This is a genomic window from Cellvibrio sp. KY-YJ-3 (genome assembly GCF_008806955.1).
Lineage (GTDB): Bacteria > Pseudomonadota > Gammaproteobacteria > Pseudomonadales > Cellvibrionaceae > Cellvibrio.
On the sequence record NZ_CP031727.1, the window covers coordinates 173,015 to 230,685 of the forward strand.

Below are 57,671 nucleotides of genomic sequence, written 5' to 3' on the forward strand. Positions count from 1 at the left end.
GCCAACCTTCCGCTAAATTCTGCTCCAGGGTTTCTACGGTTTCGCGAATGTAAGAGCCGGATAAGGTATCCACCAACAATTCAAAACTGTAAGCCATGTGCAAGCGCGAATTACCGGCGGTGTATTCGGCCATGGTTTTGAGCGAATCTTCCGAGGCAATTTCACCCAGGGTAACAGTGCCTGGGTAGCGATCCATTAATGTGCGCAGCGATTCTAAAAACTGCAAATTTTCCGGGCGATCACAGTCGTATACGTGACGCTGAAAGGCATAGGGATTATCTTCGCGGAAACCACGACCACGGCGCTCTGCTTCCGGCTTGGCGGGGTTGCTGCGCAGCAGTTTATCGTGGAAACAAAAGATAATGGCATCCAGACGCAGGCCATCAACACCGCGCTTCAACCAAAATTCTACTTCCTGCAAAATTTGCTCGCGCACTGCATCACAGTGGTAATTCAAATCGGGCTGGGTTTTTAAAAAGTTGTGCAAATAATATTGGCAGCGACGTGGCTCCCACTCCCAGGCAGAGCCGCCAAAAATAGCGAGCCAGTTATTGGGCGGTGTACCATCGGGCAGTGGATCTGCCCACACATACCAATCGGCTTTGGGGTTATCGCGCGATTCGCGGCTTTCAGTAAACCAGGCGTGTTGATCCGAGGTGTGACTGAGTACCTGATCGATAATAATTTTGATGTTGCGCTCATGCGCCTTGGCAATTAATTCATCAAAGTCTGCAAGCGTACCGAAAATCGGATCTATATCGCGATAGTCAGAAATATCATAACCAAAATCCTTCATGGGCGATTTGAAAAAGGGTGATACCCAAATCGCATCCACCCCCAAACTCGCAATGTAATCGAGCTTGCTGATAATGCCAGGAATATCACCAATGCCATCGTTATTGGCATCCATCAAACTGCGTGGGTATACCTGGTATACCACTGCACCGCGCCACCAGGGAGTTGTTGTCATTACAGAAGTCTCAGTTTTTATATTGATTTCACAAACACCCGTGAAGTGTTTGTATTGCGTGATATCAACATACGCCAGCACTGTTTTTTCGCCAAGTGACTACATACGTATGCAGATCGCTGTGATGATATTTATCGTTACAAAAACCATAGAATACGTATTCATAAACGCATCCAAACCCGTTGCGCTTCCGGATAAAACCGGCAGGCCACTTTTTTGCCCTGCGTTTTAACGCGCCTGAAAAATCTGGGCTAGTCTTTCCTGCATACGTATGCAAGGTGAATACGTATGCACCTGCTTGAGTTGAATCCTGCCAACACCTAATGTGACTTGGTTGTCATATCTGTTATGGCTGGTCGATCTTACAGCAAAGATCACCACACAAAATGACACCAATAAATAATAGTGATTTTGATACGAGGATTTTGTCATGAAAAAAAACCTACTCGCCCTGTTGGTGAGCGGCAGCCTATTACTGGGCGCCTGCTCCGATAACTCATCGACAACCTCGGCACCCGCTACCCAAACTGCGGTAGCGCCCGGTGCGCCCGGCAATGCCGCCGTGTGGGCTTATGCCGGCAAAACCGGTATTGGCACCTCCTATGAACAATACACCGACGGCGCCTACCAAGACACCGGCGCCAGCGGCACCATTTCCAAAGTGTGGTTTTCCATCGCCCAAGGCGTGTTGACCGAAACCATGTACGGCCTGATTCATGAAGCACAACTGCAAGAGCTGCAATTGCTGGTGAAAGGCGACGGCTTCCTCGACGAAGAAAAGAAAGACACCATTTCTACCATCGAATATTTAACAACGGATGCCCAGGGGCGCCCGCAATCCCTTGCCTACAAAATTGTGAATCGCGATAAAGAAGGCAAATACGAAATTGAAAAACACATTTTTACTGACCCGGATTCACAAGCATTGATGATGCGTGTGGTCTTTCGCGCGCTAACTGCCGATGTGACACCTTATGTGTATGTAAATCCATCCATTGCCAATACCGGCAGCAATGACAGTGTGCGTTACGCCGATGGCGTGTGGGTCGCGACCGATGGCAATAGCAGCATGACGGTAAAAACCACTGCACCGGTTGCACAAAGCACCGTGGGTTTTGAAGGGGTATCTGACGGCATTGCCGACCTAAAACAAAACGGCAGCCTCACCCAGCTTTACACCAATACCGGTGACACACCCGGCAATGTGGCGCTGACATTGCAACTCGCCGAGGTTAAAAACGGCGCAAGTGCGCAGTGGGATTTGGTACTTGGGTTTGGCAAAAGCGGCAGTGAAAGTTCCGCTGCTGCCGAGCAAACATTGGGTAAGGGCTACGACAAAGTGCTCGCCCATTACAACGGCGATGGCGACGCCATCGGCTGGCAAGACTTTTTACAAACCCTGCCCGCACTGGAAAAACTTTCTGCCACGGCGACCGACGGCGGCAAGCTGGCCTACACCAGCGCCATGGTGTTAAAAGCGCAGGAAGACAAAACTCACGCCGGTGCGTTTATCGCCTCACTCTCCAACCCTTGGGGCGATACCAAATCGGCGGAGAAATCTGCCACCGGTTACAAGGCCGTATGGCCACGCGATTTTTATCAAGTGGCCATGGCGATGCTCGCCCTGGGTGACCGCGAGTCACCGCGTATCGCATTTGAATATCTGGAAAAAATCCAGGCGAGTGAAAAAATTGCCGGCTACAGCGGCATTCCTGGCTGGTTCCTGCAAAAAACCCATGTGGATGGCGAAGTGGAATGGGTGGGTGTCCAGCTGGATCAAACCGGCATGCCGCTCATGCTCGGCTGGCGTTTGTGGAAAGAAGGCATTTTTAGCGATGCGGAAATCGCCCAGTGGTACACCAAAATGCTCAAACCGGCGGCTGATTTCCTCGTGAGCGGCGGCCAGGTGAAAATCCTCTGGAACGATACCCTCATCAAACCACCCTATACCCAACAAGAGCGTTGGGAAGAGCAACAAGGTTATTCACCCTCAACCACCGCAGCGATTATCGCCGGGCTGGTGTCGGCGGCGGATATCGCCACCCAGGCAGGCGACAGCGCAGGTGCGGCCAAATACCTCGCAGCGGCCGACAAGTATTCCAGCGAGCTGGAGGCCAAAACCTTTACCACCAATGGCTCGCTCACCGGCGATTTGGGTAACGGCCAGTACTACCTGCGCATTAACGCCAACGAAGACCCCAATGATCGCTCGGCACTGGGCACCAGCAACGCGCAGGTGATCAACGATGAATCGCAGGTGATCGATGGCGGCTTTCTGGAACTGGTGCGCTACGGTGTGCGCGCGGCAACAGACAAGCACGTACTGGAAACCATCCCCGAGTACGACAACCTGAACCTGCCAGACTTGCTGCGCACCAAATACGAATTCACCTTCCCCGGCGTGGAGGGCACATTCCCCGGCTGGCGCCGCTATGGCATTGACGGCTACGGCGAAGAGATCAGCGCAGGCAAAGGCTATGTGGAAGCCAATAACTCCAGTGATGGCCGTGGTCGCGTTTGGCCCTTCTTCACCGGTGAGCGTGGTCACTACGAGCTGGAACTGGCAAAAGCCAATGCTAGTGTCGATATAGACTCACTGCGCAACACCTATGTGAAAGCCATGGAGCTGTTTGCCAACGAAGGCATGATGTTGCCTGAGCAAGTGTGGGACGGTGTAGGCGGCAACGACACCTACAACTACCCGCTGGGCGAAGGTACCAATGGCGCAACCCCACTGGCCTGGACTCACGCTGAATACATCAAACTGCTGCGCAGCTACAGCGACGGCAAGGTGTGGGACAGAAACGATAGCACTGAAGCGCGCTACGTGAAGTAACGAGGCAAGTGCCACCAAGCCCGCGTACCGACCGGATCGGTACGCGGGCTTTGGTTAATAAGAATCGACAACTACACTCAACTAAACCAATAACAAAGGCAGTACACAATGAAACAGCCCACCCTTCCCTTTTGGCAGGTCTGGAACGTCAGTTTCGGCTTTCTGGGAGTTCAACTCGGTTTTGCGCTACAGAACGCCAACGTCAGCCGCGTGCTTTCGGATTTGGGGGCAGATTTACATTCACTCTCACTCTTCTGGCTTGCTGCGCCCATTATGGGTTTGTTGGTACAGCCGATTGTGGGTGCTGCGTCTGATCGCACCTGGAACCGTGTGGGCCGCCGTCGTCCTTATATTTTAGGCGGTGCGATTGCCGCCGCCGCTGGCATGTTATTGATGCCCAATGCCTCGCTCTTTGTCGCCTTTATCACCCCTATGCTATTTGGCGGTTTGATGTTGGCGCTGATGGACGGCGCCTTTAACGTCACCATGCAGCCCTTCCGCGCGCTGGTAGCAGATATGGTGCCCAATGAGCAGCGCACCCTCGGTTACTCCATTCAGGCATTGCTGATTAATATCGGCGCCGTGATCGGCTCCATCCTGCCGTTTGTGCTCACCAATGTGATCGGGCTGGAAAATACTGCCCCCAAGGGTGAAGTTGCCCCCACCGTCACCTGGGCCTTTTATATCGGTGCCAGCGCCTTGTTCCTCACGGTGCTTTGGACTGTTATCCGCACCAAGGAATACGCACCTGCGGAATACAATCGCTACAAGGGCCTGACCGCCGCCGTTGCGCCTGCGGTGAAACCTTCCCTGTTGAAACGCCTGGGGGATTTCTGGCAGCTGTTTATCCATATGCCCAAAACCATGCGCCAACTGGCGATAGTGCAGTTCTTTTCCTGGTTCTCCCTGTTCATTATGTGGGTCTATACCACCCCGGCAATCACCCAATATATTTGGGGCATAGACGCCAAATGGTTTGATTCGGATTACCTGCATTCACTGGAAACCATTCCCCCGGAAATCGCCGCCGCCAAAGGCGCTGCCGGTGACTGGGTAGGTATTATTTTCGCCGCTTACTCACTTTTTGCTGCATTGTTTTCTCTTGTGCTCACACGCATCGCCAATCGTTTTGGTCGCAAGCTGACCTACTCGCTCTCACTACTGGCGGGCGGCTTGGGTTATTTGAGTTTTGTGCTGTTTCAAAATGCAGAAATTGTGCATGTGGACTTATGGATCACCCAAGTGGATATTCCTCAAGGCGCGCTGGATTTATTAATTCCGATGATTGGCATCGGCATCGCATGGGCGGCAATTCTCGCCATGCCCTACGCGATTCTGGCCGGCTCACTGCCCGCCGATAAAACCGGTGTGTACATGGGCATTTTCAACTTCACCATCGCCGCGCCGCAAATTGTGTCCGGTTTGGTTGCGGGGCAAATTTTAAAATATGTATTCCACAACGAAGCGATTTATATCGTGATGCTGGCGGGTGTATTTATGATTCTCGGTGCGCTGTCGGTTTATTTTGTGCAGGACAACAATGCCGCAAACGACGCGGCCGCAGTTCCTCAGGGTCATTGATATTGAGCGACCAGGCAACAAAAAACTGAATAACAAGCAGAGCAATAAAAAAACCGCTGTAGTGAAAGCTGCAGCGGGTTTTTCTTGTTGGGACTAATCAGTTATCCATCAGAACCGTTATTTCTTAAATGGTTTTGCACCGCAGGAACTGCGCACCATTAATTTTGCCGGCAACAACATAGATTCCGGCCGCTCCCCACTCACCAGCTTTAACAAATTCTCTACCAATAATTCACCCGCCAATTGCGTATCCTGCTGCACCGTGGTGAGTGCCGGATGGGTGTAGGCCGCCATGGGAATATCATCAAAACCCATAAGCGCAACATCCTGCGGCACATGCATGCCCGCTTCTTCCAATGCCGTCATGGCACCAATGGCAATCAAGTCGCTCGCACCAAATACCGCATCAAAAGGTACGCGACGCTGCAGTAAACTCATGGTCGCTTTGTAGCCTTCCGCTTCCGAGGTTTCAGCGGCGACTTGCAGTTTCGGATCTACCGCAATACCGGCTTCCTGCAACGCTTTACAAAAGCCGTGATAGCGGTCAGCAAATTCAGGGCTGTGCTCGGATACGTCACCGAGAAAAGCGATATTTTTATGCCCGAGTGCAATTAAATGTTGGGCGGCATTGTAGGCGCTGTTGAAATTATCGCAGCCAATGGAGACGCCGGGTTGCCCTTCAAGTACCGGCCCCCAGGTAATAAAATGCGCGCCGACTTCAGTGAGATAAGTCAGTTTTTTTACAAAGGTTTCGTAATCGCCATAACCCAAAAAGATAATGCCATCAGCGCGATTGGCATCCTCGTAATCTGCATGCCAGTCCTCACTAAATTGCTGGAAGGAAATCAATAAGTCAAAGCCGCGGTTGGCCGATGCACGGGTAATACTGCCCACCATCGAGAGGAAAAAAGGGTTGATTAAGGAATTACCGGTGCCGTGGTGTTCGCACAATAACAAGGCGATAGTTTTGGTTTGTTGTGAACGCAAACTGCTCGCATTTTTGTCCACTTTGTAATTGAGTTCGCGTGCAATTTGCTGCACTTTCAACCGTGTTTCTTCATTGACCAGCGGGCTATTGCGTAATGCGCGCGACACGGTCGATTGGGATACGCCCGCGCGGTAGGCAATATCAAAGGATGTGGGTTTATCGTCTTTCAACTGGGGTACCCTCGCTGTGGTTCCATTATTTGTTGTAATTGTTGTGGTGGACTTTCTTAGACGCTTAAGTTCGCATTGCGTTAGGGGGCTGATACTACAGCAACCCCCTTTTTACGTACAGCGGAGGGGAAAGGTGCACTAGGGGTGCTGGGCAATTTGGGCATATTTCAGCGTAGTCAGCTCGCGGTGCAGATTGCCGGGAAAATGACGAAATACTTACACCATGCGACGACGCTGTATAAACAGCCCTAGCCCACCCAACATTAGCAATAGCACACTGCCGGGTTCGGGTACTTCATGGGTCGCAATGTGAAAATCGATCCAGTCGATAAAACTGCTGACTCGCGTTGAACCATAGGCATCGCCATAATCGACCAAACCGTTGTTGGTAAAATCGGTGATAAACGAATGCACACCCGCCAAATAAATTTGGCCATTTTCCTGAATAAAAACACCACCACCGGAATCACCTGGGGCAACCATGATCTCGAGCACTGTCGCCAGATCATCAAAATCCGCGCCGATAAAATCGAAAAAATTAAAAGATTGATCGGTTGGATGATCAAAGTCAGACCAAAGAATTTGGTCGCCATCACCCTGCAATGACCAAATGTTGTCAACAATATTAGTACCTGCGCGGCGCTGATAATCGATACCTTCTATTCCCGTTTCTCCGTTTCCGGTATAACCAAAACCGACACTGGCCGATGAATGCAAAAATTCATTGTTGCCGTTATAGAGTTGTGCAGGGGCCACATCAAAGTCCGTCTTGAAATGCATTAGGCCTATATCCCAACCATCGACAAGGCCATAATCACTAAAGTTTTCATGAGAGACCCAGGTATCTGCCTCGTAAAAACGCCAACCCGTTTCACCCGGCAAATAAAATTGCATCGCCTGCGCTTTATTGACGCAGTGCCCCGCAGTTAGCACCCAATTTTTATTGATTACCGTTCCGCTGCAAGAGTAGGGCGAGGCGCCGGTATCACCAAAAATTAAACCCACCCCATTAAAGGCAGGATCATTCGCAAAACCGGTATACCAGGAATCGGGGGTGTCGTGGCGGATAATGCCTGCAGAGACAGGCACGCTTAGTGCGGCAACTAACAAACTTGTTATTAATTTCATCATTCCTTATTCCCTTGAAAATAGTTGTAGATATTGATGTTTCCTTTAAAGCGCCCGAAACCTATCGGGCGCGAAAATATATCCTGTTTAAAATTGATAATACAAGCATGGTAAAAAAATCATGCCGTAACAAAACACAGCAAAAAACATCAGCGCACATCATTTTCTATCATGCGCAGATAAAAATTACAGCGAGGGTTTAAAGTCAGCCATCTCAGAGGGCAGGATAGGATTTTTCAAGGTGATCATTGTGCGCCGGTGCAAATTAACTGCAGTTAAATCGGCAGCAAAATAACGGTCAAAAATTTTATCCAATTCACCATTTTCACTGATGATTTTTAGCCCTTGGGTTACTCGCTCCGCAAGCGCGGTGTTGTCGGGATTGACATAAAACACCAGCGGAAATGGATAAAACACTAGCAGCGAAGATTCCACCATCAATTGGCCAGATTTAGCAGCGCGCTCCTTGAACACACTTGTAACTTCGTTTGCACCAAAGGTCACATAATCAAACTCTTTATTTTCCAAGCGAGTAAACAGCTCTTCAAAACTGCCCTTCTCTACCACCGGGTAGCCATTTTGGCGAAACAGTTCGGCGTCGGCCCAAGTGGCGGGAATACCCATCGTAAATTGCTGCAACTGCGCGGGAGTTTTAATCGCCGCAAACTTTTCTTTGTCTGCGGCACGAATAATTAAAATGCGATGCCCTAATAATCCTTTCATCAGCGGCAGTGGAATTAAGGTTTTCTCCTCGTTGGCCAACTTGGCATTGCCTGCGACAGTGCCAAAAATATCGAAGCCTTTGCTGCGAAACACACTGGCTTCATCTTCCGCGCGCGGGTAATCCGTTAAATCTTCCACTAGCGCCCAATCACCCGTCTTTTTACTGCTCGCCTTCAACGCTAATTCCAATACTTCGCGCTCATATTGCTGGCGCGATGCTGTTTTATTGCCGTTCCACAGCTTGATGGTTGCGTCAGCGGCAACTCCGGCAGACGCCGCTTGTGGGCTTGCGGCAACCGCGAGTGAAATCCCCAAGCAGCTCACCAATAACCCGCGTGTGAAGTGGCGCCAAGTGAAAAAAGCTAACGCAAAAGTTGCCGATAAAAATGTGTTTGTTGTCATTAAGAAAGCCTCTGTTATTTTTAATTATTTACCTGTCGCAAACGAATCAACAGGCCAGATACAAAACAGGGCGCACTTGAAGCAAGTGCGCCCTGTTGAAGCCTAACAAAACATCGCTGTTTTATCAGAATGGAATATCGTCATCAAATGAGTCAAAACCCGCCGGTTGCGGCGGTACGTTTTGTTGTGGTGCAGGGCGATTCGCGGGCTGGCCGAAACCACCTTGATTGCCACCGCCCTGATTATTGGCTGCCGGTTTAGCTGCAGCTTGGTTATAGGCATTTTGTGCAGGCGCATTGCTGTGCTGTTGGTTATTGTACTGAGGAGTCTGATCAAACCCGCCCGCGCCCATATTGTTGCCCATACCTGCGCCGTCACCGCGACCGTCCAGCATTTGCATTTCGCTCGCCACAATCTCGGTGGTGTAGCGATCAGTGCCGTCTTGCGCCTGCCATTTACGCGTGCGCAGTGCACCTTCGATATATACCTTTGAGCCTTTTTTCAGATACTCGCCCGCGATTTCCCCCAGGCGATTAAAAAATACAACTCGATGCCACTCGGTGCGCTCTTGCGGTTGACCGGTGTTTTTGTCTTTCCAGGTTTCGGAGGTAGCTACGCTGACGTTAGTCACGGCACCGCCAGAAGGCATGTATTTTACTTCCGGGTCTTGCCCGATATTGCCGATCAAAATTACTTTGTTAATCCCGCGAGCCATGCTGCATTCCTCTTGATTGTCCGAGTATCCGCCTTCTGTTTTTATGCGAGGGCGGCATTCAGGTTGATGGGTTATTGCCCCCTGCGGGGCGTCGGTCACTCTACACGTCTGCGCTGCCATCTACAATTGCGGCAAGCTGTTTACGATTAACTCTACGCTGATCAACTTTGAGATAAATCGTATTTTCCGAGGCGACAATTACCACCTCCGCAACGCCATCGACCGCGCGCAGTTTATCGGCCAAGCCCTGCGGATCCTGCCCCTTGAGAGGAATCAGCACACTCGCCAAAAAACTTGGCGGTTGCATCGACCAGGCAACAACCAGCCAAATCGCAATTAACACCGCGTTCACTAAAAACACCGCATTGGCGCCCTGCTCCTGCAACAGCCAACCGCCCAGGGCACCGCCGCCAAATACACCCAATACCTGACAGGTAGAGTAGATTCCGGTCGCCGTACCCTTGGCACCCGCCGGTGCAATTTTGCTCACCATGGAAGGCTGGGTCGCCTCCAACACATTAAAGGCGATAAAAAATACAAACAGCACAAACAAGGCAAAAATACGATTGGCGCCAACCACCATCAATGCCAGTTCAGCAATCAGCAACAGGACAACCGCAATCAGGAATACACCTTTAATCTTGCGGCGCTTTTCGGCAATGATCACAAACGGCAGCATCAATACAAAGGCAAAAGCGAGCAGCGGGAAATAAACCAGGCCGTGATAATCGCGCGGGATTTCCAGCTGGTTTTGCAGCATTAACGGCAGTACCACAAAGCTCGACATCAACACAAAATGCAGGACAAATATCCCGATATTTAAACGCAATAACTGCGGGTGACGCAGGGTTTTACCCAGCAGTGCGGGCACTGCCACCGCCTCGCGTTTAGGCCGCTGCACCTGCGCAACATTGGGCACCAACTGCAGCAGAATATAAACCCCCACAATACCCAGCACAGCAGTCAACCAGAAAATCGCGGATACCCCACCCCAAGCCGCCAACAGCGGGCCGGCGGTCATCGCCAATGAAAAGGACACGCCTATTGATGCACCGATAGTCGCCATCGCCTTGGTGCGATTCTCTTCCGAGGTGAGATCGGTAAGCAGCGCCATGACCACCGCCGAGATAGCACCGCCACCCTGCAGGAAGCGCCCGAAGATTAACCCGTAAACCGAATCGGCCAGAGCCGCCACCACACTGCCGAGCACAAACACAATCAGCCCGGCCAAAATCAGCGGTTTGCGGCCAATACGATCAGACAGCACGCCAAACGGAATCTGCAATAAAGCCTGACTGAAACCATAGGCGCCCAACGCCAGGCCCAATAAAAATGGGCTGTGATGCGCGTACTCTGTGCCATATAACGCGAGCACCGGCAGCAGCATAAACAAACCGAACATACGGAAGGTATAAAGCGCCGCCAGCGACCAGACGACTTTTTTCTCAAAAGGCGCGGGTGTGGAAAATTGAATGGAGTCAGCAGGTTCTTGCATGGCAAAGGGTGTCGCGTAAAGGGTTTCAGCAAAGGGGCGATAGTGTACCAACTAGCGCCAAGCACACACCATCAATCGCCAAAAGAAACTCACACCGCTGCTACAGGGCTTTACCAAGACTTACGGAATAATCCATATCGGTGACATCTGTCAGCAAAGCATTGGCGTATAATCTGCCCCTTTGGGCGAATCACCACCGTCGCCTGTTCCTTGTCAGTAGCCTGAGCGGATTGCAGTAGATGGACAAAATTATCGTGAGGGGTGCACGCACCCATAACCTGAAAAATATTGACCTGGATATCCCACGCGACAAACTTGTCGTGATCACCGGCCCCTCCGGCTCGGGCAAATCCTCCCTCGCCTTTGACACCCTCTACGCCGAAGGCCAGCGCCGCTATGTGGAATCGCTCTCTACCTATGCGCGCCAATTTTTGTCGATGATGGAAAAACCCGATGTGGACCACGTGGAGGGCTTGAGCCCGGCGATCTCCATCGAGCAGAAATCCACCTCACACAACCCGCGCTCAACCGTGGGCACAATCACCGAAATTTACGACTACCTGCGCCTGCTCTATGCGCGGGTGGGCGAAGCGCGCTGCCCGGAGCACAAGGTGCCACTCGCCGCACAGACCATCAGTGAAATGGTGGACACCACCCTCGCCTTACCGGAAGGCACCAAGCTGATGTTGCTGGCACCGGTGATTCGCGAGCGCAAAGGGGAGCACCTGCACATCTTCGAGCAGCTCAAGCGCGATGGTTTTATCCGCGCCCGTATCGACGGCATTTTGTGCGATCTGGACGATACACCCAAACTCGACAAGAAAAAGAAACACACGGTAGAAGTGGTTATCGACCGTTTTAAAGTGCGTGAAGACCTGAAGCTGCGCTTATCGGAATCCTTCGAGACTGCTCTGAACTTGTCCGAAGGCATCGCTTGCGTTAGCTATATGGACGGCGAAGCGCCCGACCGTTTGTTTTCGTCCAAACACGCCTGCCCGATTTGCGATTACAGCCTGACCGAACTCGAACCGCGCCTGTTCTCATTTAACAACCCCGCCGGCGCCTGCCCTACCTGTGACGGGTTAGGTGTGCATCAATTTTTTGATGAAGACAAAGTGATTCAGGATACCAGCCTAAGCCTGTCTGACGGCGCCATTCGCGGCTGGGACAAGCGTAATGTCTACTATTTCCATATGCTGGCATCGCTGGCCAAACACTATGGTTTTAACGTCGATACACCCTGGTCAAAACTCAAAGCCAAACAGCGCGAAGCGGTTCTGTACGGCTCGGGTGATGAAGTTATCGAATTCAACTACATCAATGATCGCGGCGATGTGTACAAGCGCAGTCACAGTTTTGAAGGCGTATTGCCGAATATGGAGCGCCGCTATCGCGATACCGAATCCAACTCGGTACGCGAGGATCTGACCAAATTTTTATCCAGCCAGCCCTGCCCGGACTGCGAAGGCACGCGCCTGCGTATAGAGGCGCGCAACGTATTTATCGACGAGCGCCCGCTGCCCAAAATCACCGAAATGCCGGTCGCCGATGCCTACGATTACTACATGAAATTGGCCTTTACCGGCCGCAAGGCCGGCATCGCCGATAAGATCCTCAAAGAGCTGCGCGACCGCTTCCGCTTTCTGGTGGATGTTGGTCTGAATTATCTGACCCTTAATCGCAGCGCGGAAACCCTCTCGGGCGGTGAAGCGCAGCGGATTCGCCTCGCCAGTCAAATCGGTGCAGGGTTGGTGGGTGTGATGTATATCCTCGACGAACCGTCAATCGGCCTGCACCAGCGCGACAATGAACGATTGCTAAAAACCCTCACCCACTTGCGCGATATCGGCAATACGGTAATTGTGGTGGAGCACGACGAAGACGCCATCCGCCTTGCTGACCATGTGATCGACATTGGCCCCGGCGCTGGCGTGCACGGCGGGCAAGTAATCGCGCAGGGCAATGTTAAAGCCATCATGGCAAATAAAGATTCAATCACCGGCCAGTACTTAAGTGGCACGCGCGAAATTGCAGTACCAGAAAAACGCCATCCGTTTGATGACAAGAACAAGTTGCGACTGATTGGAGCCAAGGGCAACAACTTACAAAACGTCACCCTGGAAATCCCCGTGGGCCTGATGACTTGCGTGACGGGTGTATCTGGCTCGGGCAAGTCCACACTCATTAATGCAACGCTTTATCCACTCGCCGCCACTGCCCTCAATGGCGCCACCACACTTGACCCAGCGCCACACGACAAAGTGGAGGGCATGGACTTATTTGATAAGTGTGTGGATATAGACCAAAGTCCTATCGGTCGCACACCGCGTTCCAACCCGGCAACCTACACCGGCATCTTTACCCCCATCCGCGAGTTATTTGCCGGTACTCAGGAGTCGCGTTCGCGCGGTTATCAACCCGGCCGTTTCAGTTTCAACGTCAAAGGCGGCCGCTGTGAAGCCTGTCAGGGCGATGGCGTCACCAAAGTAGAAATGCATTTCCTGCCCGATGTCTATGTACCTTGCGATGTGTGCAAAGGCAAACGCTACAATCGCGAAACCCTGGACGTGAAATACAAAGGCAAAAACATCAATGAAGTGTTGGGCATGACCATTGAAGACGCGCGTGCGTTTTTTGATGTGGTTCCGTCCATCGCCAATAAATTGCAAACGCTAATAGATGTAGGGCTTTCCTATATCTGTTTAGGGCAATCGGCCACCACCCTGTCGGGCGGCGAAGCGCAGCGGGTCAAGCTCGCCAAAGAACTCTCCAAGCGAGATACAGGTAAAACGCTTTATATATTGGATGAACCGACAACTGGTCTGCACTTCTACGACATCCAGCAATTACTCAATGTATTACATCGTCTGCGCGATCACGGCAACACGGTTGTCGTGATCGAACACAATTTGGATGTAATCAAAACAGCGGACTGGGTGATTGATTTGGGGCCGGAAGGTGGCAGCGGTGGCGGTCAGATTATCGCTACCGGCACGCCAGAAGAAATCGCACTCATTGAACACTCACACACAGGCCGCTTCCTCAAGCCCATGCTGAAAAACACCCTTGCCAAAACGAAAGTAAAACCAGCAAAAACAACTGCAGCAAAAGCTAAAAAATAATTTAGCCACACAAAAGAAAACGGCGAATCAGATAATGATTCGCCGTTTATATTTCGCAGCCAGAAAGAGAATCACATTGCCATTTTCGACTGACAGAAAATAAAAAAGCCAAGCAGAGCTGCTTGGCTTTTTTGTACAACAGTAAAAAACTTATTCAGCGTCTACTGCAGACTCAAGCGCCTTAGCTGGACGGTCAACCAATTCAACATAAGCCATTGGTGCTTTATCGCCAGAACGGAAACCACATTTCAAAATGCGAACGTAGCCACCTGGGCGAGTATTGTAGCGTGGGCCTAATTGGCTGAACAATTTACCTACGGCTTCTTTGTTATTCAAACGAGCAAATGCCAAACGACGGTTAGCAACGCTGTCTACTTTAGCCAAAGTAATCAAAGGCTCCGCGAAACGGCGTAGCTCTTTTGCTTTTGGCAAAGTAGTTTTAATCAATTCATGCTCAACCAAAGAGGTAACCATGTTACGAAACATGGCTTTACGGTGAGAAGCATTACGGCCTAATTGACGACCACTTAATTTATGACGCATAACAAATACCCTTCAAAAATGGATTGCTAACAGCAATCTCGTTAATCACCCGCACCGAAGTGAGTTAACGGGCAAACTAATAATAAAAACCACCTACCAACATCACTTAAGTAATGTTGGTAGGTGGCTTCAGGTTTTTAGTCGTTTCTCAAACTGGCTGGTGGCCAGTTTTCCAAACGCATACCAAGAGACAAACCGCGTGAGGCCAGAACATCTTTAATTTCGGTAAGAGATTTTTTACCCAAGTTTGGCGTCTTCAGCAACTCAACTTCTGTACGCTGAATCAAATCGCCAATGTAGTAAATATTTTCCGCTTTCAAGCAGTTTGCTGAGCGAACAGTAAGCTCCAAGTCATCAACAGGGCGCAACAGAATTGGATCGATAGCCTCTTCTTTTTGCTCTGGAGCTGATTGTTTTTCACCTTCCAAATCAACAAACACAGCAAGCTGCTGTTGCAGGATAGTCGCTGCGCGACGGATAGCTTCCTCTGGATCAATGGTACCGTTGGTTTCCAGATCTAAAATCAGCTTATCCAAATCAGTACGCTGTTCAACACGAGCACTTTCAACACTGTAAGCCAGACGCTTAACAGGACTGAAGGAAGCATCAAGTTGCAAGCGACCAATTGCACGACTCTCATCATCGTCACGACGACGGCTATCAGCTGGCTGGTAGCCACGGCCACGCGCGATAGTTAAGCGCATTTTCAATTCAGTATTGCCAGTAATATTAGCAATCACATGATCAGGGTTTTTAATCTCTACATCATGATCTAACTGAATATCAGCAGCAGTCACAACGCCAGGGCCTTTTTTAGTCAAAGTAAGAACCGCGTGATCCTTACCATGCATAATTACAGCAACACCTTTCAGGTTCAGCAGGATCTCAATAACATCCTCGCGAACACCTTCAATTGCACTGTATTCATGCAACACGCCTTCGATTTCAACTTCAGTTATGGCACAACCAGCCATAGAAGAAAGCAAAATACGACGCAATGCATTGCCTAAAGTATGCCCGAAGCCACGCTCCAAGGGTTCCAAAACCACGCGTGCGCGGGTTGGCCCACTTTCTGAAACATCGATATGACGCGGAGTTAAAAATTCGTTTACTGCAGTCTGCATAGCAATACCTGTTAGCGGTTCGTCCCTTACTTAGAGTAAAGCTCGACGATGAGGTTCTCGTTGATGTCAGCAGGCAAATCAATGCGATCAGGAATGCGCTTGAATACGCCTTCTTTTTTCTCGCTGTTAACATCTACCCACTCAACATTACTACGTTGGCCAGCCAAGTTCAGTGCGTTTTGGACACGCAATTGCTTTTTAGCTTTTTCGCGAACAGCAACAACATCACCAGCAGCCACTTGGAAAGACGCAACATTTACAGTTTTGCCATTTACACTAATTGCTTTGTGAGAAACAAGTTGACGCGATTCTGCGCGAGTTGAACCAAAGCCCATGCGATAAACAACGTTATCCAAGCGGCACTCGAGCAACTTCAGCAAGTTTTCACCACTGGCGCCTTTACGACGAGCAGCTTCTTTATAGTAACCACGGAATTGCTTTTCAAGAATGCCGTATATACGACGAACTTTTTGCTTTTCACGCAGCTGCACACCGTAGTCAGACAAACGACCACGGCGTTGGCCGTGCTGTCCTGGTGCAGTTTCAATTTTACATTTTGAGTCTAACGCACGCGCACCACTCTTCAGAAAAAGATCAGTGCCTTCACGGCGAGACAGCTTACAGGTAGGTCCAATATAACGTGCCATTCTCTAATCCCCTTACACGCGACGTTTCTTCGGCGGACGACAGCCGTTGTGAGGAATCGGCGTTACGTCAGTAATGTTAGTGATTTTGTAACCAACATTGTTAAGTGCGCGAACAGCTGATTCGCGACCTGGGCCAGGGCCCTTAACTTCGACGTCGAGATTTTTTAAACCATACTCTTTTGCCGCTTCACCAGCGCGCTCTGCAGCAACCTGTGCAGCAAAAGGTGTACTTTTACGTGAACCACGGAATCCAGATCCACCTGAGGTAGCCCATGCAAGAGCATTACCCTGACGATCAGTGATAGTCACGATGGTGTTGTTAAAAGAAGCGTGAATATGGGCAACGCCATCGATCACGGTCTTTTTAACTTTTTTCTTGGTTGTGGTTTTATTACTTGGCTTCGCCATAGCAACTTCTTCCTACTAATTTGTTACCGTAAGTGAATGAAAGACGTAAGCAAGAATTACTTCTTAATAGGCTTACGTGGGCCTTTACGGGTACGAGCGTTCGTTTTTGTGCGCTGACCACGGAGCGGTAGACCACGACGGTGACGCAAGCCACGGTAGCAACCTAGATCCATCAGACGCTTAATATTCATAGATATTACACGACGCAAGTCACCCTCTACGGTGCGCTTAGCAACCTCAGCACGGATAGCATCCATTTGCTCTTCAGACAAAGTGCCGATTTTTACATCTTCAGCAATGCCAGTGGCAGCACAGATTTGCTTAGCCGAGGTACGACCAATCCCATATACATAAGTTAACGAGATAACGGCGTGTTTGTTATCTGGTATGTTTACACCAGCAATACGAGCCATTCAAATTACTCCAGTAACACTTAAATTGCAGCGCTGACAGCGTAAGCACCATCTTCGCCCCTGAACAAAAGGCGCGAAGGATAGCGGCTAATACACCATAAATCAATAGCTAGGCAATTTCTCACCTAACGACAGTCAGCGCCCCCATAGCCTTTATTCAAAACCCACATAAAGAATCAGGCTGGTAATCCTATTGGATACCAGCCTGAAATATTTAAGGAGTACTTAAATATTAGCCTTGACGCTGCTTATGGCGCGGCTCAACGTTGCAGATTACCCGCAAGACACCGTTACGACGTACCATTTTGCAATTGCGACAAATCTTTTTAACAGAAGCACGAACTTTCATGATTCAACCTCAATATCGCGGATTAGCGAGCGTTACCGCTGCCATATCCTTTCAAATTTGACTTCTTCATCAACGATTCATATTGATGAGACATCAAGTGAGCCTGCACCTGAGACATAAAGTCCATTACCACAACCACTACGATAAGCAGTGAGGTACCGCCCAAGTAGAATGGCACTCCAGTGGCAACTACAAGGAACTCAGGCAACAAACAAACTGCCGACATATAGATAGCACCAACCACCGTTAGGCGCGTAAGTACGCTATCGATATATTTAGCGGAATGCTCACCAGGACGAATACCCGGAATATAAGCACCCGATTTTTTCAAGTTATCTGCGACTTCTTTCGGGTTGAACATCAATGCCGTGTAGAAGAAACAGAAAAACGTAATCAGTCCAGCGAAAAACAAAATATACAATGGCTGTCCTGGGCCAATAGCAAGCGCCAACTCTTGCAGCATTTCATTAACCACACCTTCACCGCCTTGGCCAAACCATTGAGCGATTGATGCAGGAAACAACAAAATACTACTAGCAAAAATTGCAGGAATAACGCCCGCCATGTTGATCTTCAGAGGCAAATGGCTGCTTTGTGCAGCATACCCTTGTCGCCCCTGCTGACGCTTTGCATAATTTACAGTAATACGGCGCTGTCCACGTTCGATACGAACAACAAACCAGATAACTGCTATAGCAAGGATACTAATAATCAGTAGCGCTATAATATGTAAGTCACCCTGCCTTGCACTTTCAAATGCTTGGCCAATTGCGCTCGGCATGCCAGCAACAATACCGGCAAAAATCAGCATTGAAATGCCATTACCAATGCCTCGCTCAGTTACCTGCTCTCCCAACCACATCATAAACACAGCGCCTGTAACTAAAGACACTACTGCAATAAAATAGTAAGAAAAACCAGGTTCACCGCCAAATGCATAGGAAGAAAAACTTACCGCCATCGCCAAAGCTTGAACAGTAGCAAGCACTACTGTGAAATAACGGGTGTACTGATTAATCTTCCGACGACCAGCATCACCTTCTTTCTTCAACTGTTCCAACGAAGGAGTAACTGCCGTAAGCAACTGCATAATAATCGATGCAGAGATATAGGGCATGATACCTAAAGCTAGAATACTCATCCGCTCAAGCGCTCCACCAGAGAACATGTTGAACATGCCTAAGATAGTGCCTTGATTCTGGTTAAACAGATTTGCAATTCTTTCTGGATCTAAACCCGGTACAGGTATATGAGTACCTATACGATAAATCACTATTGCCAGAAACAAAAAGCGTAGGCGAGCCCATAGCTCGCCTAAACCTCTTTGATTTGCTAATGGCAGATTACCTGGAGTTGCCATTCGCGCCTCGTTACTCTTCTACTGTTCCGCCAGCGGCTTCAATCGCTGCTTTGGCACCCTTAGATACAGACAGGCCCTTAACAGTGACAGCTTTTTTAACTTCGCCTGAGGCAAAAATTTTAGCGCGTTTGATTACAGAGCTAATCAAACCAGCTTGTTTTAATGTCTCAATATCAACAACCGAACCTTCAACAGCATTCAGCTCTGACAGACGAATCTCGGCAGAAACCAAACCAACACGAGAAGTAAAACCGTATTTTGGCAGGCGAATCTGCAAAGGCATTTGACCGCCTTCGAATCCAGGTCTGACCGAACCGCCAGAGCGGGACTTCAAACCTTTATGGCCACGGCCAGCAGTTTTACCCAAACCGCTACCGATACCTCGACCTACACGTTTTTTTGCATGAGTACTGCCCGGTGCCGGGCTAAGGGTATTCAGACGCATCTTATTCTCCCTCTACCTTAACCAGATAGTTAACTACGTTAATCATGCCACGAACTGATGGAGTATCTTCTACTTCAACAGTGTGACGGATGCGACGCAAGCCTAAGCCTCTTACACAGGCTTTATGGCTCTCCAGGCGATGAGCAGTGCTCTTAACCTGGGTCACTTTAATCATTTTCTTTGACATGGTGAATTCCGCCATCTTGTAATCGAAATAATCGATTAGTTCAGAATATCTTCAACACTTTTACCGCGTTTGGCAGCAACAGCTTCCGGGGAAGTCATTTCTTTCAGCGCGTTAAAAGTGGCACGAACTACGTTTACCGGATTGGTAGAACCGTAGCACTTGGACAGAACGTTCTGAATACCGGCGATTTCGAGTACAGCACGCATTGCGCCGCCAGCGATTACACCAGTACCTTGTGACGCTGGTTGCATATACACCTTAGACGCACCATGAACACCTTTAGTTGGGTATTGAATGGTGTCGCCATTCAATTCAACAGTGATCATATTGCGGCGAGCTGCTTCCATCGCCTTTTGAATAGCAATCGGGACTTCGCGCGCTTTACCGCGACCGAAGCCCACTTTACCATTACCATCACCAACAACAGTCAGTGCGGTAAATTGAAAGATACGACCACCCTTAACAGTTTTAGCAACACGATTAACTTGAACTAATTTTTCTTGCAAGCCTTCGTTGTTGTCTTCTTCTTTCTTAGCGTATGCCATATCTCACCCTTAGAATTCCAATCCGCCTTCACGCGCTGCGTCAGCCAGAGCTTTCACACGACCGTGGTATTTAAAACCACTGCGGTCAAAAGCTACCTGAGTGACACCAACTGCCTTAGCGCGCTCTGCAATGAGAGCACCCACAGCTTTAGCTGCTTCAGCGTTACCAGTTTTACCACTGCGCAACTCTTTATCCAGAGTCGAGGCACTCGCGAGAACGCGAGCACCGTCACCAGAAATCAATTGTGCGTAAATATGGCGTGGAGAACGGTGGATCGTTAAACGAGTTGCACCTAATTCACGGATCTTGGCGCGGGCACGGCGTGCACGGCGAAGACGAGTTTGCTTCTTATCGCTCATATCCTAGCCCTACTTCTTCTTAGCTTCTTTACGCAGTACTGTTTCATCCGAGTAGCGAACACCTTTACCTTTATAAGGTTCTGGCTCGCGGAACGCGCGGATTTCTGCAGCAACCTGACCAAGCAATTGCTTGTCAGCTGCCTTCAGTACAATTTCGGTCTGGCTTGGGGTTTCTACCGATACGCCTTGAGGAAGAACGTAGTTAACCGGATGTGAATATCCCAAAGACAGGTTTACAGTATTGCCTTCAGCTTTAACACGGTAACCAACACCAACCAGAGACAGTTTTTTTACAAAACCCTGGCTAACACCAAAAACCATATTATTAACTAGCGCACGGGTAGTGCCTGCTAGTGCATCAGACTGCTTGGCGCCATCGCGCGGAGCAAAAGTGAGCACATTATTTTCGTGCTTAACTTCTACGCTCGCGTTAATTTGCAGCGCCAATGTACCATTGCTGCCTTTAACGGACAGTGACTGTCCGTTAAGAGTGACAGTCACTGCAGCAGGTACTTCAACCGGACTTTTTGCAACTCGTGACATGACGATTTCCCAATTAGAATACTGTGCAGAGGACTTCGCCACCCACGCCAGCGGCGCGTGCAGCACGATCAGTCATTACACCTTTACTGGTAGAGACAATTGCGATACCCAGTCCACCGCGAACGGTAGGCAGGCCAGCTTTACCAGCATAATTACGCAAGCCAGGACGGCTCACACGGTCAAGCTCAACAATAACTGGCTTGCCCTCAAAGTATTTAAGGTCAACAGTCAGCTCTTGCTTGGCGCCTTCGCTCACTGAAAAACCATTAATGTAACCCTCATCAGAGAGTACTTTTGCCACGCTTACTTTCAATTTTGAAGAAGGCATGGTTACAGCTGCTTTACCCACGTTTTGCGCGTTGCGAATGCGGGTCAGCATATCTGCCATTGGATCTTGCATGCTCATCAGATTCTGCTCCTAAAATTAAGCCGAGGCTTACCAGCTGGCCTTAACCAAGCCGGGGACATCACCACGCATGGCTGCTTCGCGCAACTTGTGACGGCACAGGCCGAATTTGCGGTAAACACCATGTGGACGACCAGTCACGCGGCAGCGGTTACGCTGACGTGAAGCACTAGCATCGCGAGGCATTTTTTGCAGTTTGATTTGCGCTTCCCATACTTGCTCTTCAGTAGATGAAGGGCTGACGATTGTCGCTTTCAATTCTGCACGCTTGGCGGCAAATTTTTTCACGGTTTCTGCACGTTTAACTTCGCGTGCGATCATAGATTTTTTAGCCATGACGTCACCTTAGCCTTTGAAAGGGAAGTTAAATGCTTTCAACAGTGCGCGACCTTCATCATCGGTGCGAGCAGTGGTAGTGATACAAATATCAAGACCGCGCAAACGATCTACTTTGTCGTAGTCGATTTCGGGAAAAATAATTTGCTCAGTAACACCCATTGAAAAGTTACCGCGACCATCAAATTGCTTTGGACTAATACCGCGGAAATCGCGAATACGAGGAATAGCAATAGTGATAAGGCGATCCAGAAATTCGTACATACGATCCGAGCGCAGAGTTACTTTGCAACCAATCGGCCAACCATCACGGATTTTAAAGCCCGCGATTGATTTACGTGAGTTGGTTACAACCACTTTCTGACCAGCAATTTTAACCAGATCGTTAACTGCGTTATCCAGAATTTTCTTATCGCCAGTAGCTTCACCCACACCCATGTTCAGGGTGATTTTAGTGATGCGCGGCACTTCCATCACGTTCGCCAAACCCAACTCTTCTTTGAGTTTGGGGGCGAGTTCTTTAACGTAAAGTTCTTTTAGCCTAGCCATGTTTCATTACGCCCCTAGGGTTTCGCCATTGGATTTGAAAACACGAACTTTGTCGCCATTTTCAAGCACTTTGAAACCTACGCGGTCAGCTTTCTTTGTTGCTGGGTTGTATATAGCAACATTTGAAGCATGAATCGCAGCTTCTTTTTCAACGATTCCACCAGCCACACCCAATTGCGGGTTTGGTTTTTGGTGCTTCTTGATCATGTTAATGCCGCTTACAATCAAACGATCTTCAGCCAATACACGTACAACTTTACCGCGCTTGCCTTTGTCACGTCCGGCGATAACAATCACTTCGTCATCACGTTTAATTTTACGCATTTATCTGCCCTCGACTCTTTGGCTCGAAGTGCTTACAGCACTTCTGGAGCCAAAGAAATGATTTTCATAAATTTCTCGCCACGCAACTCACGAGTTACAGGTCCGAAAATACGGGTACCAATCGGAGCATCTTGGTTATTCAGCAGTACGGCAGCATTATCGTCAAACTTGATTAATGAACCGTCTTGACGACGCACGCCTTTTTTGGTGCGTACAACAACTGCCTTCATTACTTGGCCTTTCTTCACCTTGCCGCGAGGAATTGCTTCCTTAACGGTCACTTTGATGATGTCACCAACCGCCGCATAGCGACGGTGAGAGCCGCCAAGAACCTTGATGCACATGACACGGCGAGCACCGCTGTTGTCAGCAACATCTAAGTAGCTTTCTGTTTGAATCATCGTCCGTCTCCGAAACTGACTTACAAAAGCGCGGAAGTCTTAGACTTCTGAGGCGCGCTCTTCAATTTTCACTAAAGACCAGGTCTTGGTTTTCGACAGGGGACGCGACTCAGATACAGTCACAATGTCACCCATCTTGCACTCATTCTTTTCATCGTGAGCGTGAAGCTTGGATGATTTAGTGGTGTATTTACCATAAAGCTCGTGCTTAACACGACGCTCAATCAACACAGTGATGGTTTTATCCATCTTGTCGCTGACAACTTTGCCAGTCAGTGTACGAGCCACTTTAGTTTCTTGAGTCATCGTTACTTACCTGCCTTTTGACTAAGCGCCGTCTTGATGCGAGCGATGTCTTTGCGTGCTTGCGTAAGCAAGTGCGATTGGTTCAATTGACCAGTAGAAGCTTGCATACGCAACTTAAACTGCTCTTTCAATTGTTCCAACAAGACGCCATTCAGCTCTTCGACGGATTTTTCGCGGAGTTCTGAAGCTTTCATCACATCACCGAACGTTTAACAAATGTTGTTGTAATTGGCAATTTAGCCGCAGCAAGGGCGAAGGCTTCACGAGCTAATTCCTCGCTTACACCATCCATCTCATAGAGAACTTTGCCAGGACGAATTTGCGCTACCCAGTACTCCACGCCACCTTTACCGCTACCCATACGAACTTCCAGTGGTTTAGCTGTAATCGGTTTATCGGGGAACACACGGATCCAGATTTTACCGCCACGCTTAACATGACGAGTCATCGCACGACGTGCTGCTTCGATTTGACGCGCAGTAATGCGACCGCGACCAGTTGCTTTCAAGCCAAAATCACCAAAACTAACTTTGGAGCCACGCTGGGCCAGACCGCGGTTGCGGCCTTTCATCTGCTTGCGAAACTTTGTACGCTTAGGTTGTAACATGATGCGTACCCCTTACTTGGATTTAGCGGCTTTTTTCTTGGACGCTGCTTCGGTTTCAGTAACATCACCGATAACTTCGCCTTTGAAAATCCACACTTTCACACCAATGATACCGTAGGTGGTGCTCGCTTCTGCTGTTGCATAATCGATATCTGCACGCAAAGTGTGCAGAGGTACACGACCTTCGCGATACCACTCACTACGAGCGATTTCGGCACCACCCAAGCGGCCACCCACTTGGATTTTGATACCTTCAGCGCCTTGACGCATTGCATTTTGCACCGCGCGCTTCATCGCACGACGGAACATTACACGGCGCTCAAGTTGCTGAGCCACGCCTTGTGCTACTAAAGCTGCATCCAAATCGGGCTTGCGAATCTCTTCAATATTAATATGAACAGGCACGCCCATTTGCTTGCTTACTTCAGCGCGCAACTTATCAACATCTTCACCTTTCTTACCAATCACAATGCCTGGACGGGCAGTGTGGATAGTAATGCGCGCAGTATTAGCGGGGCGTTCGATATCAACGCGGCTAACTGACGCACTGGCGAGTTTGTCCTGAATGTACGCACGTACTTTCAGGTCGATGTTGAGTTTGTCTGCGTAATCGGTGCCATCGGCATACCAAATAGAAGTATGCTTTTTGATGATCCCCAGACGAATACCGTTTGGATGTACTTTCTGACCCATAACGCGCTCTCTTACTTATCGGCTACTTTAACGGTGATATGACAAGTACGCTTTGTAATTCGGTCAGCACGACCCTTCGCACGCGGCTTAATGCGCTTGAGGCTCACACCTTCGTCTACAAAAATCGTTTTTACTTTCAACTCGTCAACATCAGCGCCTTCGTTGTGCTCGGCATTTGCAATTGCAGATTCGAGTACTTTCTTGATGATCTCTGCGCCTTTCTTGGTGCTAAAGGTCAGGATATCAAGCGCGTCTTCAACGCCTTTACCGCGAATTTGATCGGCAACCAAACGCGCTTTTTGCGCCGACAGACGAGCACCGCTTAATTTTGCTGCTACTTCCATCGTATACCTCGATTAGCGTTTTTTCGCTTTCTTATCAGCGGCATGGCCACGATAAGTGCGGGTTGCTGCAAATTCGCCAAGCTTATGGCCAACCATTTCTTCGTTAACCAGGACCGGAACATGCTGACGCCCATTGTGCACAGCCAAAGTCAAACCCACCATTTCCGGCATAATCATGGAACGGCGCGACCAAGTCTTAATTGGACGACGATCATTACTCGCGATCGCAGCTTCGACCTTCTTAATCAGGTGAAGATCGATAAAAGGACCTTTTTTCAGTGAACGTGGCACTGTCTCTTCCTCTATTCAGCTGTTAAGTCGACGCTTATTTCTTATCGCGACGACGAACAATCATGTTATCGGTGCGCTTGTTGCTGCGCGTTTTGTAACCCTTGGTTGGAACGCCCCATGGCGAAACTGGATGACGACCACCAGAGGTACGACCCTCACCACCACCCATTGGGTGATCTACAGGGTTCATCGCAACACCGCGAACAGTAGGACGAATGCCAAGCCAGCGTTTGGCGCCTGCCTTACCCAATGAACGCAAGTTATGTTCACTGTTAGAGACTTCACCCAGAGTTGCGCGACAATCGCTCAACACTTTACGCATTTCACCGCTGCGCAAACGCAAAGTTGCGTAAGCACCGTCGCGCGCCACCAACTGAGCCGAAGCACCAGCAGATCGAGCAACTTGAGCACCTTTACCAGGCTTCAACTCGACGCAGTGAATTACACTACCCAACGGGATGTTACGGATTGGAAGAGCATTACCGACTTTAATAGCAGCGGCATTACCCGACTCAATTTTGTCACCAGCGCTCAGACCTTTGGGCGCAATAATGTAGCGACGCTCACCATCTGCATAACATACAAGCGCGATATAAGCAGTACGATTTGGATCGTACTCAATGCGCTCAACAGTTGCAGGGATGCCGTCTTTATTGCGACGGAAATCAACTACACGGTAATGTTGTTTATGGCCGCCACCAACATGGCGAGTAGTAATGCGACCGGTATTGTTGCGACCACCTGATTTGGATTTTTTATCCAACAGTGGCGCAAAAGGATCACCTTTGTACAAATCCGGATTGACAACTTTTACTACAAAGCGGCGACCTGGAGAGGTTGGTTTACATTTTACAATTGGCATTGCAACAATCCCCTTACTCAGCTACCGCAAAGTCGATTTCTTGACCTTGCTCAAGACGTACATACGCTTTTTTCCAATCGCTTCTCTTGCCGATTCCGTAGCGTGTACGCTTGGTTTTGCCTTTAACGTTCAATACGCGAACTGATTCAACTTTGGCGTTGAACAGCGCTTGAACTGCGGCTTTAATTTCCACTTTATTGGCATCAGCCAATACTTTGAAAACAACTTGATTACCAGTTTCACCGGCTGCAGCTGACTTCTCAGACACCACAGGACCTAGCAACACTTTATAAATGCGTTCTTGGTTCATCCCAGGATCTCCTCAAACTTTTTCAGAGCAGGCACGGTTACAATAACTTTATCGAAACCAATCAAACTGACCGGATCCACACCCTGAACATCAATCACACCAACCTTGTACAGGTTGCGTGAAGCCAGGAACAGATTCTCGCTCATTTCTTCGGTAACAATCAGTGCATCAGTCAGATCAAATTGAGCCAATTTTTGCACCAGAGCCTTGGTTTTGGGCGCATCAACATCAAAGCTTTCAACAACAATCAAACGATTCTGACGATTCAATTCGGACAGAATGCACTGCAGCGCAGCACGGTACATTTTCTTGTTAAGCTTTTGCTCAAAATTGCGTGGCTTAGCAGCAAAAGTTGCACCACCGCCACGCCAAATTGGGCTGCGAATGGTACCAGCACGGGCGCGACCAGTGCCTTTTTGACGCCATGGCTTTTTACCACCACCAGAAACTTCAGCGCGAGTTTTTTGCGCTTTGGTACCCTGACGCGCACCAGCCATGTAAGCAACAACGGCTTGATGAACCAGGTCTTGATTAAACTCTCTACCGAAGGCAACTTCAGATACAGAAACTGTACCCTGGGCACCACCGGGACTAACAATTTTTAATTCCATGGTCGATTCCCCTCGGATACTTAACCGTTAGTGCGCGCTTTAACAGCAGGACGCACAATAACGTCGCCACCTGGAGCACCAGGAATAGCACCCTTAACAAGAAGCAGATTGCGCTCAGCATCGACACGAACGATCTCAAGGTTTTGAACGGTTACACGCTCAGCACCCATATGACCAGCCATTTTCTTGCCTTTGAATACGCGACCTGGAGATTGACACTGGCCGATAGAACCCAGCACACGGTGCGAACGGGAGTTACCGTGAGTCGCATCTTGCATACCGAAATTCCAGCGCTTGATGCCGCCAGCAAAACCTTTACCTTTAGATGTGCCGGTTACATCAATTATTTGACCTGCAGAGAAAGACTCGACAGTAATTGTTGCACCAACTTCGAAAGCTTCTTGAGCTTCGTTACGCAATTCCCAAACACCACGACCCGCTTCAACATTAGCTTTAGCGAAATGACCGGCTTCGGACTTGGTAACACGGGAGGCACGACGAGTACCAATAGTTACCTGCACAGCAGAGTAGCCATCAGTATCAACGCTTTTAACCTGAGTAATGCGATTAGGCTCAACCTCGATCACAGACACAGGAATGGAAACACCATCATCGGTAAATACACGAGTCATACCGCTTTTGCGGCCGACAATACCAATCGTCATTTTACTAACCTCTTAGTGTACGGGGCTTTTACCCGCTATGGCCGCCCATTTCAGAGCGTTACACAGTTCGGACACCCAGTGCGCCCGAACCTTAAACATTTACTTAGCCGAGACTAATTTGAACCTCAACACCAGCAGCCAAATCCAGCTTCATAAGTGCATCAACAGTTTTTTCAGTAGGCTCAACAATATCCAGCAAACGCTTATGTGTACGGATCTCGTATTGATCGCGCGCGTCTTTATTAACGTGCGGAGAAATCAATACAGTGAAGCGCTCTTTACGAGTCGGCAGCGGAATCGGACCGCGCACTTGAGCACCTGTACGCTTTGCTGTTTCAACGATCTCTTGAGTAGAGGCGTCAATAAGCTTGTGATCAAAAGCCTTCAGGCGAATTCTAATGCGTTGATTCTGCATGTGAACCAAACTCCAATTGTTTGTTTTAAAGAACTTCCAATGCGCTAGGATAAAGTACCCCGGCAAAAGGAGGCGCAATTCTAAGGGCGGATTTATGACCTGTCAACAAATAAACAACAAAAGAACTGTTTATTGATCAACCAATCAGAACCACTACCCACCAAAATAAAAAGCGGGCCACAAGGGCCCGCTTTTTACCAAATACTTATTACTGAATGATTTTGGCTACAACGCCAGCACCAACAGTACGACCACCTTCACGGATAGCAAAACGCAAACCATCTTCCATCGCGATTGGGTGAATCAAGGTAACAACCATTTTAATGTTGTCGCCTGGCATTACCATTTCTACGCCTTCCGGCAATTCCACCGCACCAGTTACGTCAGTGGTACGGAAGTAGAACTGTGGACGGTAACCTTTAAAGAATGGAGTGTGACGACCACCCTCTTCTTTAGACAATACGTACACTTCTGATTCAAACTTGGTGTGTGGAGTCACTGAACCTGGCTTACACAGAACTTGACCACGCTCAACGTCATCACGCTTGGTACCACGCAACAGAACACCAACGTTCTCACCGGCACGACCTTCGTCGAGCAGCTTGCGGAACATTTCAACACCAGTACAGGTGGTTTTTACAGTGTCTTTCAGACCAACGATAGCGATCTCTTCACCCACTTTAACAACACCACGCTCTACACGACCAGTTACCACTGTACCGCGACCAGAGATAGAGAACACATCTTCTACTGGCATCAGGAATGGCTGATCGATAGCACGCACTGGCTCAGGAATGTAGCTGTCCAAGGACTCAACCAGTTTACGTACCGCAGAGGTACCCAAACCGTTTTCATCTTCACCGTTCAACGCCATCAGCGCAGAACCAGCAATAATCGGGGTGTCATCACCAGGGAAGTCATAGGTAGACAGCAGCTCACGCAGCTCCATTTCTACCAATTCCAACATTTCGTTGTACTCTTCAGTGCCTACACCACCACAGTCTTCCGCCAACAAGTCAGCCTTGTTCAGGAATACCACGATGTAAGGAACACCTACCTGGCGAGACAGCAGGATGTGCTCACGAGTTTGCGGCATTGGACCATCAGTTGCACCACACACCAGGATTGCACCATCCATCTGGGCAGCACCGGTGATCATGTTCTTCACATAGTCGGCGTGGCCTGGGCAGTCAACGTGCGCATAGTGGCGAGTTGGTGAGTCATATTCCACGTGAGAGGTATTAATGGTAATACCACGCGCCTTTTCTTCAGGTGCGTTATCGATACCATCATAACCAACAAACGCGCCACCCCAGCTTTCTGCACAAACGCGAGTCAGCGCTGCAGTCAGAGTGGTTTTACCGTGGTCAACGTGACCAATGGTGCCCACGTTGACGTGGGGCTTGTTACGTTCAAACTTCTCTTTAGCCACTTTTCAATTCCTCTATGTAGATGAAATATCGAAACTATTCTTCGTCTCTTTGCACTCTGCCCTTCGCAATAAACTCTTCAGCCACATTGCGAGGAGCCTCCTGATACTTCAAAAATTCCATGGTATAGGTTGCTCGCCCTTGGGTGGCAGAGCGCAGCGAGGTGGCGTAGCCAAACATTTCAGCCAACGGCACCTCCGCATCAATTACCTTACCCATCGGACTTTCATCCATACCCAGAATCATGCCGCGACGACGATTGAGATCGCCAACCACATCACCCATGTTGGCCTCTGGTGTAACCACCTCAACCTTCATAATTGGCTCCAGCAGTACCGCGCCACCTTTTTGAGCCAGCTTCTTGGTCGCCATAGATGCAGCAATCTTAAATGCCATCTCTGACGAATCAACATCATGATAGGAGCCGTCAAACACAACCGCTTTTAAACCTAACAGAGGGTAGCCAGCCAGCACGCCATTTTGCATCTGCTCAGCGATACCCTTTTGAATTGCCGGTATAAATTCCTTTGGAACCACACCACCAATTACTTCATTAACAAATTCCAAACCTTCTGCACTTTCATCAGCACCGGGAGAGAAACGAATCCAACAGTGCCCATATTGGCCACGACCACCAGATTGACGAACAAACTTGCCCTCAATCTCACAAGTATTACGAATTGCCTCACGATAAGCCACCTGGGGCTTTCCTATATTGGCTTCGACACCAAACTCGCGGCGCATGCGATCAACAATAATGTCGAGATGCAACTCACCCATCCCACCAATGATTGTTTGGCCCGTCTCCTCATCAGTACGCACACGAAAGGAAGGATCCTCTTGCGCCAACTTACCCAGAGCGACACCCATTTTTTCCTGATCTGCTTTGGTTTTCGGCTCAACCGCGACATGAATCACAGGCTCCGGAAAGTCCATACGCTCAAGAATAATGACATCATCCAGCGCACATAAGGTGTCACCAGTAGTACAGTCTTTAAAACCTATGCCAGCAGCAATATCACCTGCTAACACCTCTTTAATCTCTTGGCGCTGGTTAGCATGCATTTGCACCATACGACCAACACGCTCTTTTTTACCTTTTACCGAATTTAAGACCATATCGCCTGACTGCAGCGTCCCGGAATAAACACGAAAGAAAGTCAACGTCCCCACAAAAGGATCCGTAGCAATCTTAAAAGCCAACGCAGAGAAGGGCTCATCATCACTCGCCTTGCGAGTAGCAATGGTCTCACCATCCTCTAACACACCCTCAATAGCCTTAACTTCGGTTGGGGCCGGTAAATAATCGATAACCGCATCAAGCATTGCTTGAACGCCTTTATTTTTAAAAGCCGAGCCACCAATAACAGGAATAATCTCATTCGCCAAGGTTCGCGCACGGATTCCCGCTTTAATTTCCTCTTCGGTCAGTTCTTCGCCGCCCAAATATTTTTCCATCAATTCTTCACTGGACTCAGCGGCGGACTCGATTAAAAACTCACGCATTTTTTCGCAAGTTGCCTGCAGCTCCGCGGGAATCTCCTCATAGCTGAAGGTCATACCCTGATCTTCTTCATTCCAGATAATGGCGCGCATCTTAACCAGATCGACCACACCACGAAACTCATCCTCCGCACCAATAGTCATCTGCAGCGGAACCGGGTTAGCCCCCAAACGGGACTTCAGCTGCTCGACCACACGCATGTAGCTAGCACCGGTACGATCCATTTTGTTCACAAATACAATACGCGGAACTTCATATTTGTTTGCTTGACGCCACACAGTTTCGGTTTGCGGCTGCACCCCCGAAGAACCACACAGCACCACTACAGCACCATCCAACACACGCAGAGAGCGCTCCACTTCAATAGTGAAGTCAACATGCCCAGGCGTATCAATTACATTAATGCGATGCTCATCAAATTGGCCCGCCATTCCTTTCCAGAATGTAGTCACAGCAGCGGAAGTAATAGTGATGCCGCGCTCTTGCTCTTGCACCATCCAGTCGGTAGTTGCTGCGCCGTCATGGACCTCACCAATTTTGTGAGACAAGCCGGTATAAAATAATACGCGCTCTGTAGTTGTCGTTTTACCCGCATCAACGTGAGCGCAGATGCCAATATTACGATAGCGTGCGATTGGAGTTTTACGTGCCACTACTCTATTCCCCGATTAGCTATTCACTATAAAAGCAAAGGCAGCCTTGCTGCCTTTGCTTTTCACAGGAAGTTTGAAGCCACACAGCCTTAGAAACGGAAGTGAGAGAACGCCTTGTTCGCTTCTGCCATGCGGTGAACGTCTTCACGCTTCTTAACCGCAGCACCTTTACCCTGTGCAGCATCCATCAACTCACCCGCCAAACGCGCAGGCATTGATTTCTCACCACGCTTACGCGAGTAATCCACCAACCAACGCATTGCCAGAGCGGTACGGCGAGAAGCACGAACCTCAACTGGAACTTGGTAAGTTGCACCACCCACACGGCGAGATTTAACCTCAACCAGCGGAGCGATATTTTCGAGGGCCTCGGAGAAAACCTCCAGAGGATCACGATTCAATTTGGTTTTAACGATATCCATCGCGCCATAAATAATGCGCTCTGCTACCGACTTCTTACCACTAATCATTACGTGGTTCATAAATTTCGCCAGAGTCACGTTACCGTATTTTGGATCCGGCAGCGTGTCGCGTTTGGCGACGACTCGTCTTCTTGGCATGTCAAAAGCCTCTCTTCAGGAATTTTCCAAGACAACACTAAAAACCCAATTGTTTTAAGTTTGCTTGGCCTTACTCGGTGGTAAACCGAAAACATTAACGCACTAAATGCAAATGGCGGATAAAACACCCGCCCGCAAGCATTACTTAGGACGTTTTGCACCGTACTTGGAGCGACCTTGTCTACGCTTGGCAACACCGGAAGTATCCAGTGAACCGCGTACAGTGTGGTAACGCACACCCGGCAAGTCTTTTACACGACCGCCACGGATCAGCACCACGCTGTGCTCTTGCAAGTTATGGCCTTCACCGCCGATATAGGAAGACACCTCAAAGCCATTAGTCAAACGAACACGGCATACTTTACGCAATGCTGAGTTTGGCTTTTTAGGTGTAGTCGTATAAACGCGAGTGCAAACACCGCGTCTTTGCGGATTGCCTTGCAGAGCAGGAACATCGCTCTTGTCTACGATACGTTTTCTTGGCTTACGAACCAACTGATTGATCGTCGGCATGAAAACTAACTCCATAGATAAAAAACGCCTTTATTAACAAAGGCAAGGTTAAGAAAGCGGACGAGCCCGATTGGCATAGCCCAGCTTCCCACTCAGGAAAAAGTGGGTGGCGCATTGTAAAGATGCACTTCCCCACCGTCAAGGCAAAGTCCGCTTATTTACTGGCCAACACATAAATCTAGCCGATAAAAAAGCAAGACTGACATTGTCAGTCTTGCTTGGGATAGAGCCCCGGAGCACACAAGATGCGCCCCATTAATCAAGCATTAGCCAATGCTTGATTTCAATGCTTCGGTTAATGCTGCTTCAACATCTTCAGCACTCACACCCACATCGTGTACTTGAGCAGCTTCGCGGCGGCGTTTGCGATCTGAGTGATAGGCCAAACCTGTACCAGCCGGAATCAATCGACCAACCACCACGTTCTCTTTCAAACCGCGCAACGCATCTTTCTTTCCGGTTACTGCTGCTTCGGTAAGAACACGTGTTGTCTCTTGGAAAGAGGCAGCCGAAATAAACGATTCTGTCGCCAGAGATGCCTTGGTAATCCCGAGCAATTGACGCTCGTAATTTGCAGGCTGGCGAGCTTCAGCACGCAGCTTTTCGTTTTCTTCCAGCAGTTGGTTATATTCAACTTGCTCGCCTTTAACGAAGGTTGAATCGCCCATGGTGGTAATTTCAACTTTACGCAACATTTGACGCACAATGGTCTCAATGTGCTTGTCGTTGATTTTCACCCCCTGCAAGCGGTAAACATCCTGAATTTCGTTAGTAATATAACGAGCTAGAGCCTCAACACCTTGCAGGCGCAAAATATCGTGCGGATTGCTTGGACCATCAGATACAACTTCACCCTTGGCAACCATCTCCCCCTCAAACACAGTCAGCTGACGGTGTTTTGGGATCAACACTTCGTAGTGGGTTGAACCATCTGGCAGAAGCTGTCCATCCACAGGCGTAATAATCAAGCGACGCTTGCCCTTGGTTTCTTTACCGAAGCTCACGGTACCGGAAATTTCCGCCAGGATTGACGGCTCTTTCGGGCGACGAGCTTCGAACAGGTCAGCAACGCGCGGCAGACCACCGGTGATGTCGCGAGTCTTGGAACCCTCTTGCGGGATACGAGCAATAATGTCACCAACATTAATGATGTCATGATTGTTGATGCTCAAAATCGCCTTAGCTGGCAACATGTAATGCGCGGGTACATTGGTATTGGCCAGGAACAACTCTTTACCTTTGCTATCAACCAAGGTTACTGCAGGGCGCAAATCCTTACCCGCAGATGGGCGCTCAGCAGGATCCAACACCTCAATCGAACTCAGGCCAGTCAATTCATCAGTCTGACGACGAATAGAAAGACCATCTTCCATACCAGAGAAGGCAACAGTACCTGCCACTTCCGATACGATGGGGTGAGTATGCGGATCCCATTTAGCGATAACTTGGCCACCTTTAACTGCCTCGCCATCCTTAACGGTGATTAATGCACCATAAGGGATCTTGTAACGCTCGCGCTCGCGACCACTGGCATCAGCAATTGCCAACTCACCCGAACGAGATACAGCAACCAAGTTGCCTGCAGGGTTACTAACAACTTTAACGTTGAGTAAACGTACAGTACCTTCTTGTTTTACCTGCACGCTATCGGCAGCAGACGCTCGCGATGCCGCACCGCCAATGTGGAATGTACGCATTGTCAGCTGGGTGCCTGGCTCACCGATTGACTGAGCAGCAATAACACCAACCGCCTCACCCACATTGACGCGATGACCACGAGCCAAGTCGCGACCATAACACATAGAACAGATGCCACTGCGCGCCTCACAGGTAATCGGTGAGCGAACAAGAACCTCATCGATCCCCATTGCTTCAACGCGCTCGACCCAAGCTTCATCAATCATGGTGCCAGCAGGAACCAGAATCTCATCAGTACCAGGGCGAATCACATCGCGCGCGATAATACGACCGAGGATACGATCACCCAGCGATTCGATAACATCACCACCTTCGATTACTGGTGACATGGTCAAACCTTCATCGGTACCACAATCCTGCATGGTCACCACCAAATCCTGCGCCACATCAACCAAACGACGGGTCAAGTAACCGGAGTTGGCTGTCTTCAATGCGGTATCCGCCAAACCTTTACGCGCACCGTGCGTAGAAATAAAGTACTGAAGTACGTTCAAGCCTTCGCGGAAGTTTGCCTTAATGGGGGTCTCAATGATCGAGCCATCAGGACGCGCCATCAAACCACGCATACCCGCCAACTGACGAATCTGTGCGGGCGAACCACGCGCACCTGAGTCGGCGTACATAAATACGGAGTTGAATGAAGGCTGTAATTCTTCAACGCCATCACGGTTGATAACAGCTTCTTTAGAAATACCTTCCATCATCGATTTGGCAACTAAATCGTTAGCACGAGACCAAATATCGATGACCTTGTTGTATTTCTCGCCCTGAGTCACCAGACCAGAGGCGTATTGAGTTTCGATTTCTTTCACTTCTGCATCAGCGCGACCAATGATCTCAGCCTTGGCAGCAGGAATAGTAAAGTCGTTAACACCAATAGAGGAGCCTGACTTGGTAGAGAAGTCATAGCCCATGTACATCAAGCGGTCAGCAAAAATAACCGTAGCCTTCAGTCCCACTACGCGATAGCAGTAGTTGATAACCGCAGAGATGGCTTTCTTAACCATTGGGCGGTTGATCATTTCCAGCGGGATGCCAGGCGGAACAATTTCCCACAGCAATACGCGGCCAACGGTAGTTTCTACCAGTTTGGTTTCACTGGTTCTTTCGCCTTCAGCACCAATCAGTGTTTCAACCAAACGCACTTTGATGCGCGCTTGCAGGTCAACTTGTTTGGAGTAATAAGCACGTGATACTTCTGCAGTATCTGCAAAAATCATGTTTTCGCCTTTGGCATTAACACGATCACGAGTCATCCAGTACAAGCCCAATACCACGTCTTGCGAAGGAACGATGATGGGCTCACCTGATGCGGGTGACAGGATGTTGTTGGTAGACATCATCAATGCGCGCGCTTCCAACTGAGCTTCAATAGTCAGTGGAACGTGAACTGCCATTTGGTCACCGTCGAAATCCGCGTTATACGCAGAGCAGACGAGCGGGTGCAGCTGGATTGCCTTACCTTCAATCAGTACTGGCTCAAACGCCTGGATACCAAGACGGTGAAGTGTTGGTGCACGGTTCAGGAGCACAGGATGCTCGCGGATTACTTCGTCGAGGATATCCCAAACGACAGCCTCTTCGCGCTCAACCATTTTCTTGGCGGCTTTAATCGTGGTCGCCAAACCGCGCAATTCAAGCTTGCTGAAAATAAATGGCTTGAACAATTCCAAGGCCATTTTCTTCGGCAGGCCGCACTGATGCAAACGCAGGGTTGGACCTACCACAATTACCGAACGACCGGAGTAGTCAACGCGCTTACCGAGCAGGTTTTGACGGAAACGACCTTGCTTACCTTTGATCATGTCTGCCAACGATTTCAGCGGACGCTTGTTCGAACCGGTGATCGCACGACCACGGCGACCGTTATCCAGCAACGCATCTACCGCTTCTTGCAGCATACGCTTTTCGTTGCGCACGATAATGTCCGGCGCATTCAGATCCAACAGACGCTTCAAACGGTTGTTACGGTTGATTACGCGACGGTACAAATCGTTCAGGTCGGAAGTCGCAAAGCGGCCGCCGTCCAGTGGAACCAATGGACGCAGATCTGGCGGCAATACCGGCAACACTTCCATCACCATCCACTCAGGCTTGTTGCCAGAGAAGAAGAATGCCTCCAACAGCTTCAGGCGTTTGGAGTATTTTTTGATTTTGGTTTCGCTGGTGGTATTTGGAATTTCTTCGCGCAGGCGTTGAATTTCTGATTCCAGATCAATAGCACGCATCAAGGTCTGAATCGCTTCAGCACCCATTTGCGCTTCGAATTCGTCACCGAACTCTTCCATGGCTTCGAAGTATTGCTCGTCAGAGAGCAATTGACCGCGCTCCAGCGTAGTCATACCTGGCTCGGTCACTACATAGGATTCAAAATACAATACACGCTCGATATCACGCAGGGTCATATCCAGCAACAAACCAATACGGCTCGGCAGTGATTTCAGGAACCAAATATGTGCAACCGGGCTAGCCAGTTCGATGTGGCCCATACGCTCACGACGCACTTTAGCCAAGGTCACTTCAACACCGCACTTCTCACAGATAATGCCACGGTGCTTCATACGCTTGTACTTGCCGCACAAGCATTCGTAATCTTTTACCGGGCCAAAGATCTTGGCGCAGAATAGACCTTCACGCTCAGGCTTGAAGGTACGATAGTTGATGGTCTCTGGCTTTTTCACTTCGCCAAACGACCAGGAACGAATCATTTCAGGTGATGCCAAGCTAATACGAATAGAGTCGAATTCTTCGACCTGTCCCTGGGACTTGAGTAAATTCAGTAAGTCTTTCAAGGCGCTTTCTCCTGTTGGCTCCAAGGGAGCTTTCATTAAACTTCTAGGCAAATTCTTGTCGGCACTGCTGCCGGGAACACAACACGGCAACAGGCATCAGTGCCTATTGCCGGAGCAAACGATTAAATTAATCGTCTTGTTCAAGCTCGATATTGATACCCAGAGAGCGAATCTCTTTAACCAATACGTTGAAAGATTCCGGCATGCCAGGCTCCATACGATGATCGCCATCCACGATGTTCTTATACATCTTGGTACGACCCGCAACGTCATCTGACTTAACAGTCAACATTTCTTGCAAGGTGTAAGCTGCACCGTATGCTTCCAGTGCCCACACTTCCATCTCACCGAAACGCTGTCCACCGAATTGCGCTTTACCACCCAATGGTTGCTGGGTAACAAGGCTGTAAGAACCGGTTGAACGGGCATGCATTTTGTCGTCGACCAAGTGGTTCAACTTCAGCATGTACATGTAGCCAACAGTGACCGGGCGGGTAAACTGGTCGCCAGTACGTCCGTCATAAAGCACGGATTGACCGGTATCTGACAGGCCAGCTAAACGCAGCAATGCCTTGATTTCATGCTCTTTGGCACCATCAAACACCGGTGTTGCCATAGGCACACCGTCCACCAGGTTTTTGGCCAGATCGAGAATCTCTTTGTCGGTAAACGATGCTAGATCCTCTTTCGCAGCAACATCACCGGTTTTGTTGTAGATCTCTTCCAGGAATGCGCGAATGTCAGCAATCGCTTTTTGCTCTTGCAACATTTTGTTGATCTTCACACCCAAGCCTTTAGCCGCCATACCCAAGTGCATTTCCAGCACCTGACCTACGTTCATACGAGAAGGTACGCCGAGCGGGTTGAGGACGATATCAACAGTCTCACCATTTTCGTCGTAAGGCATATCTTCGATCGGCATGATTACCGAGATAACCCCTTTGTTACCGTGACGGCCGGCCATCTTATCGCCCGGCTGGATGCGACGTTTGATAGCAAGATAAACCTTAACAATCTTGAGAACACCCGGAGCCAGATCATCGCCAGTAGAGAGCTTGCGCTTCTTATCTTCAAAACGCTCGTCAAGAATCTTGCGACGCTCAGCCAGTTGCTCTTCTGCACGGTCGATCTGCTCATTGAGAGCATCTTCGGACATACGCAGCTTGAACCACTGATCTTTTTCCAAACCATCAAGAACTTCATGCGTCAAGGCTTCGCCTTTTTTCACATTTTTTCCTGATGCTACAGTTTGGCCGACCAGTGCTGAACGCAAACGCTCGAAAGTGGCAGACTCAACGATACGGTATTCTTCGTTCAAATCTTTGCGCACTTCATCCAATTGCGCTTTTTCAATTTCCAGACTACGCTGATCTTTTTCAAGACCGTCGCGAGTAAAAACCTGAACGTCAATTACAGTACCCTTGGTGCTTGAAGGTACGCGCAAAGAAGTATCTTTAACGTCCGAAGCCTTTTCACCAAAGATTGCACGTAACAGTTTTTCTTCAGGCGTCAGTTGGGTTTCCCCTTTAGGAGTAACCTTACCAACCAAAATATCGCCGCCGCCTACTTCAGCACCGATATACACAATGCCGGATTCGTCGAGTTTGCTCAGCGCACTCTCACCCACGTTTGGAATATCGGCGGTGATTTCTTCACTGCCCAGCTTGGTATCACGTGCGATACAGGTTAATTCCTGGATATGAATGGTAGTGAAGCGATCTTCTTGTACAACGCGCTCTGAAACCAGAATCGAATCTTCGAAGTTGTAACCATTCCACGGCATAAAGGCGATACGCATGTTTTGACCAAGCGCCAACTCACCCATATCAACGGAAGGACCGTCCGCCAGAATATCGCCACGGGATACTGAATCACCCATGCTGACAATAGGGCGCTGATTGATACAGGTATTTTGGTTGGAGCGGGTGTATTTGATCAGGTTGTAGATATCTACACCGGCATCACCAGCTTCAACTTCTGCATCATGTACTTTAACTACGATACGGCCAGCATCAACGCTATCGATAACGCCGCCACGCTTGGCAACCACACACACACCAGAGTCAGAAGCAACATTCCGCTCCATGCCAGTACCAACCAACGGCTTTTGCGAGCGCAGAGTTGGTACAGCTTGACGCTGCATGTTTGAACCCATAAGCGCACGGTTGGCGTCATCGTGCTCGAGGAATGGAATCAATGACGCTGCAACAGAAACCACCTGACGCGCAGACACGTCCATATATTGAACATCGGCAGGTGCTTTCAAGGTGAATTCGTTCAGGTGACGAACCGACACCAACTCTTCAGTTAGATTGCCTTTGTCATCCAATGTTGCAGAAGCCTGTGCAATGACATAATCAGACTCATTGATTGCCGAAAGGAAATCAATTTCATTGGTTACCTTGCCATTAATCACTTTGCGATACGGACTCTCAAGGAAACCGTAATTGTTAGTGCGGGCATAGGTAGCCAAAGAGTTAATCAAACCAATGTTTGGACCTTCAGGTGTTTCGATAGGACATACACGACCATAGTGAGTCGGATGTACGTCACGCACTTCAAAACCTGCACGCTCACGGGTCAAACCACCTGGGCCAAGCGCAGAAACACGACGCTTGTGCGTGATCTCTGACAGCGGGTTGTTTTGATCCATAAATTGTGAAAGCTGAGATGAACCAAAGAACTCTTTGACCGCAGCCGCAACCGGCTTGGCATTGATTAAATCTTGCGGCATCAAACCTTCGCTTTCTGCCATAGATAAACGTTCTTTTACTGCGCGCTCTACACGTACCAAACCAACACGGAATTGGTTTTCGGCCATCTCACCTACGGAACGCACACGGCGGTTACCCAAGTGATCGATATCATCCACAACGCCTTTACCATTGCGGATGGAGATCAATGTCTTCATCACATCAACGATATCGTCATTCGATAGAGTACCTTCGCCCGTCTCGGCTTCACGACCAAGACGACGGTTGAACTTCATGCGACCGACTGCAGATAGATCGTAGCGCTCTTGTGAGAAGAATAAATTCTGAAACAGCGCTTCCGCAGACTCTTTGGTTGGCGGCTCACCGGGGCGCATCATGCGATAAATTTCTACCAGTGATTCCAGTGCTGTGCGAGTTGGATCAACGCGCAAAGTATCAGAGATAAATGCACCACAATCCAATTCATTCGTATAGAGAGTTTCAATTTGCTCTACGCCAGCGGCGCCAAGCTTTGACAATACATCGGCAGTAATTTCGGTATTGCATTCAAACAGCAATTCACCGCTGCGAGTATCAATAATATCTTTAGCAAGCGAGCGCCCCAGCAGATACTCTGCAGGTACATCCATTTGATTAACGCCAGCTTTTTCTAACTGACGAATATGACGCGCAGTAATGCGGCGCCCCTCTTCAACAATAATATTGCCCTTGTCATCTTTAATATCAAACGTAGCTACATCACCACGCAGACGAGATGGAACAACCTCATAGCTGAACTGACCATCTTTCCCAAGAATAAACGTACTGGTTTCAAAGAACATTGCCAGCATTTCTTGAGAACTGAAACCAAGTGCACGCAGCAAAATGGTTGCCGGTAGTTTACGACGACGATCAATACGGACATAAAGCAAGTCTTTGGGATCGAACTCGAAATCCAACCATGAACCGCGGTAAGGAATAATACGCGCAGAAAAGAGCAACTTTCCAGATGAATGAGTCTTACCTTTATCGTGGTCAAAGAATACACCAGGGGAACGGTGTAATTGCGATACGATAACGCGCTCGGTACCGTTAATAACAAAAGTACCATTGTCGGTCATGAGTGGAATTTCACCCATGTACACTTCTTGTTCTTTAATATCTTTAATGGCTTTATTGGAAGATTCGCGATCGTAAATAATCAACCGAACTTTTACGCGCAGGGGAACTGCGTAGGTAACACCACGCAGAATACATTCGTTCACATCAAAAGCGGCTTTACCAAGGTTGTAGCTCACGTATTCGAGGGCCGCATTACCTGAGTAACTGACGATTGGAAAAACGGAACGGAAAGCGGCGTGTAAACCCATATCATCACGCTTGCTAGGCAAAGTATCTGCCTGGGTAAACTTTCTGTAGGAATCTAACTGAATCGCCAAGAGGTAAGGTACATCCATTACATGTGGCAGTTTGCCAAAATCCTTACGGATACGTTTTTTCTCAGTATATGAGTAAGCCATCTGTATTCCCCAGCTTGTTCGCGGATCGGGCTTGATCGCAGCCATGAAAACGCACGTGCGTTTCTTTGTAAAAACTTGCTTAAATTCGATAACTTTACGATTACTTCAGGAGTAACCCAATGGCATAGCTCAAGCCAGCCATTGACGCCTCAATTCACAGTAGAGCAATAGGATTTCTGAAAACAGAAAAAGGCTGGCGAGCATATTGCTCACCAGCCCTGTGTCCACACTGCAAATGGACGCTGTGACACAAGCGTAGAATTATTTAACTTCTACGAGTGCGCCAGCTTCTTCCAATTTAGCCTTGGCTGCATCGGCATCAGCTTTAGAAACAGCTTCTTTAACTGCTTTTGGTGCACTTTCCACCAAGTCTTTAGCTTCTTTCAAGCCAAGACCAGTCAGTTCGCGAACTGCTTTAATTACGTTAACTTTCTTATCACCAGCAGAAGAAAGGATAACGTCAAATTCAGTTTGCTCTTCAGCAGCAGCAGCTGGACCAGCAGCTACAGCAACAGTAGCAGCAGCAGCGCTAACACCGAATTTTTCTTCCATTGCAGTGATCAGCTCAACAACATCTTTTACAGACATTTCTGCGATGGCATTGATGATATCGTCTTTAGTCAGAGACATGTCTCAATTCCTAATTAATGGAGCAACTTTGCTCGTTAAATCTAAAGTAAGTGCCAATCCGAAGATTAAGCAGCTTGCTGTTCTTTTTGATCGCGAACGGCCGCAATAGTGCGAACCAGTTTGCCAGCGGAAGCCTCTTTCATCACACTCATCAGGCGAGCAATAGCTTCGTCGTACGTTGGCAAAGTAGCCAGCATAGCGATGTTCACTAACTCACCTTCAAAGGCAGCAGCTTTCAACTCAAATTTGTCATTTTCTTTGGCGAAATCCTGAAGGATACGCGCACCAGCACCTGGGTGCTCGGTGGAAAATGCAATCAAAGTTGGTCCTACGAATTTATCAGCAAGACATTCGTAAGCTGTACCTTGCACAGCGCGACGGGCCAATGTGTTACGGACGACTTTTACCCAGACGCCAGCTTCACGGGCCTGCTTGCGCAGAGCGGTCATCTTGCCAACGGTTACGCCACGAGAATCAGCGATAACAGCAGACAGAGCGCTCTTTGCAGCTTCTTGGACTTCAGCGACAATCGCTTTTTTGCCTTCAAGTCCTAATGCCACGGGATTTCTCCTGCATGGACAATCAATTGCAACACGGATGTTGCGCCATTGATTATCGTTAACTACCGGCCCTGATAAACACATCAGAACCACTATTCGGTGATGTCATTTAGTGCAATTAATTGCAGTAAATAGGGTCTCACCATCTGCGTAGGGTATTAAGTATGAACTTGTTGTCCAGACACCTACGGTCTTTGACGGCCCACTAAAATAGTGGACCCCAAAGTTCTTTCCACTTGCAAATTAAACGGCAAGTGATGCTTGGTCGATTACCAGGCCTGGGCCCATAGTCGTACTCAAGTAAATTTTCTTCAGGTAAATACCTTTCGATGTGGCTGGTTTGGATTTTTTCAAATCAGCAACCAATGCCTCAAGGTTTTCTTTGATCGCGATAGCATCAAAAGAAATTTTACCCAAGCCACCGTGAACAATACCGCCTTTCTCGGCGCGATAACGAACCTGACCAGCCTTAGCATTTTTAACAGCAGTTAATACGTCCGGAGTTACTGTGCCAGTTTTTGGGTTAGGCATCAGACCACGCGGCCCCAAAACCTGTCCAAGTTGACCAACAACGCGCATTGCATCTGGGCTAGCAATAACAACATCAAAATCCATTTTACCGGCTTTGATTTCTGCAGCCAGATCATCCATACCTACGTACTCTGCTCCAGCTGCTTTTGCAGCTTCAGCATTTGCACCTTGAGTAAATACAGCAACACGCACAGACTTGCCGTTACCGTGAGGCAGCGTAGTTGCACCACGCACAGACTGATCTGATTTACGAGGATCAATGCCCAAGCTTATGGATACATCTACTGTCTCTGCAAATTTCACAGTAGACAGCTCTTTTAACAGCGCAACAGCATCTTCAATTGAATACTGCTTGCTGGAATCAACTTTCTCGTTGATTGCACGTTGACGCTTAGTAATTTTTGCCATGTTATACGCCCTCCACTTCCAGACCCATTGAACGCGCAGAACCTGCGATAGTACGCACAGCAGCATCCATATCAGCAGCAGTCAAATCGGCCAGTTTTGTAGTTGCAATAGCTTCGAGCTGAGCACGATTTACTTTGCCAACTTTGTTTGTGTTAGGACGACCACTACCACTGGTAATACCTGCAGCTTTTTTCAACAAGAAAGATGCTGGCGGTGTTTTCATTACGAACGTGAAGCTACGATCACTGTACACGCTGATAATCACAGGGACAGGAGAACCAACTTCCATACCTTGAGTCTGAGCATTAAATGCTTTACAGAACTCCATGATATTTACGCCGTGTTGACCAAGAGCCGGACCTACTGGAGGACTTGGGTTTGCCTTACCAGCTGCAACTTGCAGCTTAACGTAAGCGGTTACTTTCTTTGCCATGATATAACTCCCCTATGATGGGTATTAGCGCCTCGACCAGCTTTTTGGCAAAAGCTAGCGTCTCAGGCTCCCCGTCTCAGCCTCTGACTGAGACACGAAAACCCCTCTTCATAACAGGATGAAGAGGGGCATTAAAACTTCAGAACATTAAGTTTTTTCTACCTGACCAAATTCCAATTCAACTGGTGTAGATCTACCAAATATCAACACCGCAACGCGAAGCTTATTTTTATCGTAATTTACTTCTTCGACAACGCCATTGAAATCATTGAAAGGCCCATCGATCACACGAACCATTTCACCCGGTTCGAAAATTGTTTTTGGCTTCGGCTTCTCCATTGAGTCGTCTACACGACGCAAAATGGCTTCCGCTTCTTTTTCCGTGATAGGCGCAGGCTGATCAGCCTTACCACCGATAAAACCCATGACTCGTGGCGTATCTTTTACCAAGTGCCAAGTATCATCATTCAACTCCATTTGTACCAAAACATAACCAGGGAAAAATTTTCTCTCGCTTTTGCGTTTTTGGCCGCCCCGCATTTCAACTACTTCTTCAGTGGGAACCAAAATCTCACCGAAACTTTCTTCCATGCCATACAAAGCGACGCGCTCACGCAAGGAAAGCGCAACTTTTTTCTCATACCCAGAATAAGCATGAACAACATACCAGCGCTTAGCCATACCAATCTATCCTATGATACTTGAGGCAACAAAACCAAATAGAGTATCAAGCAACCAAAGAATGATTGCCATTACAAAAACAACAGCCAATACAATAAGGGTTGTTTGATTGGTTTCTTGGCGAGTAGGCCAAACAACTTTACGCAGCTCAACAAGCGCACCACGTACAACATCTGATATCGCAGCACCTTTTGCAGTCTGCAATGCAATTGCAACAGCGATAGCTGCAAGCACTATAAGACCTAATGCACGATAGAGAATCGATTCAGCAGAAAAATGAGAATTACCAACTACACCAACAGCAATTACTGCAAAAACCAAGAGCCATTTTAATGCGTCAAGTCGATAAACTTTTTCTTCGGTATTTGCATTCATTATCGCGGGAAACCTTCATGAAATTTGGCAGGCCAGGAGGGACTCGAACCCCCAACACCCGGTTTTGGAGACCGGTGCTCTACCAATTGAACTACTGGCCTAACATAACAGAAGCAAATAGAGGGCGGAGAAACCGCCCTCCATATTAATTACTGAATGATTTTGGCTACAACGCCAGCACCAACAGTACGACCACCTTCACGGATAGCAAAACGCAAACCATCTTCCATCGCGATTGGGTGAATCAAGGTAACAACCATTTTAATGTTGTCGCCTGGCATTACCATTTCTACGCCTTCCGGCAATTCCACCGCACCAGTTACGTCAGTGGTACGGAAGTAGAACTGTGGACGGTAACCTTTAAAGAATGGAGTGTGACGACCACCCTCTTCTTTAGACAATACGTACACTTCTGATTCAAACTTGGTGTGTGGAGTCACTGAACCTGGCTTACACAGAACTTGACCACGCTCAACGTCATCACGCTTGGTACCACGCAACAGAACACCAACGTTCTCACCGGCACGACCTTCGTCGAGCAGCTTGCGGAACATTTCAACACCAGTACAGGTGGTTTTTACAGTGTCTTTCAGACCAACGATAGCGATCTCTTCACCCACTTTAACAACACCACGCTCTACACGACCAGTTACCACTGTACCGCGACCAGAGATAGAGAACACATCTTCTACTGGCATCAGGAATGGCTGATCGATAGCACGCACTGGCTCAGGAATGTAGCTGTCCAAGGACTCAACCAGTTTACGTACCGCAGAGGTACCCAAACCGTTTTCATCTTCACCGTTCAACGCCATCAGCGCAGAACCAGCAATAATCGGGGTGTCATCACCAGGGAAGTCATAGGTAGACAGCAGCTCACGCAGCTCCATTTCTACCAATTCCAACATTTCGTTGTACTCTTCAGTGCCTACACCACCACAGTCTTCCGCCAACAAGTCAGCCTTGTTCAGGAATACCACGATGTAAGGAACACCTACCTGGCGAGACAGCAGGATGTGCTCACGAGTTTGCGGCATTGGACCATCAGTTGCACCACACACCAGGATTGCACCATCCATCTGGGCAGCACCGGTGATCATGTTCTTCACATAGTCGGCGTGGCCTGGGCAGTCAACGTGCGCATAGTGGCGAGTTGGTGAGTCATATTCCACGTGAGAGGTATTAATGGTAATACCACGCGCCTTTTCTTCAGGTGCGTTATCGATACCATCATAACCAACAAACGCGCCACCCCAGCTTTCTGCACAAACGCGAGTCAGCGCTGCAGTCAGAGTGGTTTTACCGTGGTCAACGTGACCAATGGTGCCCACGTTGACGTGGGGCTTGTTACGTTCAAACTTTTCCTTCGCCATTGCGAGCGCCTCCTCAGACGTTAATAACAATCACACAGATAAAAAAGCTGCGAGAGGCACTCTCTCGCAGCATTATTTTGGAGCTCATAAGCAGATTTGAACTGCTGACCTCACCCTTACCAAGGGTGTGCTCTACCAACTGAGCTATATGAGCCTTAACCTAAAATATTTGGAGCGGGTAGCGGGAATCGAACCCGCGCCATCAGCTTGGAAGGCTGAGGTTCTACCATTGAACCATACCCGCTTTAATCAGATACTGGGCTTGCCACTTTACTTAATACCTTAAGCTCACTTAAGGTGAATATGGTGCAGGGGGATGGATTCGAACCATCGAAGCTTGCGCGTCAGATTTACAGTCTGATCCCTTTGGCCACTCGGGAACCCCTGCCGAAAACCGCCGGCATTTTCCGGCCCAAACTTGCAACTGTCAATCTATTTTTTCAATAAATTCACACAGTTATGTCAAAAAGCATACTCCAATTTGGAGCTGGCGAGAGGAATCGAACCCCCGACCGGCTGATTACAAGTCAGCTGCTCTACCTACTGAGCTACGCCAGCTTTTTGACCACCGCCGTTTGTGGAGGCAGAATTCTATTGAAAGTTCTAATGAGAAGCAACACCCAAACAATAATTTTGTCTCTTTTCGAGCCCTTTTTGTTTTCTTATAAGCTCTTCCCACACCGAATCGTCTATTTTCTCAGCAAAACCCTCTCCAATAACAACCCACGTCTCTTGAATTGTTTTAGGCATAATTTTTATCTGCGCGTCATAACCGTTATTTTTAATCTTTAGCGACAACGCCTCTGCATCCTCATATTGAGAGAAGCGACCAAACGAGATACCGTTGGTGAGATCCCCTTTTGATATTATGTGGCTCTCAATATTTTTCCTCTGCAGCTCATGGAGTCTATTCAGCGCCTCTCGCTCAGAAACCTCTGGCACAAGGTACACCCAAAATGACTCACCCTCTTTAATTTCCACGGGCACCACATGAACATCAGCCCCCAACGCTGCAAGGCGCTCAACGGCGTACTCTGCCTGGAGCAACTGCTCATAAGGACCAATCATAGTACAAAGAGGCGCACCTTCTTTTTGCACACCTCCTGCTTGATTGCTCAGCGAAGATACTTGAGCAAAATCTTTTTCAGTACCCACCTTCTCTCCGGAGCGCTCAGATAGCAATAATAGTGCCCCCGAAGAACCAGCATTCTCACTTGATTGAGCAACATACTGCTCGTCGCTTTTGGTCACGCCATTCACAAAAAAGTATTGCCGGACAAAGAAAAATATATTTGCAGCAAGAACCAGAAAAAAAATCGATCTCATTTACTCCTCCAGTGGCTCTAAGCCCTGCATTGCATACACAAGACCATCCAAAACCAGATCATTCATCAATCGCGCAGAGGGGAAATAGGGGATCAACTGAATCGCATCACCACCAGCAAACACCAGCCCAAAATCATCATTTCCGATACACTTACGCAACTGTGCAATTGCATTATTAACCAAACCAATCAACATAGATGTGCAACCACCGCAAATAGCTGAAAAAGTGGACACGCCCAAGCCGTCATCCAACTGAACCATTTCTGCAGGCACAACAGATAGACGTCGAGTACCAGCAGTGAGCGAGCCAATCATTAAAGAAAGACCTGGGGCGATAAATCCACCCAGATGAGCTCCACTTTTATCAACCACATCAACCGTCGCCGCGGTTCCCAGCGATAAAACAATGCACGCTCTTTTTTCTAAATGGTATGCAGCTAAAATTCCCAACCAGCGATCAACGCCCAGTGACTCGGGGGAAATATAAGCATTTCTCACCACACCGTTCGATGCGCAACTTTTTACAAATAACGGCTCTATCGAGAAAACCCGCTTAGCCCATATGGCAAAGCCTCTCTCCAACTCTTCATCCACGACACTGGCAACCCATATCGCCTTAACCTTACCCAAATAACGATCAAGCGCCGGCTCCATCAAGGCTAACGAGGAGCCAGTGACAAGAAAACCTCGTTCAAACATATCGTCCCCTTCCTTGAGCCTCCATTTAATTCGCGTATTCCCAATATCGACCTCAAGACGCATAAGCCCCCCTCAAGGACAATTCTCCTCCATGAAAGATTTGCTCTTTGCCATCAACATCAAGCCGGAGAGCTCCTGTACTATCAACTCCACGCATAACACCCGTTCGCACGGTATTTCCGCTATGAATACTAACAGCCTGATTCATGTGCGCCGCAGACAGTGCCCACTCTTCTTTATAAGCCGCAAAACCAATGCGATGGTAATCAGATAGAATGAGCACCAATTCATCCAGCAAGGATGATGCGAGTTGATTCCTGGTAATTAGAGGAACGCCTTGTTCCGCCAAAATATCATTCAGATTAATCCAGGGCTGATCAATTGAAGAGGCATGATCGTCATGCATTGATACATTAAGACCAACCCCAACCACCACCAAACAATAACCAGAAGGGTCGCCATTCATTTCAATTAGAACACCACCCAGTTTTTTGTCTTTATATAATATGTCGTTTGGCCACTTCAATTTCAGCCCGGAAATACCGTAATGACGCAGAGACCTGACCACAGCCAAACCAATTGCCAAACTAAGCCCCTCTAAGACAGCGACCCCGCCATCAAATCCCCACCCAATTGAAAGGTAAAGATTCTGCGCAAAAGGGCTAACCCAAATTCGACCTCTCCTTCCTCGGCCAGCCGTCTGATTTTCAGCCAAACAAACATGACGCTCCGGCTTATTTTGGCGCAAAAGATAAGAATTGGTTGAATCCACCTGCGCAAACACATTGATATTTAAGGACTCACATCGCCCCGAGAATATTTTGGACTGATCGAGTAAATCCAGTCCACCGCCAATACAGTAACCTTTTCCTTTCACCGAGATAAGATCAATGCCAAGCAACTCAAACTTTTTTAATGTTTTCCACACTGCCGCACGACTAACACCAAGTAAAGCGCCCAACTCTTCTCCAGAATGAAACTCTCCATCAGACAATAATTTCAGCGCCTGGCCTAATGAATTTGAATCAAATAGATTAAGGCTCATATCACTCCAGACAAATATGTGCGCTTGTATCGTGAGCCAATACTAGTAAGCACCTCATAACCCAGCGATTGATTATCTTTGATAAGCTTATCTAGCGGAAACTGCTCGCCAACAACGTCTATCGAAGAACACATCAAATCCTCATCTGATGCAGCAATATGGGACACATCAAATATCATTGAATCCATTGATATTCTGCCTATTGATTTTACTCGCTGCCCTAATAACATACCTTCAGGCTGAGCCCCTAAAGTTCTGTTAACCCCATCGGCATAACCTCCAGCTACTACGGCTACTTTTGCACCAGCAGATAAACTTACTGTGGCGCCATAACCAATCAATTCAGTCGCATCCAATCTGCGAATCTGCAATATTGGCAATGAGAGACGAACAACAGGAAGCATTGGATTTTTTTCTAAAGGTGTGGGATTAATCCCATAAAGTGCAGCACCAGGACGCACCAAATCAAAATGCCATTGCTTGCCTAAAAAAATTCCTGAGGAGTTAGCTAAACTAGCCTTAATCTGAGGCAATAATTTTTTGATGTACTGAAAGGATTTTAAAAAACGATCAAATTGCAAATTATTTTGTAGATGCACAAAGTCATCCGCGCAAGCAAGATGACTCATGAGCATCAGAGGATTAATAGCTTTTAAACGGGACTCATCGCCACAGAGTAAATAAAAATCACGCTCATCAAGACCAAAACGCGTCATCCCAGTATTGATTTTCAGTGCGGCAGCCGCATTTATTCCACAATCAGTCTTAAATTTCAGCCATCGCTCAACATCATAGGCTGAACAAATTACAGGGATAATATTTCTCGCATAAAGCTCCGAAACATCTACGTTTCGAAGCCCCCCCAAAACATAAACTACCGCATCACCAGGCAAGTATGATCGGGCTGCAATCGCCTCATCTACAGACGCCAAAAAAAACTCTCTACAGCCAATAGCATGCAAGGCGAGACCAACTTCTGCTGCCCCTAAGCCGTAAGCATTCGCTTTAATGACTCCGGCCACATTTGACTGCGTTAAAGACGATAACTTTAACCAGTTATGCTGAATAGCGTTCAGATCAATAGTTAACACGCACAATCTCTCAAGGATCAAAAAACTTATCGCGCATATAAGCAGAGCAGCACAATAAAAGCCATTAGCAAAAGCTTTATTGGAAGCAAAATGCCATGAAAAAATCAGCAAAAAAAACGCCCTGCAGATATCTGCAGGGCGTTCTGTATTTAAGAGCTTGACGATGACCTACTCTCACATGGGGAGACCCCACACTACCATCGGCGCTAAGTCGTTTCACTTCTGAGTTCGGAATGGGATCAGGTGGTTCCAACTTGCTATGGTCGTCAAGCAATTCGGTATGAGTTCGGAGGTCTTAGGATGTGTAGTACATCAGCCTCGATTGACTCAAATAGGGCGGTGGAATGCAAAGTTTTGCTGTACATATTCTTTGGATGCTTGCGTATCGTACAAGTCCGGTTGCAGATAAGTTTTACTTTCTGCCTGAATCGTAAACCGTCTAACAGTCGATTCTGTTATATGGTCAAGCCGCACGAGCAATTAGTATCAGTTAGCTCAACGCTTCGCAGCGCTTCCACACCTGACCTATCAACGTCGTAGTCTTCAACGGCTCTTTAGGGGGCTTAAAGCCCCAGGGAGATCTAGTCTTGAAGGAGGCTTCCCGCTTAGATGCTTTCAGCGGTTATCCCGTCCGAACATAGCTACCGGGCAGTGCCATTGGCATGACAACCCGAACACCAGAGGTTCGTTCATTCCGGTCCTCTCGTACTAGGAACAACTCTTCTCAAATCTCCAACGCCCACGGCAGATAGGGACCGAACTGTCTCACGACGTTCTAAACCCAGCTCGCGTACCACTTTAAATGGCGAACAGCCATACCCTTGGGACCGGCTTCAGCCCCAGGATGTGATGAGCCGACATCGAGGTGCCAAACACCGCCGTCGATGTGAACTCTTGGGCGGTATCAGCCTGTTATCCCCGGAGTACCTTTTATCCGTTGAGCGATGGCCCTTCCATACAGAACCACCGGATCACTAAGACCTACTTTCGTACCTGCTCGACATGTCTGTCTCGCAGTCAAGCGTGCTTTTGCCTTTACACTAACCTCATGATTTCCGACCATGATTAGCACACCTTCGTGCTCCTCCGTTACTCTTTGGGAGGAGACCGCCCCAGTCAAACTACCCACCATACACTGTCCGTAACCCCGATAAGGGGCCGACGTTAGAACCTCAAACATACCAGGGTGGTATTTCAAGGACGGCTCCATCGAAACTAGCGTCTCGACTTCAAAGCCTCCCACCTATCCTACACAGATAGGTTCAAAGTTCAGTGCAAAGCTATAGTAAAGGTTCACGGGGTCTTTCCGTCTAGCCGCGGGAACACGGCATCTTAACCGCGATTTCAATTTCACTGAGTCTCGGGTGGAGACAGCGCCCCCATCATTACGCCATTCGTGCAGGTCGGAACTTACCCGACAAGGAATTTCGCTACCTTAGGACCGTTATAGTTACGGCCGCCGTTTACCGGGGCTTCGATCAAGAGCTTCGCTTGCGCTAACCCCATCAATTAACCTTCCGGCACCGGGCAGGCGTCACACCCTATACGTCCACTTACGTGTTTGCAGAGTGCTGTGTTTTTAATAAACAGTTGCAGGGGCCTGGTATCTTCGACTGCCAATAGCTTACGGGGCAAGCCCTTCACCATCAGCAGTGCACCTTCTCCCGAAGTTACGGTGCCATTTTGCCTAGTTCCTTCACCCGAGTTCTCTCAAGCGCCTTGGTATTCTCTACCTGATCACCTGTGTCGGTTTGGAGTACGGTCTCTTTTTACCTGAAGCTTAGAGGCTTTTCTTGGAAGCATGGCATCAAGCACTTCATGTTCCGAGGAACACTCGTCATCAGTTCTCAGCCTTAGCATCCCGGATTTACCTAAGACACCAGCCTACGACCTTAAACACGGACAACCAACGCCGTGCTGCTCTAGCCTTCTCCGTCCCCCCATCGCAGTAAAAAGAGGTACAGGAATATTAACCTGTTTCCCATCGACTACGCGTTTCCGCCTCGCCTTAGGGGCCGACTAACCCTGTCCCGATTAGCGTTGGACAGGAACCCTTGATCTTCCGGCGGGGGAGTTTTTCACTCCCCTTATCGTTACTCATGTCAGCATTCGCACTTCTGATACCTCCAGCATGCTTCTCAACACACCTTCGACGGCTTACAGAACGCTCCCCTACCCCACATACAAAGTATGCAGCCGCAGCTTCGGTTGCTAGTTTTAGCCCCGTTACATCTTCCGCGCAGGCCGACTCGACTAGTGAGCTATTACGCTTTCTTTAAAGGGTGGCTGCTTCTAAGCCAACCTCCTAGCTGTCTAAGCCTTCCCACATCGTTTCCCACTTAACTAACATTGGGGACCTTAGCTGGCGGTCTGGGTTGTTGCCCTCTTGACAACGGACGTTAGCACCCGCTGTCTGTCTGCCATGATTGCACTCCAGGGTATTCGTAGTTTGCATGGGTTTGGTAAGTCGGGATGACCCCCTAGCCCAAACAGTGCTCTACCCCCCTGGGTGAGACATGACGCGCTACCTAAATAGCTTTCGGGGAGAACCAGATATCTCCCGGCTTGATTAGCCTTTCACCCCTATCCACACGTCATCCCCAAATTTTTCAACATTTGTGGGTTCGGTCCTCCAGTTAGTGTTACCCAACCTTCAACCTGCACATGGATAGATCGCCGGGTTTCGGGTCTATTGCCAGCGACTAGACGCCCTATTAAGACTCGCTTTCGCTACGGCTCCCCTATACGGTTAACCTTGCCACTGACAATAAGTCGCTGACCCATTATACAAAAGGTACGCAGTCACACCACGAAGGTGCTCCTACTGCTTGTACGCACACGGTTTCAGGATCTATTTCACTCCCCTCACAGGGGTTCTTTTCGCCTTTCCCTCACGGTACTGGTTCACTATCGGTCAGTTGGGAGTATTTAGCCTTGGAGGATGGTCCCCCCATATTCAAACAGGATATCACGTGTCCCGTCCTACTCGTTTTCATGACTAAGGCATTTTCGTGTACGGGGCTATCACCCTGTATCGCCGCACTTTCCAGAGCGTTCCACTAACACCAAAGCCACTTAAGGGCTGGTCCCCTTTCGCTCGCCGCTACTAAGGGAATCTCGGTTGATTTCTTTTCCTCCGGGTACTTAGATGTTTCAGTTCCCCGGGTTCGCTTCCAGCAGCTATGTATTCACTGCAGGATACTTACTAAAAGTAAGTGGGTTCCCCCATTCAGAGATCTCAGGATCACAGCTTGTTTGCCAGCTCCCCTGAGCTTATCGCAGGCTCCTACGTCTTTCATCGCCTCCAACTGCCTAGGCATCCACCGTGTGCGCTTAGTCGCTTGACCATATAACACAAGCGACTGCTTTAACGATTTACAACATTGATACGCTCACGATAATAAGCGCATCGCATGAGTATGATTCGCCGGACTTTTGTGTAGAGATACACAAGACATCCATAAATCAGCAATTTATTACTTTACATTCCACCTTGTTAAAGAGCATCTGGCGTAAAAACCAGTCAATTAACTTCTTTTCTTTTAGACACTTTTCAATTCCTTAAGCCGGAATGCAAAGTATTTAAAGAGCAGACATTAATTGACTGACTTCTTCTTTAATCAATAAAAGAGTGGTGGAGCTAAACGGGATCGAACCGTTGACCTCCTGCGTGCAAGGCAGGCGCTCTCCCAGCTGAGCTATAGCCCCTTTTTCGAGGGAACTTCAAAACACAGAAGTTGGTAGGCCTGGGCAGACTCGAACTGCCGACCTCACCCTTATCAGGGGTGCGCTCTAACCAGCTGAGCTACAGGCCTATATCCTGGTCTGTAGACACTAGTTGTCGGCCGCTTACCTTTCAAAGTAACTCGCGGCGTCTAGCGACAAGCACTAGGGGACTAGCGACTAACAAATCTTTTATTGATTCCAGTCGATCAAGCAATGCGTGTGAGCACTTACAGACGGGTTGGCATATCGTTTAAGGAGGTGATCCAGCCCCAGGTTCCCCTAGGGCTACCTTGTTACGACTTCACCCCAGTCATGAATCACAAAGTGGTAACCGTCCCCCTTGCGGTTAGACTAGCTACTTCTTTTGCAACCCACTCCCATGGTGTGACGGGCGGTGTGTACAAGGCCCGGGAACGTATTCACCGTAACGTTCTGATTTACGATTACTAGCGATTCCGACTTCATGGAGTCGAGTTGCAGACTCCAATCCGGACTACGAACGGTTTTACGGGATTAGCTCCACCTCGCGGTTTGGCAACCCTTTGTACCGCCCATTGTAGCACGTGTGTAGCCCAGGTCGTAAGGGCCATGATGACTTGACGTCATCCCCACCTTCCTCCGGTTTGTCACCGGCAGTCTCCTTAGAGTTCCCGCCATTACGCGCTGGCAACTAAGGACAAGGGTTGCGCTCGTTACGGGACTTAACCCAACATCTCACGACACGAGCTGACGACAGCCATGCAGCACCTGTCTCAGAGCTCCCGAAGGCACCAATCCATCTCTGGAAAGTTCTCTGGATGTCAAGACCTGGTAAGGTTCTTCGCGTTGCGTCGAATTAAACCACATGCTCCACCGCTTGTGCGGGCCCCCGTCAATTCATTTGAGTTTTAATCTTGCGACCGTACTCCCCAGGCGGTCTACTTAGTGCGTTAGCTGCGCCACTAAGAGCTCAAGGCTCCCAACGGCTAGTAGACATCGTTTACGGCGTGGACTACCAGGGTATCTAATCCTGTTTGCTCCCCACGCTTTCGCACCTCAGTGTCAGTATGAGTCCAGGGTGTCGCCTTCGCCACTGATGTTCCTCCAGATATCTACGCATTTCACCGCTACACCTGGAATTCCACACCCCTCTACCCTACTCTAGCTTGCCAGTTCTAACTGCAGTGCCCAGGTTGAGCCCGGGGATTTCACAGCTAGCTTAACAAACCACCTACGTGCGCTTTACGCCCAGTAATTCCGATTAACGCTTGCACCCTCCGTATTACCGCGGCTGCTGGCACGGAGTTAGCCGGTGCTTCTTCTGTGGGTAACATCAATTCACTCACGTATTAGGTGAATGACCTTTCTCCCCACTGAAAGTGCTTTACAACCCTAAGGCCTTCTTCACACACGCGGCATGGCTGGATCAGGCTTGCGCCCATTGTCCAATATTCCCCACTGCTGCCTCCCGTAGGAGTCTGGACCGTGTCTCAGTTCCAGTGTGACTGATCATCCTCTCAGACCAGTTACGGATCGTCGCCTTGGTGAGCCTTTACCCCACCAACTAGCTAATCCGACATGGGCTCATCTGATAGCGAGAGGTCCGAAGATCCCCCCCTTTCCCCCGTAGGGCGTATGCGGTATTAGCGTTCCTTTCGAAACGTTGTCCCCCACTACCAGGCAGATTCCCATGTATTACTCACCCGTCCGCCGCTTTACTCATTCCGAAGAACTTTCGCGCTCGACTTGCATGTGTTAGGCCTGCCGCCAGCGTTCAATCTGAGCCATGATCAAACTCTTCAGTTTAAAATCAGGTGTCGTCTAGTCGGCAAACCGAATAGAACAACTAAAACGTGCTCAGAATTATTAAACACAAATACATTACTGTTTGTGTGTTCACTTCATCTGATAATTTGCTTGTTGCCAATCACCATCCGCAAGTGCCCACACGCATTGCTTGATCTGTCTTGTTAAAAAACCGGTTAGCGCTTCGGCTCAACCGTGGGAGGCGCATTATACGCACCTTCTATCCTTTGTAAACCATTAATTTTATTAATCATTTACAACTCTTTCGCGCTTCGCTTATTTGAATCAGCTACTGCTCGACAGGGCGCGCACTATACGAATCGATAGCCATTGAAGCAAGCATTTTTTGGGGCTATTTCGCAAAAACAATTAATCCGAATATTTACCAATCAGTTCGACTTTTATTTATCCGGATTTTGCACTTTTCCTGCACTAACGATGCGGCCATATAACCAAACCGCTGGCCCAGACAACCCATAAATAACAGCAATAGCCAACACACCTTGCTGCTGATAAATAATCAGGGACGCAAAAACCAGCACCACCAATAACATGAAGGCAAACGGAACGCGCCCCCGGAAGTTCAAACCTTTGAAGCTGGTATAACGAAAATTCGACACCATCAGCAATCCAGCGAGCGCGGTCAGCAATGCAATACCCGCCGCCCATATACCAGTAGGTGCACTATCGAACCAAACCCAAACAGTTGCAGCAATGATCGATGCAGCAGCAGGGCTCGCCAATCCCATAAAGTACTTTTTATCCACCACACCAATTTGGGTATTGAACCGCGCAAGGCGCAAAGCGGCGCAGGCAATATAAATAAAGGCCGCTGCCCAACCCCAACGCCCCAGATCCTGCAACACCCAGCTAAAAACCACCAATGCCGGCGCCACACCAAAAGAAACCATATCTGCCAAGCTGTCGTACTGCTCACCAAATGCACTCTGCGTATTAGTCATTCGCGCCACGCGACCATCCATTCCATCAAGAAACATAGCGGCAAATATGGCGATGGCAGCGTGAGAAAAATTTCCATTCATCGATGAAACAATGGCATAGAAACCACAAAAAAGTGCCCCGGTGGTAAATAGATTGGGCAACAAATAAACACCACGGTGCCGCACTTTTTCGCCTCCTTCGGAGACCTCTTCGACCAAGTCACCAAAAGGCAAAGGACCTTCGTGGTCAGCCGCCTCGCTGGGCTTATGCTGTTCCTGCTTATTGTTCATGATCAACCTCATAGATCGGTAGGAGCCGGGGGCGACATTGTACACATCAAATCATTCCCGCATCTATTTTCACTCAATCAAAGCAATACTCACACCTCGCAATATCCTGCAGGCACACGCGCTTTGCGATATAGTTTTAACTCAGGATAAGGTTGCTAGTTTGCATTGTGGAGTTGGATGAGATGACCGACATATCTGCCACGGAACTGAAAAACAAACGCTTTCAACTACTTGAAGAT

General features: G+C 48.7%; 56 protein-coding genes, 7 tRNA genes and 3 rRNA genes (2 of these 66 running past the window's edge). 4 read left to right on the forward strand and 62 right to left on the reverse strand.

The window, feature by feature from the left end; all coding sequences use genetic code 11:
- Positions 1-970 carry the 5' portion of an alpha-glucosidase family protein gene (locus tag D0B88_RS00750; RefSeq protein ID WP_191966481.1) on the reverse strand. 656 nt of this gene lie to the left of the window's left edge, so only the first 970 of its 1,626 coding nucleotides appear in the window; it begins with the start codon at positions 968-970; the stop codon falls past the left edge of the window.
- A 430-nt stretch (positions 971-1,400) separates the two neighbouring features.
- Between D0B88_RS00750 and D0B88_RS00755 the strand changes: the two genes are divergently transcribed.
- Complete coding sequence (locus D0B88_RS00755; protein WP_151054358.1) at positions 1,401-3,806, forward strand: glucan 1,4-alpha-glucosidase; 2,406 nt, start codon at positions 1,401-1,403, stop codon at positions 3,804-3,806.
- Positions 3,807-3,914: 108 nt separating this feature from the next.
- The gene (locus tag D0B88_RS00760) at positions 3,915-5,387 is read left to right on the forward strand and encodes an MFS transporter (protein WP_007644510.1); all 1,473 of its coding nucleotides are present in this window, start codon (positions 3,915-3,917) and stop codon (positions 5,385-5,387) included.
- Positions 5,388-5,504: 117 nt separating this feature from the next.
- Here D0B88_RS00760 and D0B88_RS00765 read toward each other — a convergent pair whose 3' ends face one another.
- From D0B88_RS00765 to D0B88_RS00785, 5 genes are all read right to left on the reverse strand, one after another.
- The gene (locus D0B88_RS00765) at positions 5,505-6,545 is read right to left on the reverse strand and encodes a LacI family DNA-binding transcriptional regulator (protein WP_007644508.1); all 1,041 of its coding nucleotides are present in this window, start codon (positions 6,543-6,545) and stop codon (positions 5,505-5,507) included.
- Positions 6,546-6,761: 216 nt separating this feature from the next.
- Entirely contained in the window at positions 6,762-7,676 is a 915-nt protein-coding gene (locus tag D0B88_RS00770; protein WP_151059140.1) for a S1 family peptidase, read from the reverse strand.
- Positions 7,677-7,859: 183 nt separating this feature from the next.
- On the reverse strand, positions 7,860-8,798 hold the full coding sequence (locus D0B88_RS00775; RefSeq protein WP_151054360.1) for an ABC transporter substrate-binding protein: 939 nt from the start codon (positions 8,796-8,798) through the stop codon (positions 7,860-7,862).
- A gap of 124 nt (positions 8,799-8,922) precedes the next feature.
- Positions 8,923-9,513 carry a single-stranded DNA-binding protein gene (gene ssb, locus D0B88_RS00780; protein ID WP_007644503.1) on the reverse strand — a complete coding sequence of 197 codons (591 nt, stop codon included), beginning with the start codon at positions 9,511-9,513 and terminating at the stop codon, positions 8,923-8,925.
- Between the two features lie 100 nt (positions 9,514-9,613).
- Positions 9,614-11,059 (reverse strand): MFS transporter, encoded by a 1,446-nt coding sequence (locus D0B88_RS00785; RefSeq protein ID WP_151054362.1) that lies wholly within the window; start codon positions 11,057-11,059, stop codon positions 9,614-9,616.
- Between the two features lie 188 nt (positions 11,060-11,247).
- Between D0B88_RS00785 and uvrA the strand changes: the two genes are divergently transcribed.
- Positions 11,248-14,130 (forward strand): excinuclease ABC subunit UvrA, encoded by a 2,883-nt coding sequence (gene uvrA / locus D0B88_RS00790; protein WP_151054364.1) that lies wholly within the window; start codon positions 11,248-11,250, stop codon positions 14,128-14,130.
- A gap of 150 nt (positions 14,131-14,280) precedes the next feature.
- Here the strand turns inward: uvrA and rplQ are convergent, their stop codons facing one another.
- The 56 genes from rplQ to pssA all read right to left on the reverse strand — a co-directional run bounded on the left by rplQ (position 14,281) and on the right by pssA (position 57,432).
- Positions 14,281-14,673: a 50S ribosomal protein L17 gene (gene rplQ, locus D0B88_RS00795; protein ID WP_040393178.1), complete on the reverse strand. Its 393-nt coding sequence runs from the start codon at positions 14,671-14,673 to the stop codon at positions 14,281-14,283.
- A gap of 137 nt (positions 14,674-14,810) precedes the next feature.
- The gene (gene rpoA / locus D0B88_RS00800) at positions 14,811-15,797 is read right to left on the reverse strand and encodes a DNA-directed RNA polymerase subunit alpha (RefSeq protein ID WP_007644499.1); all 987 of its coding nucleotides are present in this window, start codon (positions 15,795-15,797) and stop codon (positions 14,811-14,813) included.
- A 26-nt stretch (positions 15,798-15,823) separates the two neighbouring features.
- Positions 15,824-16,444, reverse strand: a complete 621-nt coding sequence (gene rpsD / locus D0B88_RS00805; RefSeq protein WP_007644498.1) for a 30S ribosomal protein S4 — start codon at positions 16,442-16,444, stop codon at positions 15,824-15,826.
- A gap of 12 nt (positions 16,445-16,456) precedes the next feature.
- Positions 16,457-16,852, reverse strand: coding sequence for a 30S ribosomal protein S11 (gene rpsK, locus D0B88_RS00810; protein ID WP_007644497.1), 396 nt, complete (start codon positions 16,850-16,852; stop codon positions 16,457-16,459).
- A gap of 56 nt (positions 16,853-16,908) precedes the next feature.
- Entirely contained in the window at positions 16,909-17,265 is a 357-nt protein-coding gene (gene rpsM, locus D0B88_RS00815) for a 30S ribosomal protein S13 (protein ID WP_040393175.1), read from the reverse strand.
- Positions 17,266-17,497: 232 nt separating this feature from the next.
- The gene (gene rpmJ / locus D0B88_RS00820; protein ID WP_039912586.1) at positions 17,498-17,614 is read right to left on the reverse strand and encodes a 50S ribosomal protein L36; all 117 of its coding nucleotides are present in this window, start codon (positions 17,612-17,614) and stop codon (positions 17,498-17,500) included.
- 22 nt (positions 17,615-17,636) lie between these two features.
- Positions 17,637-18,974, reverse strand: a complete 1,338-nt coding sequence (gene secY, locus D0B88_RS00825; protein WP_078045168.1) for a preprotein translocase subunit SecY — start codon at positions 18,972-18,974, stop codon at positions 17,637-17,639.
- 10 nt (positions 18,975-18,984) lie between these two features.
- The gene (gene rplO, locus D0B88_RS00830; protein WP_007644492.1) at positions 18,985-19,419 is read right to left on the reverse strand and encodes a 50S ribosomal protein L15; all 435 of its coding nucleotides are present in this window, start codon (positions 19,417-19,419) and stop codon (positions 18,985-18,987) included.
- Position 19,420: 1 nt separating this feature from the next.
- Positions 19,421-19,606: a 50S ribosomal protein L30 gene (gene rpmD, locus D0B88_RS00835; RefSeq protein ID WP_040393171.1), complete on the reverse strand. Its 186-nt coding sequence runs from the start codon at positions 19,604-19,606 to the stop codon at positions 19,421-19,423.
- Between the two features lie 35 nt (positions 19,607-19,641).
- Entirely contained in the window at positions 19,642-20,151 is a 510-nt protein-coding gene (rpsE, locus tag D0B88_RS00840) for a 30S ribosomal protein S5 (protein ID WP_007644490.1), read from the reverse strand.
- A 9-nt stretch (positions 20,152-20,160) separates the two neighbouring features.
- Positions 20,161-20,511 carry a 50S ribosomal protein L18 gene (gene rplR / locus D0B88_RS00845; RefSeq protein WP_151054366.1) on the reverse strand — a complete coding sequence of 117 codons (351 nt, stop codon included), beginning with the start codon at positions 20,509-20,511 and terminating at the stop codon, positions 20,161-20,163.
- Positions 20,512-20,520: 9 nt separating this feature from the next.
- Complete coding sequence (rplF, locus tag D0B88_RS00850) at positions 20,521-21,054, reverse strand: 50S ribosomal protein L6 (RefSeq protein WP_007644487.1); 534 nt, start codon at positions 21,052-21,054, stop codon at positions 20,521-20,523.
- Between the two features lie 13 nt (positions 21,055-21,067).
- The gene (gene rpsH / locus D0B88_RS00855) at positions 21,068-21,460 is read right to left on the reverse strand and encodes a 30S ribosomal protein S8 (RefSeq protein ID WP_007644485.1); all 393 of its coding nucleotides are present in this window, start codon (positions 21,458-21,460) and stop codon (positions 21,068-21,070) included.
- 30 nt (positions 21,461-21,490) lie between these two features.
- Positions 21,491-21,796, reverse strand: coding sequence for a 30S ribosomal protein S14 (rpsN, locus tag D0B88_RS00860; protein WP_007644484.1), 306 nt, complete (start codon positions 21,794-21,796; stop codon positions 21,491-21,493).
- A gap of 9 nt (positions 21,797-21,805) precedes the next feature.
- Positions 21,806-22,345 (reverse strand): 50S ribosomal protein L5, encoded by a 540-nt coding sequence (gene rplE / locus D0B88_RS00865; protein ID WP_078045163.1) that lies wholly within the window; start codon positions 22,343-22,345, stop codon positions 21,806-21,808.
- 6 nt (positions 22,346-22,351) lie between these two features.
- Complete coding sequence (rplX, locus tag D0B88_RS00870) at positions 22,352-22,669, reverse strand: 50S ribosomal protein L24 (RefSeq protein ID WP_007644482.1); 318 nt, start codon at positions 22,667-22,669, stop codon at positions 22,352-22,354.
- 32 nt (positions 22,670-22,701) lie between these two features.
- Complete coding sequence (gene rplN, locus D0B88_RS00875; RefSeq protein ID WP_007644480.1) at positions 22,702-23,070, reverse strand: 50S ribosomal protein L14; 369 nt, start codon at positions 23,068-23,070, stop codon at positions 22,702-22,704.
- A gap of 39 nt (positions 23,071-23,109) precedes the next feature.
- Positions 23,110-23,376 carry a 30S ribosomal protein S17 gene (gene rpsQ, locus D0B88_RS00880; protein ID WP_007644469.1) on the reverse strand — a complete coding sequence of 89 codons (267 nt, stop codon included), beginning with the start codon at positions 23,374-23,376 and terminating at the stop codon, positions 23,110-23,112.
- A gap of 2 nt (positions 23,377-23,378) precedes the next feature.
- The gene (rpmC, locus tag D0B88_RS00885) at positions 23,379-23,570 is read right to left on the reverse strand and encodes a 50S ribosomal protein L29 (RefSeq protein ID WP_007644466.1); all 192 of its coding nucleotides are present in this window, start codon (positions 23,568-23,570) and stop codon (positions 23,379-23,381) included.
- Positions 23,570-23,983, reverse strand: coding sequence for a 50S ribosomal protein L16 (gene rplP, locus D0B88_RS00890; RefSeq protein ID WP_039912571.1), 414 nt, complete (start codon positions 23,981-23,983; stop codon positions 23,570-23,572). Before rplP ends, rpmC begins: the two co-directional genes overlap by 1 nt.
- 12 nt (positions 23,984-23,995) lie before the next feature.
- Positions 23,996-24,676, reverse strand: a complete 681-nt coding sequence (gene rpsC, locus D0B88_RS00895) for a 30S ribosomal protein S3 (RefSeq protein ID WP_078045161.1) — start codon at positions 24,674-24,676, stop codon at positions 23,996-23,998.
- Positions 24,677-24,687: 11 nt separating this feature from the next.
- Positions 24,688-25,020: a 50S ribosomal protein L22 gene (gene rplV, locus D0B88_RS00900; protein WP_151054368.1), complete on the reverse strand. Its 333-nt coding sequence runs from the start codon at positions 25,018-25,020 to the stop codon at positions 24,688-24,690.
- Positions 25,021-25,032: 12 nt separating this feature from the next.
- Positions 25,033-25,311, reverse strand: coding sequence for a 30S ribosomal protein S19 (rpsS, locus tag D0B88_RS00905; protein WP_039912567.1), 279 nt, complete (start codon positions 25,309-25,311; stop codon positions 25,033-25,035).
- 34 nt (positions 25,312-25,345) lie between these two features.
- Positions 25,346-26,173, reverse strand: a complete 828-nt coding sequence (rplB, locus tag D0B88_RS00910; protein WP_007644461.1) for a 50S ribosomal protein L2 — start codon at positions 26,171-26,173, stop codon at positions 25,346-25,348.
- 13 nt (positions 26,174-26,186) lie between these two features.
- The gene (gene rplW / locus D0B88_RS00915; RefSeq protein ID WP_040393166.1) at positions 26,187-26,483 is read right to left on the reverse strand and encodes a 50S ribosomal protein L23; all 297 of its coding nucleotides are present in this window, start codon (positions 26,481-26,483) and stop codon (positions 26,187-26,189) included.
- Complete coding sequence (gene rplD, locus D0B88_RS00920; protein ID WP_007644458.1) at positions 26,480-27,094, reverse strand: 50S ribosomal protein L4; 615 nt, start codon at positions 27,092-27,094, stop codon at positions 26,480-26,482. The genes rplW and rplD overlap by 4 nt, the downstream gene beginning before the upstream one ends.
- Positions 27,095-27,114: 20 nt before the next feature.
- Positions 27,115-27,759 (reverse strand): 50S ribosomal protein L3, encoded by a 645-nt coding sequence (rplC, locus tag D0B88_RS00925; RefSeq protein WP_007644457.1) that lies wholly within the window; start codon positions 27,757-27,759, stop codon positions 27,115-27,117.
- A 103-nt stretch (positions 27,760-27,862) separates the two neighbouring features.
- Positions 27,863-28,174 (reverse strand): 30S ribosomal protein S10, encoded by a 312-nt coding sequence (gene rpsJ / locus D0B88_RS00930; protein WP_007644456.1) that lies wholly within the window; start codon positions 28,172-28,174, stop codon positions 27,863-27,865.
- A gap of 208 nt (positions 28,175-28,382) precedes the next feature.
- Positions 28,383-29,606: an elongation factor Tu gene (gene tuf / locus D0B88_RS00935; RefSeq protein WP_007644455.1), complete on the reverse strand. Its 1,224-nt coding sequence runs from the start codon at positions 29,604-29,606 to the stop codon at positions 28,383-28,385.
- Between the two features lie 34 nt (positions 29,607-29,640).
- Positions 29,641-31,761 (reverse strand): elongation factor G, encoded by a 2,121-nt coding sequence (gene fusA / locus D0B88_RS00940; protein WP_151054370.1) that lies wholly within the window; start codon positions 31,759-31,761, stop codon positions 29,641-29,643.
- Between the two features lie 89 nt (positions 31,762-31,850).
- Positions 31,851-32,321 (reverse strand): 30S ribosomal protein S7, encoded by a 471-nt coding sequence (gene rpsG, locus D0B88_RS00945; RefSeq protein ID WP_007644453.1) that lies wholly within the window; start codon positions 32,319-32,321, stop codon positions 31,851-31,853.
- Between the two features lie 141 nt (positions 32,322-32,462).
- Positions 32,463-32,834 carry a 30S ribosomal protein S12 gene (gene rpsL, locus D0B88_RS00950; RefSeq protein ID WP_040393161.1) on the reverse strand — a complete coding sequence of 124 codons (372 nt, stop codon included), beginning with the start codon at positions 32,832-32,834 and terminating at the stop codon, positions 32,463-32,465.
- Between the two features lie 266 nt (positions 32,835-33,100).
- The gene (gene rpoC / locus D0B88_RS00955; RefSeq protein WP_040393159.1) at positions 33,101-37,324 is read right to left on the reverse strand and encodes a DNA-directed RNA polymerase subunit beta'; all 4,224 of its coding nucleotides are present in this window, start codon (positions 37,322-37,324) and stop codon (positions 33,101-33,103) included.
- Positions 37,325-37,451: 127 nt separating this feature from the next.
- Positions 37,452-41,537 carry a DNA-directed RNA polymerase subunit beta gene (rpoB, locus tag D0B88_RS00960; protein WP_007644450.1) on the reverse strand — a complete coding sequence of 1,362 codons (4,086 nt, stop codon included), beginning with the start codon at positions 41,535-41,537 and terminating at the stop codon, positions 37,452-37,454.
- A gap of 261 nt (positions 41,538-41,798) precedes the next feature.
- On the reverse strand, positions 41,799-42,167 hold the full coding sequence (gene rplL, locus D0B88_RS00965; RefSeq protein ID WP_007644449.1) for a 50S ribosomal protein L7/L12: 369 nt from the start codon (positions 42,165-42,167) through the stop codon (positions 41,799-41,801).
- A gap of 65 nt (positions 42,168-42,232) precedes the next feature.
- Entirely contained in the window at positions 42,233-42,727 is a 495-nt protein-coding gene (gene rplJ, locus D0B88_RS00970; protein WP_007644448.1) for a 50S ribosomal protein L10, read from the reverse strand.
- Between the two features lie 243 nt (positions 42,728-42,970).
- The gene (gene rplA, locus D0B88_RS00975) at positions 42,971-43,666 is read right to left on the reverse strand and encodes a 50S ribosomal protein L1 (RefSeq protein ID WP_007644447.1); all 696 of its coding nucleotides are present in this window, start codon (positions 43,664-43,666) and stop codon (positions 42,971-42,973) included.
- 1 nt (position 43,667) lies between these two features.
- Positions 43,668-44,099, reverse strand: a complete 432-nt coding sequence (gene rplK / locus D0B88_RS00980) for a 50S ribosomal protein L11 (protein ID WP_040393157.1) — start codon at positions 44,097-44,099, stop codon at positions 43,668-43,670.
- A gap of 147 nt (positions 44,100-44,246) precedes the next feature.
- Complete coding sequence (gene nusG, locus D0B88_RS00985; RefSeq protein WP_040393155.1) at positions 44,247-44,780, reverse strand: transcription termination/antitermination protein NusG; 534 nt, start codon at positions 44,778-44,780, stop codon at positions 44,247-44,249.
- 6 nt (positions 44,781-44,786) lie between these two features.
- Positions 44,787-45,155: a preprotein translocase subunit SecE gene (secE, locus tag D0B88_RS00990; protein ID WP_007644444.1), complete on the reverse strand. Its 369-nt coding sequence runs from the start codon at positions 45,153-45,155 to the stop codon at positions 44,787-44,789.
- Between the two features lie 25 nt (positions 45,156-45,180).
- Positions 45,181-45,256 (reverse strand) — tRNA-Trp (locus tag D0B88_RS00995).
- Positions 45,257-45,304: 48 nt separating this feature from the next.
- Entirely contained in the window at positions 45,305-46,528 is a 1,224-nt protein-coding gene (gene tuf, locus D0B88_RS01000) for an elongation factor Tu (RefSeq protein ID WP_007644455.1), read from the reverse strand.
- Between the two features lie 78 nt (positions 46,529-46,606).
- Positions 46,607-46,682, reverse strand: a tRNA-Thr gene (locus tag D0B88_RS01005).
- A gap of 16 nt (positions 46,683-46,698) precedes the next feature.
- Positions 46,699-46,772 (reverse strand) — tRNA-Gly (locus D0B88_RS01010).
- Between the two features lie 60 nt (positions 46,773-46,832).
- Positions 46,833-46,916: transfer RNA gene (locus D0B88_RS01015), tRNA-Tyr, on the reverse strand.
- A gap of 94 nt (positions 46,917-47,010) precedes the next feature.
- A tRNA-Thr gene (locus D0B88_RS01020) sits at positions 47,011-47,086 on the reverse strand.
- Between the two features lie 45 nt (positions 47,087-47,131).
- A complete protein-coding gene (locus D0B88_RS01025; protein ID WP_151054372.1) occupies positions 47,132-47,854 on the reverse strand; it encodes an SPOR domain-containing protein in 723 nt (240 codons plus the stop codon).
- The gene (locus D0B88_RS01030; RefSeq protein ID WP_151054374.1) at positions 47,855-48,616 is read right to left on the reverse strand and encodes a type III pantothenate kinase; all 762 of its coding nucleotides are present in this window, start codon (positions 48,614-48,616) and stop codon (positions 47,855-47,857) included. It lies immediately after the preceding gene.
- The gene (gene birA / locus D0B88_RS01035) at positions 48,606-49,598 is read right to left on the reverse strand and encodes a bifunctional biotin--[acetyl-CoA-carboxylase] ligase/biotin operon repressor BirA (RefSeq protein ID WP_151054376.1); all 993 of its coding nucleotides are present in this window, start codon (positions 49,596-49,598) and stop codon (positions 48,606-48,608) included. The genes D0B88_RS01030 and birA overlap by 11 nt, the downstream gene beginning before the upstream one ends.
- Positions 49,595-50,800 (reverse strand): alanine racemase, encoded by a 1,206-nt coding sequence (gene alr / locus D0B88_RS01040; RefSeq protein ID WP_191966482.1) that lies wholly within the window; start codon positions 50,798-50,800, stop codon positions 49,595-49,597. Before alr ends, birA begins: the two co-directional genes overlap by 4 nt.
- A 44-nt stretch (positions 50,801-50,844) precedes the next feature.
- Positions 50,845-50,960 (reverse strand): 5S ribosomal RNA (rrf, locus tag D0B88_RS01045).
- 188 nt (positions 50,961-51,148) lie between these two features.
- A 23S ribosomal RNA gene (locus D0B88_RS01050) occupies positions 51,149-54,036 on the reverse strand.
- 285 nt (positions 54,037-54,321) lie between these two features.
- Positions 54,322-54,397, reverse strand: a tRNA-Ala gene (locus D0B88_RS01055).
- A gap of 30 nt (positions 54,398-54,427) precedes the next feature.
- Positions 54,428-54,504: transfer RNA gene (locus tag D0B88_RS01060), tRNA-Ile, on the reverse strand.
- A 162-nt stretch (positions 54,505-54,666) separates the two neighbouring features.
- A 16S ribosomal RNA gene (locus D0B88_RS01065) occupies positions 54,667-56,200 on the reverse strand.
- The 16S, 23S and 5S rRNA genes sit together here with 2 tRNA genes alongside, the layout of an rRNA operon.
- A 401-nt stretch (positions 56,201-56,601) precedes the next feature.
- Positions 56,602-57,432, reverse strand: coding sequence for a CDP-diacylglycerol--serine O-phosphatidyltransferase (gene pssA / locus D0B88_RS01070; RefSeq protein ID WP_151054380.1), 831 nt, complete (start codon positions 57,430-57,432; stop codon positions 56,602-56,604).
- Between the two features lie 182 nt (positions 57,433-57,614).
- On the opposite strand from pssA, the gene D0B88_RS01075 reads away from it, so the two are divergent.
- On the forward strand, positions 57,615-57,671 hold the beginning of the coding sequence (locus D0B88_RS01075) for an HDOD domain-containing protein (protein ID WP_040391211.1). The gene runs 795 nt beyond the window's last position; 57 of the gene's 852 nt are visible here — the first part of the coding sequence; the start codon lies at positions 57,615-57,617; its stop codon lies beyond the right edge, outside the window.

What these genes read in the sequence shown, in the direction of transcription:
- rpmC (WP_007644466.1), bottom strand. Translation starts at nt 23,570, where the DNA reads ATGAAAGCTTCAGAACTCCGCGAAAAATCCGTCGAAGAGCTGAATGGC.
- rpsL (WP_040393161.1), bottom strand. Translation starts at nt 32,834, where the DNA reads ATGCCGACGATCAATCAGTTGGTTCGTAAGCCAAGAAAACGTATCGTA.
- rplN (WP_007644480.1), bottom strand. Translation starts at nt 23,070, where the DNA reads ATGATTCAAACAGAAAGCTACTTAGATGTTGCTGACAACAGCGGTGCT.
- rpsM (WP_040393175.1), bottom strand. Translation starts at nt 17,265, where the DNA reads ATGGCTCGTATTGCTGGTGTAAACATACCAGATAACAAACACGCCGTT.
- rplB (WP_007644461.1), bottom strand. Translation starts at nt 26,173, where the DNA reads ATGCCAATTGTAAAATGTAAACCAACCTCTCCAGGTCGCCGCTTTGTA.
- D0B88_RS00775 (WP_151054360.1), bottom strand. Translation starts at nt 8,798, where the DNA reads ATGACAACAAACACATTTTTATCGGCAACTTTTGCGTTAGCTTTTTTC.
- rplL (WP_007644449.1), bottom strand. Translation starts at nt 42,167, where the DNA reads ATGTCTCTGACTAAAGACGATATCATCAATGCCATCGCAGAAATGTCT.
- rplR (WP_151054366.1), bottom strand. Translation starts at nt 20,511, where the DNA reads ATGAGCGATAAGAAGCAAACTCGTCTTCGCCGTGCACGCCGTGCCCGC.
- rplV (WP_151054368.1), bottom strand. Translation starts at nt 25,020, where the DNA reads ATGGAAGTAGCAGCAAAATTAAGCGGTGCTCGTCTGTCGGCGCAAAAA.
- birA (WP_151054376.1), bottom strand. Translation starts at nt 49,598, where the DNA reads ATGAGCCTTAATCTATTTGATTCAAATTCATTAGGCCAGGCGCTGAAA.
- ssb (WP_007644503.1), bottom strand. Translation starts at nt 9,513, where the DNA reads ATGGCTCGCGGGATTAACAAAGTAATTTTGATCGGCAATATCGGGCAA.
- D0B88_RS00770 (WP_151059140.1), bottom strand. Translation starts at nt 7,676, where the DNA reads ATGATGAAATTAATAACAAGTTTGTTAGTTGCCGCACTAAGCGTGCCT.
- D0B88_RS01025 (WP_151054372.1), bottom strand. Translation starts at nt 47,854, where the DNA reads ATGAGATCGATTTTTTTTCTGGTTCTTGCTGCAAATATATTTTTCTTT.
- rpsJ (WP_007644456.1), bottom strand. Translation starts at nt 28,174, where the DNA reads ATGCAGAATCAACGCATTAGAATTCGCCTGAAGGCTTTTGATCACAAG.
- rpsH (WP_007644485.1), bottom strand. Translation starts at nt 21,460, where the DNA reads ATGAGCATGCAAGATCCAATGGCAGATATGCTGACCCGCATTCGCAAC.
- rpmD (WP_040393171.1), bottom strand. Translation starts at nt 19,606, where the DNA reads ATGTCAAAGAAAATGATTAAAGTGACCCAGGTTAAGAGCACTGCTCAT.
- secE (WP_007644444.1), bottom strand. Translation starts at nt 45,155, where the DNA reads ATGAATGCAAATACCGAAGAAAAAGTTTATCGACTTGACGCATTAAAA.
- tuf (WP_007644455.1), bottom strand. Translation starts at nt 46,528, where the DNA reads ATGGCGAAGGAAAAGTTTGAACGTAACAAGCCCCACGTCAACGTGGGC.
- rplF (WP_007644487.1), bottom strand. Translation starts at nt 21,054, where the DNA reads ATGTCACGAGTTGCAAAAAGTCCGGTTGAAGTACCTGCTGCAGTGACT.
- rpsE (WP_007644490.1), bottom strand. Translation starts at nt 20,151, where the DNA reads ATGGCATACGCTAAGAAAGAAGAAGACAACAACGAAGGCTTGCAAGAA.
- rpoA (WP_007644499.1), bottom strand. Translation starts at nt 15,797, where the DNA reads ATGCAGACTGCAGTAAACGAATTTTTAACTCCGCGTCATATCGATGTT.
- rplX (WP_007644482.1), bottom strand. Translation starts at nt 22,669, where the DNA reads ATGCGTAAAATTAAACGTGATGACGAAGTGATTGTTATCGCCGGACGT.
- pssA (WP_151054380.1), bottom strand. Translation starts at nt 57,432, where the DNA reads ATGAACAATAAGCAGGAACAGCATAAGCCCAGCGAGGCGGCTGACCAC.
- rpsC (WP_078045161.1), bottom strand. Translation starts at nt 24,676, where the DNA reads ATGGGTCAGAAAGTACATCCAAACGGTATTCGTCTGGGGATCATCAAA.
- D0B88_RS00755 (WP_151054358.1), top strand. Translation starts at nt 1,401, where the DNA reads ATGAAAAAAAACCTACTCGCCCTGTTGGTGAGCGGCAGCCTATTACTG.
- rplQ (WP_040393178.1), bottom strand. Translation starts at nt 14,673, where the DNA reads ATGCGTCATAAATTAAGTGGTCGTCAATTAGGCCGTAATGCTTCTCAC.
- rpsG (WP_007644453.1), bottom strand. Translation starts at nt 32,321, where the DNA reads ATGCCAAGAAGACGAGTCGTCGCCAAACGCGACACGCTGCCGGATCCA.
- rpsD (WP_007644498.1), bottom strand. Translation starts at nt 16,444, where the DNA reads ATGGCACGTTATATTGGACCTACCTGTAAGCTGTCTCGCCGTGAAGGC.
- rplW (WP_040393166.1), bottom strand. Translation starts at nt 26,483, where the DNA reads ATGAACCAAGAACGCATTTATAAAGTGTTGCTAGGTCCTGTGGTGTCT.
- secY (WP_078045168.1), bottom strand. Translation starts at nt 18,974, where the DNA reads ATGGCAACTCCAGGTAATCTGCCATTAGCAAATCAAAGAGGTTTAGGC.
- rpsQ (WP_007644469.1), bottom strand. Translation starts at nt 23,376, where the DNA reads ATGACTCAAGAAACTAAAGTGGCTCGTACACTGACTGGCAAAGTTGTC.
- rpmJ (WP_039912586.1), bottom strand. Translation starts at nt 17,614, where the DNA reads ATGAAAGTTCGTGCTTCTGTTAAAAAGATTTGTCGCAATTGCAAAATG.
- uvrA (WP_151054364.1), top strand. Translation starts at nt 11,248, where the DNA reads ATGGACAAAATTATCGTGAGGGGTGCACGCACCCATAACCTGAAAAAT.
- rplO (WP_007644492.1), bottom strand. Translation starts at nt 19,419, where the DNA reads ATGCGTCTGAATACCCTTAGCCCGGCACCGGGCAGTACTCATGCAAAA.
- rpoB (WP_007644450.1), bottom strand. Translation starts at nt 41,537, where the DNA reads ATGGCTTACTCATATACTGAGAAAAAACGTATCCGTAAGGATTTTGGC.
- rplD (WP_007644458.1), bottom strand. Translation starts at nt 27,094, where the DNA reads ATGGAATTAAAAATTGTTAGTCCCGGTGGTGCCCAGGGTACAGTTTCT.
- nusG (WP_040393155.1), bottom strand. Translation starts at nt 44,780, where the DNA reads ATGGCTAAGCGCTGGTATGTTGTTCATGCTTATTCTGGGTATGAGAAA.
- rpsN (WP_007644484.1), bottom strand. Translation starts at nt 21,796, where the DNA reads ATGGCTAAAAAATCTATGATCGCACGCGAAGTTAAACGTGCAGAAACC.
- rplP (WP_039912571.1), bottom strand. Translation starts at nt 23,983, where the DNA reads ATGTTACAACCTAAGCGTACAAAGTTTCGCAAGCAGATGAAAGGCCGC.
- rpsK (WP_007644497.1), bottom strand. Translation starts at nt 16,852, where the DNA reads ATGGCGAAGCCAAGTAATAAAACCACAACCAAGAAAAAAGTTAAAAAG.
- rplE (WP_078045163.1), bottom strand. Translation starts at nt 22,345, where the DNA reads ATGGCTAGGCTAAAAGAACTTTACGTTAAAGAACTCGCCCCCAAACTC.
- D0B88_RS00760 (WP_007644510.1), top strand. Translation starts at nt 3,915, where the DNA reads ATGAAACAGCCCACCCTTCCCTTTTGGCAGGTCTGGAACGTCAGTTTC.
- rplC (WP_007644457.1), bottom strand. Translation starts at nt 27,759, where the DNA reads ATGACGATTGGTATTGTCGGCCGCAAAAGCGGTATGACTCGTGTATTT.
- rplK (WP_040393157.1), bottom strand. Translation starts at nt 44,099, where the DNA reads ATGGCAAAGAAAGTAACCGCTTACGTTAAGCTGCAAGTTGCAGCTGGT.
- D0B88_RS01030 (WP_151054374.1), bottom strand. Translation starts at nt 48,616, where the DNA reads ATGCGTCTTGAGGTCGATATTGGGAATACGCGAATTAAATGGAGGCTC.
- rplA (WP_007644447.1), bottom strand. Translation starts at nt 43,666, where the DNA reads ATGGCAAAAATTACTAAGCGTCAACGTGCAATCAACGAGAAAGTTGAT.